This is a genomic window from Streptomyces sp. NPDC043812 (assembly GCF_056436245.1).
Genome location: NZ_JBWKCY010000014.1, coordinates 171040 through 227603, shown reverse-complemented (window position 1 = coordinate 227603; position 56564 = coordinate 171040). Strand labels below are relative to the sequence as shown.

The 56564-nt window shown below is 71.0% G+C and carries 54 protein-coding genes (2 of these 54 only partly in view); 21 read left to right on the top strand and 33 right to left on the bottom strand.

What is annotated here, in order from left to right:
- Window positions 1–650, top strand: partial view of a tryptophan--tRNA ligase gene (gene trpS, locus AC067Z_RS22000; protein WP_478791257.1) — the 3' portion only. Its footprint begins 349 nt before the window's first position; 650 of the gene's 999 nt are visible here — the last part of the coding sequence; the start codon falls outside the window, past its left edge; the stop codon is at window positions 648–650.
- Window positions 651–776: 126 nt separating this feature from the next.
- Here the strand turns inward: trpS and proC are convergent, their stop codons facing one another.
- The 6 genes from proC to AC067Z_RS21970 form a co-directional block, all read right to left on the bottom strand.
- Window positions 777–1586 carry a pyrroline-5-carboxylate reductase gene (proC, locus tag AC067Z_RS21995; protein WP_478791256.1) on the bottom strand — a complete coding sequence of 270 codons (810 nt, stop codon included), beginning with the start codon at window positions 1584–1586 and terminating at the stop codon, window positions 777–779.
- 114 nt (window positions 1587–1700) lie between these two features.
- Window positions 1701–2489, bottom strand: coding sequence for an ABC transporter permease (locus tag AC067Z_RS21990; protein ID WP_478791255.1), 789 nt, complete (start codon window positions 2487–2489; stop codon window positions 1701–1703).
- Window positions 2486–3253, bottom strand: a complete 768-nt coding sequence (locus tag AC067Z_RS21985; protein WP_478791254.1) for an ABC transporter ATP-binding protein — start codon at window positions 3251–3253, stop codon at window positions 2486–2488. Before AC067Z_RS21985 ends, AC067Z_RS21990 begins: the two co-directional genes overlap by 4 nt.
- A gap of 100 nt (window positions 3254–3353) precedes the next feature.
- Window positions 3354–4112: a class I SAM-dependent methyltransferase gene (locus AC067Z_RS21980; RefSeq protein WP_478791253.1), complete on the bottom strand. Its 759-nt coding sequence runs from the start codon at window positions 4110–4112 to the stop codon at window positions 3354–3356.
- A gap of 25 nt (window positions 4113–4137) precedes the next feature.
- Window positions 4138–4659, bottom strand: coding sequence for a hypothetical protein (locus AC067Z_RS21975; RefSeq protein WP_478791252.1), 522 nt, complete (start codon window positions 4657–4659; stop codon window positions 4138–4140).
- Between the two features lie 32 nt (window positions 4660–4691).
- Complete coding sequence (locus tag AC067Z_RS21970) at window positions 4692–5000, bottom strand: peptidase (RefSeq protein ID WP_478791251.1); 309 nt, start codon at window positions 4998–5000, stop codon at window positions 4692–4694.
- A gap of 142 nt (window positions 5001–5142) precedes the next feature.
- Between AC067Z_RS21970 and AC067Z_RS21965 the strand changes: the two genes are divergently transcribed.
- Window positions 5143–7293, top strand: a complete 2151-nt coding sequence (locus AC067Z_RS21965; protein ID WP_478791250.1) for a serine/threonine-protein kinase — start codon at window positions 5143–5145, stop codon at window positions 7291–7293.
- Between the two features lie 34 nt (window positions 7294–7327).
- On the opposite strand, the gene ilvD is transcribed toward AC067Z_RS21965, so the two are convergent.
- The 4 genes from ilvD to AC067Z_RS21945 all read right to left on the bottom strand — a co-directional run bounded on the left by ilvD (window position 7328) and on the right by AC067Z_RS21945 (window position 11867).
- A complete protein-coding gene (gene ilvD, locus AC067Z_RS21960; RefSeq protein WP_478791249.1) occupies window positions 7328–9178 on the bottom strand; it encodes a dihydroxy-acid dehydratase in 1851 nt (616 codons plus the stop codon).
- A gap of 113 nt (window positions 9179–9291) precedes the next feature.
- Window positions 9292–9984 carry a TetR/AcrR family transcriptional regulator gene (locus AC067Z_RS21955; RefSeq protein ID WP_478791248.1) on the bottom strand — a complete coding sequence of 231 codons (693 nt, stop codon included), beginning with the start codon at window positions 9982–9984 and terminating at the stop codon, window positions 9292–9294.
- A gap of 97 nt (window positions 9985–10081) precedes the next feature.
- The gene (locus tag AC067Z_RS21950) at window positions 10082–10912 is read right to left on the bottom strand and encodes a sugar phosphate isomerase/epimerase family protein (protein WP_478791247.1); all 831 of its coding nucleotides are present in this window, start codon (window positions 10910–10912) and stop codon (window positions 10082–10084) included.
- Window positions 10913–10934: 22 nt separating this feature from the next.
- A complete protein-coding gene (locus AC067Z_RS21945) occupies window positions 10935–11867 on the bottom strand; it encodes a Ppx/GppA family phosphatase (protein WP_478791246.1) in 933 nt (310 codons plus the stop codon).
- 40 nt (window positions 11868–11907) lie between these two features.
- On the opposite strand from AC067Z_RS21945, the gene AC067Z_RS21940 reads away from it, so the two are divergent.
- Window positions 11908–12717, top strand: a complete 810-nt coding sequence (locus AC067Z_RS21940) for a DUF3109 family protein (RefSeq protein WP_478791245.1) — start codon at window positions 11908–11910, stop codon at window positions 12715–12717.
- Between the two features lie 46 nt (window positions 12718–12763).
- Here the strand turns inward: AC067Z_RS21940 and AC067Z_RS21935 are convergent, their stop codons facing one another.
- Window positions 12764–14452 (bottom strand): BACON domain-containing protein, encoded by a 1689-nt coding sequence (locus AC067Z_RS21935; protein ID WP_478791244.1) that lies wholly within the window; start codon window positions 14450–14452, stop codon window positions 12764–12766.
- A gap of 181 nt (window positions 14453–14633) precedes the next feature.
- On the opposite strand from AC067Z_RS21935, the gene radA reads away from it, so the two are divergent.
- Both radA and disA read left to right on the top strand, forming a co-directional pair.
- Entirely contained in the window at window positions 14634–16028 is a 1395-nt protein-coding gene (gene radA, locus AC067Z_RS21930) for a DNA repair protein RadA (RefSeq protein ID WP_478791243.1), read from the top strand.
- Between the two features lie 81 nt (window positions 16029–16109).
- Window positions 16110–17234, top strand: a complete 1125-nt coding sequence (disA, locus tag AC067Z_RS21925; protein WP_478791242.1) for a DNA integrity scanning diadenylate cyclase DisA — start codon at window positions 16110–16112, stop codon at window positions 17232–17234.
- 74 nt (window positions 17235–17308) lie between these two features.
- On the opposite strand, the gene AC067Z_RS21920 is transcribed toward disA, so the two are convergent.
- Entirely contained in the window at window positions 17309–18121 is an 813-nt protein-coding gene (locus AC067Z_RS21920; RefSeq protein ID WP_478791241.1) for a hypothetical protein, read from the bottom strand.
- Between the two features lie 832 nt (window positions 18122–18953).
- Between AC067Z_RS21920 and AC067Z_RS21915 the strand changes: the two genes are divergently transcribed.
- From AC067Z_RS21915 to cseC, 5 genes are all read left to right on the top strand, one after another.
- Window positions 18954–19868 (top strand): HhH-GPD family protein, encoded by a 915-nt coding sequence (locus AC067Z_RS21915; RefSeq protein WP_478791240.1) that lies wholly within the window; start codon window positions 18954–18956, stop codon window positions 19866–19868.
- A 169-nt stretch (window positions 19869–20037) separates the two neighbouring features.
- Window positions 20038–20610 carry a SigE family RNA polymerase sigma factor gene (locus AC067Z_RS21910; RefSeq protein ID WP_478791239.1) on the top strand — a complete coding sequence of 191 codons (573 nt, stop codon included), beginning with the start codon at window positions 20038–20040 and terminating at the stop codon, window positions 20608–20610.
- Entirely contained in the window at window positions 20598–21266 is a 669-nt protein-coding gene (locus tag AC067Z_RS21905; RefSeq protein ID WP_478791238.1) for a hypothetical protein, read from the top strand. Before AC067Z_RS21910 ends, AC067Z_RS21905 begins: the two co-directional genes overlap by 13 nt.
- An 80-nt stretch (window positions 21267–21346) precedes the next feature.
- Entirely contained in the window at window positions 21347–22051 is a 705-nt protein-coding gene (gene cseB / locus AC067Z_RS21900) for a two-component system response regulator CseB (protein WP_478791237.1), read from the top strand.
- Window positions 22052–22088: 37 nt separating this feature from the next.
- A complete protein-coding gene (gene cseC, locus AC067Z_RS21895; RefSeq protein ID WP_478791236.1) occupies window positions 22089–23405 on the top strand; it encodes a two-component system sensor histidine kinase CseC in 1317 nt (438 codons plus the stop codon).
- A 96-nt stretch (window positions 23406–23501) separates the two neighbouring features.
- Here cseC and AC067Z_RS21890 read toward each other — a convergent pair whose 3' ends face one another.
- Window positions 23502–25121 carry an MDR family MFS transporter gene (locus AC067Z_RS21890; protein WP_478791235.1) on the bottom strand — a complete coding sequence of 540 codons (1620 nt, stop codon included), beginning with the start codon at window positions 25119–25121 and terminating at the stop codon, window positions 23502–23504.
- A 111-nt stretch (window positions 25122–25232) separates the two neighbouring features.
- On the opposite strand from AC067Z_RS21890, the gene AC067Z_RS21885 reads away from it, so the two are divergent.
- Complete coding sequence (locus tag AC067Z_RS21885; RefSeq protein ID WP_478791234.1) at window positions 25233–25805, top strand: TetR/AcrR family transcriptional regulator; 573 nt, start codon at window positions 25233–25235, stop codon at window positions 25803–25805.
- 20 nt (window positions 25806–25825) lie between these two features.
- Here AC067Z_RS21885 and AC067Z_RS21880 read toward each other — a convergent pair whose 3' ends face one another.
- A complete protein-coding gene (locus AC067Z_RS21880; protein ID WP_478791233.1) occupies window positions 25826–26503 on the bottom strand; it encodes a M23 family metallopeptidase in 678 nt (225 codons plus the stop codon).
- A gap of 543 nt (window positions 26504–27046) precedes the next feature.
- Here AC067Z_RS21880 and dacB point away from each other — a divergent pair.
- Entirely contained in the window at window positions 27047–28666 is a 1620-nt protein-coding gene (dacB, locus tag AC067Z_RS21875) for a D-alanyl-D-alanine carboxypeptidase/D-alanyl-D-alanine endopeptidase (RefSeq protein ID WP_478791232.1), read from the top strand.
- Between the two features lie 90 nt (window positions 28667–28756).
- On the opposite strand, the gene AC067Z_RS21870 is transcribed toward dacB, so the two are convergent.
- Window positions 28757–31282, bottom strand: coding sequence for an ATP-dependent Clp protease ATP-binding subunit (locus AC067Z_RS21870; RefSeq protein WP_478791231.1), 2526 nt, complete (start codon window positions 31280–31282; stop codon window positions 28757–28759).
- 431 nt (window positions 31283–31713) lie between these two features.
- On the opposite strand from AC067Z_RS21870, the gene AC067Z_RS21865 reads away from it, so the two are divergent.
- Window positions 31714–32280, top strand: a complete 567-nt coding sequence (locus AC067Z_RS21865) for an SCO3374 family protein (protein WP_478791230.1) — start codon at window positions 31714–31716, stop codon at window positions 32278–32280.
- On the opposite strand, the gene AC067Z_RS21860 is transcribed toward AC067Z_RS21865, so the two are convergent.
- The 10 genes from AC067Z_RS21860 to AC067Z_RS21815 form a co-directional block, all read right to left on the bottom strand.
- A complete protein-coding gene (locus AC067Z_RS21860) occupies window positions 32259–32594 on the bottom strand; it encodes a histone-like nucleoid-structuring protein Lsr2 (protein WP_478791229.1) in 336 nt (111 codons plus the stop codon). The genes AC067Z_RS21865 and AC067Z_RS21860 overlap by 22 nt on opposite strands.
- 144 nt (window positions 32595–32738) lie before the next feature.
- Window positions 32739–33266, bottom strand: coding sequence for an amino-acid N-acetyltransferase (locus AC067Z_RS21855; RefSeq protein WP_478791228.1), 528 nt, complete (start codon window positions 33264–33266; stop codon window positions 32739–32741).
- 9 nt (window positions 33267–33275) lie between these two features.
- A complete protein-coding gene (locus tag AC067Z_RS21850; RefSeq protein ID WP_478791227.1) occupies window positions 33276–33671 on the bottom strand; it encodes a BlaI/MecI/CopY family transcriptional regulator in 396 nt (131 codons plus the stop codon).
- A gap of 100 nt (window positions 33672–33771) precedes the next feature.
- A complete protein-coding gene (locus tag AC067Z_RS21845) occupies window positions 33772–33945 on the bottom strand; it encodes a hypothetical protein (protein WP_478791226.1) in 174 nt (57 codons plus the stop codon).
- A gap of 13 nt (window positions 33946–33958) precedes the next feature.
- Window positions 33959–34588, bottom strand: a complete 630-nt coding sequence (locus AC067Z_RS21840; protein ID WP_478791264.1) for a hypothetical protein — start codon at window positions 34586–34588, stop codon at window positions 33959–33961.
- 157 nt (window positions 34589–34745) lie between these two features.
- Entirely contained in the window at window positions 34746–35543 is a 798-nt protein-coding gene (locus AC067Z_RS21835; RefSeq protein ID WP_478791225.1) for a type III pantothenate kinase, read from the bottom strand.
- Window positions 35543–36553 (bottom strand): carboxylating nicotinate-nucleotide diphosphorylase, encoded by a 1011-nt coding sequence (gene nadC, locus AC067Z_RS21830; protein ID WP_478791224.1) that lies wholly within the window; start codon window positions 36551–36553, stop codon window positions 35543–35545. Before nadC ends, AC067Z_RS21835 begins: the two co-directional genes overlap by 1 nt.
- Window positions 36550–38253 (bottom strand): L-aspartate oxidase, encoded by a 1704-nt coding sequence (locus AC067Z_RS21825; RefSeq protein WP_478791223.1) that lies wholly within the window; start codon window positions 38251–38253, stop codon window positions 36550–36552. Before AC067Z_RS21825 ends, nadC begins: the two co-directional genes overlap by 4 nt.
- A complete protein-coding gene (gene panC, locus AC067Z_RS21820; protein ID WP_478791222.1) occupies window positions 38250–39296 on the bottom strand; it encodes a pantoate--beta-alanine ligase in 1047 nt (348 codons plus the stop codon). Before panC ends, AC067Z_RS21825 begins: the two co-directional genes overlap by 4 nt.
- The gene (locus AC067Z_RS21815; RefSeq protein WP_478791221.1) at window positions 39293–40213 is read right to left on the bottom strand and encodes a Rossmann-like and DUF2520 domain-containing protein; all 921 of its coding nucleotides are present in this window, start codon (window positions 40211–40213) and stop codon (window positions 39293–39295) included. Before AC067Z_RS21815 ends, panC begins: the two co-directional genes overlap by 4 nt.
- 119 nt (window positions 40214–40332) lie before the next feature.
- Between AC067Z_RS21815 and AC067Z_RS21810 the strand changes: the two genes are divergently transcribed.
- The gene (locus AC067Z_RS21810; RefSeq protein ID WP_478791220.1) at window positions 40333–41475 is read left to right on the top strand and encodes a threonine aldolase family protein; all 1143 of its coding nucleotides are present in this window, start codon (window positions 40333–40335) and stop codon (window positions 41473–41475) included.
- Between the two features lie 30 nt (window positions 41476–41505).
- Here the strand turns inward: AC067Z_RS21810 and AC067Z_RS21805 are convergent, their stop codons facing one another.
- On the bottom strand, window positions 41506–41733 hold the full coding sequence (locus AC067Z_RS21805; RefSeq protein ID WP_478791219.1) for a hypothetical protein: 228 nt from the start codon (window positions 41731–41733) through the stop codon (window positions 41506–41508).
- A 104-nt stretch (window positions 41734–41837) separates the two neighbouring features.
- Between AC067Z_RS21805 and AC067Z_RS21800 the strand changes: the two genes are divergently transcribed.
- A complete protein-coding gene (locus AC067Z_RS21800; RefSeq protein WP_478791218.1) occupies window positions 41838–42950 on the top strand; it encodes a DUF5937 family protein in 1113 nt (370 codons plus the stop codon).
- Window positions 42951–42993: 43 nt separating this feature from the next.
- On the opposite strand, the gene AC067Z_RS21795 is transcribed toward AC067Z_RS21800, so the two are convergent.
- Both AC067Z_RS21795 and AC067Z_RS21790 read right to left on the bottom strand, forming a co-directional pair.
- Window positions 42994–43671, bottom strand: coding sequence for a response regulator transcription factor (locus AC067Z_RS21795; protein ID WP_478791217.1), 678 nt, complete (start codon window positions 43669–43671; stop codon window positions 42994–42996).
- A gap of 49 nt (window positions 43672–43720) precedes the next feature.
- Window positions 43721–44920, bottom strand: a complete 1200-nt coding sequence (locus AC067Z_RS21790) for a sensor histidine kinase (protein WP_478791216.1) — start codon at window positions 44918–44920, stop codon at window positions 43721–43723.
- Between the two features lie 150 nt (window positions 44921–45070).
- Between AC067Z_RS21790 and AC067Z_RS21785 the strand changes: the two genes are divergently transcribed.
- A complete protein-coding gene (locus AC067Z_RS21785; RefSeq protein WP_478791263.1) occupies window positions 45071–46006 on the top strand; it encodes an SAM-dependent methyltransferase in 936 nt (311 codons plus the stop codon).
- A gap of 118 nt (window positions 46007–46124) precedes the next feature.
- Entirely contained in the window at window positions 46125–47267 is a 1143-nt protein-coding gene (locus AC067Z_RS21780) for an NADH-quinone oxidoreductase subunit D (RefSeq protein WP_478791215.1), read from the top strand.
- Window positions 47268–47391: 124 nt separating this feature from the next.
- Here AC067Z_RS21780 and AC067Z_RS21775 read toward each other — a convergent pair whose 3' ends face one another.
- The 4 genes from AC067Z_RS21775 to AC067Z_RS21760 form a co-directional block, all read right to left on the bottom strand.
- The gene (locus tag AC067Z_RS21775; RefSeq protein ID WP_478791214.1) at window positions 47392–48390 is read right to left on the bottom strand and encodes a hypothetical protein; all 999 of its coding nucleotides are present in this window, start codon (window positions 48388–48390) and stop codon (window positions 47392–47394) included.
- An 83-nt stretch (window positions 48391–48473) separates the two neighbouring features.
- Window positions 48474–49451 (bottom strand): ABC transporter substrate-binding protein, encoded by a 978-nt coding sequence (locus AC067Z_RS21770; protein WP_478791213.1) that lies wholly within the window; start codon window positions 49449–49451, stop codon window positions 48474–48476.
- 60 nt (window positions 49452–49511) lie between these two features.
- A complete protein-coding gene (locus AC067Z_RS21765) occupies window positions 49512–50195 on the bottom strand; it encodes an ABC transporter permease (protein ID WP_478791212.1) in 684 nt (227 codons plus the stop codon).
- Window positions 50195–50893: an ABC transporter permease gene (locus AC067Z_RS21760; protein WP_478791211.1), complete on the bottom strand. Its 699-nt coding sequence runs from the start codon at window positions 50891–50893 to the stop codon at window positions 50195–50197. Before AC067Z_RS21760 ends, AC067Z_RS21765 begins: the two co-directional genes overlap by 1 nt.
- A 134-nt stretch (window positions 50894–51027) precedes the next feature.
- On the opposite strand from AC067Z_RS21760, the gene AC067Z_RS21755 reads away from it, so the two are divergent.
- Window positions 51028–52200, top strand: coding sequence for an ABC transporter ATP-binding protein (locus tag AC067Z_RS21755; RefSeq protein WP_478791210.1), 1173 nt, complete (start codon window positions 51028–51030; stop codon window positions 52198–52200).
- Window positions 52201–52204: 4 nt separating this feature from the next.
- Here AC067Z_RS21755 and AC067Z_RS21750 read toward each other — a convergent pair whose 3' ends face one another.
- Window positions 52205–53314: an alpha/beta hydrolase gene (locus AC067Z_RS21750; RefSeq protein WP_478791209.1), complete on the bottom strand. Its 1110-nt coding sequence runs from the start codon at window positions 53312–53314 to the stop codon at window positions 52205–52207.
- Window positions 53315–53501: 187 nt separating this feature from the next.
- On the opposite strand from AC067Z_RS21750, the gene AC067Z_RS21745 reads away from it, so the two are divergent.
- From AC067Z_RS21745 to AC067Z_RS21735, 3 genes are all read left to right on the top strand, one after another.
- Entirely contained in the window at window positions 53502–55343 is a 1842-nt protein-coding gene (locus tag AC067Z_RS21745) for a phosphatidylglycerol lysyltransferase domain-containing protein (protein ID WP_478791208.1), read from the top strand.
- Between the two features lie 226 nt (window positions 55344–55569).
- Window positions 55570–56427, top strand: coding sequence for a dihydropteroate synthase (gene folP, locus AC067Z_RS21740; RefSeq protein WP_478791207.1), 858 nt, complete (start codon window positions 55570–55572; stop codon window positions 56425–56427).
- Window positions 56424–56564 carry the beginning of a nuclear transport factor 2 family protein gene (locus tag AC067Z_RS21735; protein WP_478791206.1) on the top strand. It continues 306 nt past the right edge of the window, so 141 of the gene's 447 nt are visible here — the first part of the coding sequence; it begins with the start codon at window positions 56424–56426; its stop codon lies beyond the right edge, outside the window. The genes folP and AC067Z_RS21735 overlap by 4 nt, the downstream gene beginning before the upstream one ends.

Sequence of the window (56564 nt, the reverse complement as noted above, 5' to 3'; positions counted from 1 at the left end):
GGGTCGGCGGGCAGAGTGTCCGGCTGTCGCTGCTGACGTATCCCGTGCTGATGGCGGCCGACATCCTGGCCTACGGGGCCGACGAGGTGCCGGTCGGTGAGGACCAGACGCAGCATGTGGAACTCACCCGGGATCTGGCGGTGCGGTTCAACCAGCGCTACGGGCACACCTTCACGGTGCCGAAGGCGACGCATCCGCCGGTGGCGGCGCGGGTCATGGATCTGCAGGACCCCACGTCGAAGATGGGGAAGTCCCACGAGTCCGGGGCCGGAATCATCTATCTCCTCGACGAAGCGGACCTGGTGCGCAAGAAGGTGATGCGCGCGGTCACCGACAGCGGGTGCGAGGTGGAGTACGACCGGGAGGCCCAGCCGGGCGTGGCGAATCTGCTCGACATTCTCGCTGCGTGTTCGGGAGGGAACCCGAACGAGCTGGCCGGTGTATATGAGTCGTACGGAGCGTTGAAGAGGGACACGGCCGAGGCGGTGGTGGAGCTGTTGAAGCCGATCCGGAAGCGGCACGCCGAGGTGGCGGCGGACCAGGGGTATGTCGACGAGGTACTGCGGAAGGGGGCAGAGGAGGCCAGGGGGATGGCCCGTCCGTTGGTGGACAGTGCCTACCGGGCGATCGGGCTGATGTCTGCCGGGTGAGGGGGGCAGGGTGGCGCCTGGGCCGGTGCCGCGGTGCCAGCCCGCGCCACCGCCGTGGCTCTGCACGGCGGTGGCTTCGCGAGCGTGGTGGTCAGAGAGAGCAGGGCGCCGGCCGTGGCTCGATGATCAGCCGTTGCCGGAGGCGAGTTCGCGGCTGCGGTCGCGGGCGGCTTCGAGAGCCGCGATGAGGGCCGCGCGTACGCCGTGGTTCTCGAGTTCGCGGATGGCGCTGATCGTGGTGCCTGCGGGGGAGGTGACCGCTTCCCGGAGCTTTACGGGGTGCTCGCCGCTGTCGCGGAGCATGACGGCGGCGCCGATGGCGGCCTGGACGATCAGGTCGTGGGCCTGGGCGCGCGGGAGACCGAGGAGGATGCCGGCGTCGGTCATCGCCTCGACGAGGAAGTAGAAGTAGGCCGGGCCCGAGCCCGAGAGCGCGGTGGCCGCGTCCTGCTGGGACTCGGGGACGCGCAGTGTCTTGCCGACGCCGCCGAAGATCTCCTCGGCGTGGAGGACATGGGCGTTGCTGGCGTGGCTGCCGGCGGAGATCACGGACATGCCTTCGTCGACGAGGACGGGAGTGTTGGGCATGACGCGGACGACAGGGGTGCCTGCGGCCAGGCGCTCCTCGATGAAGGAGGTGGTGATACCGGCCGCGGCGCTGATGACCAGCCGGTCGGCGGTGATGTGCGGGGTGAGTTCGTCGAGGAGCTTGCCCATGTCCTGGGGCTTGACGGCCAGGATGAGGGTGTCGGCGCGCTTGGCGGCCTCGGCGTTGGTGACGGGCTCCACGCCGTAGCGGGTGCGCAGTTCCTCGGCGCGGTCGGTGCGGCGGGTGGTGACCAGCAGGTCGGCGGGGCGCCAGCCTGCGCGAATCATGCCGCTGAGCAGGGCTTCGCCGATCTTGCCCGTACCGAGGACTGCGACTGTCTGGGTCATGGCTCTGTTCACCTCGCCGGTGGGGATGCGTGCGCTCACATCCTTGCACCGGGGTCCGTGCCCCGCCGCGACAGTCCGAGGGGCGGTACGGACGGCCCCGGCGGTGCGGCGGGTTCAGGTGGTGCGGCGGCGCAGGGTTGCCGCACCGAGGGAGAGGACGAGAACGGCACAGGCGGCGACGATCAGGACGTCCCGGAAGAAGTCGGCGGTGGCGTCGGCGTTGTGCAGGACCTCGTTCATGGCGTCGACGGCATAGGACATGGGCAGCACGTTGGAGATGGCTTCGAGGACGGGGTGCATGGTGTCCCTCGGGGTGAACAGGCCGCAGAGCAGCAGCTGAGGGAAGATCACGGCCGGCATGAACTGCACCGCCTGGAATTCGGAGGCGGCGAAGGCCGAGACGAAGAGTCCGAGGGCCGTGCCGAGCAGGGCGTCGAGGAGTGCCACGAGGAGCAGCAGCCAGGGCGAGCCGACGACGTCGAGACCGAGGGCCCACAAGGCGAGTCCGGTGGCCATAAGGGACTGGACGACGGCGACGAGTCCGAAGGCGAGGGCGTAGCCGCCGATCAGGTCGCCCTTGCCGAGCGGCATGGCGAGGAGCCGTTCGAGGGTGCCCGAGGTGCGTTCGCGCAGGGTGGCGATGGATGCCACGAGGAACATGGTGATGAGCGGGAAGATGCCGAGCAGCGAGGCGCCGATGGAGTCGAAGGTCCCCGGTTTGCCGTCGAAGACGTAGCGGAGCAGGAAGAGCATCACGCACGGGACGAGCACCATCAGTGCGATGGACCGCGGGTCGTGGCGGAGTTGCCGCAGGACGCGGGCCGCGGTGGCGAGGGTGCGGGCAAGGGTAGGCGCGGGGCTCGGCCGCGAGAGGGCGGGGGCGGGGGACGGGCGGGCGCTCATCGGGCGTTCTCCTGAATGGCGTTGGCCTGGTCGACCAGGTGGAGGAATGCGTCCTCGACGGTCTCGGAGCGGGTGCGGGTGCGCAGGTCGTCCGGGGCGTCCTCGGCGAGGATCTCGCCGTCGCGCATGAGGACGAGGCGGTGGCAGCGTTCGGCCTCGTCCATGACGTGGGAGGAGACGAGGATGGTCGCTCCGCGTTCGTCGGCGAGGCGGTGGAAGAGGGCCCACAGATCGCGGCGCAGCACGGGGTCGAGGCCGACGGTGGGTTCGTCCAGGACGAGCACTTCGGGGGTGCCGAGCAGGGCGACGGCGAGGGAGACGCGGCTGCGCTGGCCACCGGAGAGCCGGCCGGCGAGTGCGTCGGCGTGCGAGGTGAGGTCGACGTCGGTGATGGCGCGGGTGACGCACTCCTGGCGTGCGTCGCGGTTGCGGCGGCCGGGGAGCAGGACGGAGGCGAAGTAGCCGAGGTTCTGGCGGACGGTGAGGTCGTCGTAGACGGAGGGGGCCTGGGTGACGTAGCCGATACGGGAGCGGAGTGCGGCGTCCCCGGCGGGGCGGCCGAGGACCTCCAGGGTGCCGGTGACTCTGGCCTGGGTGCCGACGACGGCACGCATCAGCGTGGACTTGCCACAGCCCGAGGGGCCGAGGAGCCCGGTGATGCGACCGGGTTGGACGGTGAAGTCGAGGCCACGGAGGACAGTGCGGTCTCCTCGGACGACGGTGAGGCCGCGGGCCAGGACGGCAACCCCAGAGGAATTCATCATGCGATGAATAATGCGCCTGGGGGTGCCAGGGCGTCAAGAAGCGCAACAGTGGCCGTGCCTTTTACCGAGCGGCCCGGCCAGGATCCGCCGGACGCCGCCCTTACGCGCGGGGGCGGAGCGCGACGGCGAGATCGACCTCGTAGGACTCCTCGACAGTTCCGTCGGGGAAGATCTTCAGCAGCTCGGACCGCTCGCGGTCGAGGAAGGCGCGGGCCTCCCCCTCATCCAGAACGAGGAACATCGAGTGAGTACCGAGGTTGGCGAGATGGGCGTCGAGGGGCACCCGCCGGCTCCAGCGCACCCGGCGGTCGGCGGAGACAAGGCCGTCCGGCAGTTCCCGGGCGCGGCCGGGGGCGCCATGGGCCCCGCCGTAGAGGTCCCGCCGGAGCCGCTCCTCCTGGGCGGCGATCCACGGGACGTCTGGGGAGGCGACGTTCCACCACAGCGCCAGAGCGCCGCCCGGGCGCAGCACGCGCAGCGCCTCGGGGACGGACCGCGCCGGGTCGGTCCAGTGGAAGGACTGGGCGTAGGTGATCAGATCGGCGCTGCCGTCGGCGAGGGGCAGGGCGTCACCGCTGCCGCGTACGAGCGGCACACCGGGAAGTGACCGACGGAACTGCGCGGCCATTCCGGCGCCCGGCTCCACGGCGGTGACCTGCGCACCGCGGTCGCGCAGCAGCCGCGTGGCGATTCCGGTGCCCGCACCGACGTCCACCGCGCGGGCGTCGTTGATCGGACGGCCGGCGAGTTCCTCGACGGCGTCGAGGAGAGCGGGCGGATAGCCGGGGCGGGCGGCGTCGTACTGGGCCGCCGCCGTGTCGAAGGAGAGCGCGCGCCTGCGGTGAGCAGTGTCCGTCATGCACTCATCCTTCCCCGCGCGACGGCTACTTGCGCTTGGGTTTGCCGCCCTTCGGCGCCCGGGCGGCAGGGTTCCCGGAGCGGGTGGTGCGCCGCTTGTCGTACTGCTTGAGAGCGGTCTCGTACTCGGCGCGGCGCATCTTCTCGCCGGGGGCCTCGGTGAGACAGCGCAGGGCGTAGGCGATGAGCGACCCGATGAAGCCGATGGCCTTGAGGCTGCGCAGCGAGTCCTCGGTGGCGGATCCGGAGGGCCGCTGCGAGAAGCTCTCCCACGTCTTGCGGAACGCGATGGCGCTGCACACCGCGAACATGACGACGACGAGGGCGTTCACGAAGCCGCCGACCTCGGCGATGGCCAGGCCCTGGTAGGCGATGCGGAGCATCAGGGCGGCGGAGAAGGCCGTGACCAGCGACCCGGCGGCGACGGCGGCGCGCCGCAGCCCGTAGTGCCCGCTGTGGTCGACCCACGTCGTGCCGAAGTAGCGGATGGACTCGGGCTCGGGGCCGCCGGGGCCGCCGGTACCGGTGTTCTCGGTGTGCTCACTCACGGGTCGATTATCCCCGTGATGTCGCCTTCCGGTCAGGAGCAGCGGATGGTGACGTAGCCGTCACTCCCGGTCCGGACGAATGCGTCCGCCACGAACTGGCCGTTGGCGATGTTGTCCCAGAGGTTGCTCGTGCCGTAGGGGCCGGAGACGGTCTCGCCCGGCTTCTGGCAGTTGATCGGGACGCTGGCACCGAGCGGCAGCACCTTGATGAGCCGGTAGTTGGTGCCCGGACCGGAGCGGACGTTGAGGCGGACGCCCGGGGCCACCGGGTAGCGCTTGACCGCGAGTGTCTCCAGGGCCTCCGTCTCGGCCTGGGCGTTCTGTACTTCTTCAACAGCCATGTGAACTCTCCCCCGTTGATGTGCGCGATGCGAAGAATGGCGTGGCTCGCCGCGCGCAGGTTAGCAAGCCATGGCTGGATCGCACGCACCATCGACTAGGCTCCGAGCGTCGCGCGTGTGCACCATCAAACGGGGGTGGGAGATGCCACCGCTGCGAAGCACCGGGCCGTTCCCGGAAGCGGAGCATCCGGAACAAGCCGGGCAGTACCGCCTCGAGGGATGCCTCGGCACCGGCGGCATGGGCGTCGTCCATCTCGCCACCTCCGCTTCGGGCCTGCGGCTCGCGGTCAAGGTCATCCACGCCGAGCATGCTTCGGACCCCGAGTTCAGGGCGCGTTTCCGGCAGGAGGTGGCGGCCGCCCGGCGGGTCAGTGGTGCGTTCACCGCGCCCGTCGTCGACGCCGACCCGGATGCCGAACGGCCCTGGATGGCCACGCTGTTCATCGACGGGCCGACCCTGGCCGACCGGGTCAAGCGGAACGGGCCGCTCGACGCGGGGGAGCTGCGCAGAGCGGGCGCGGGGCTCGCGGAGGCGCTGCGCGACATCCATCGCGCCGGAGTGGTGCACCGCGATCTCAAACCCAGCAACGTGCTTCTCGCTGCAGACGGGCCGAAAGTCATCGACTTCGGCATCTCCCGTCCTGTGGACAGTGATCTGCGCACGGAGACGGGAAAACTGATCGGCACGCCGCCGTTCATGGCCCCCGAGCAGTTCCAGCGCCCGCGTGAAGTCGGCCCAGAGGCCGATGTGTTCGCGCTCGGTGCAGTGCTGGTGCACGCGGCGACCGGCCGCGGCCCGTTCGACTCCGACAGCCCTTACATCGTGGCGTACCAGGTCGTGCACAACGAGCCCGATCTCGCAGGTGTGCCCGCGGACCTCGTGCCGCTGCTGCGCAGCTGTCTGGCGAAGGAACCGCAGGACCGGCCGACGCCCTACGAGCTGATGGTGGCTCTGCGCGCGTCGTCGCCTTCGTCGGCGTACGACACCCAGGCCTACATACCGGCGCAGCGCGAGCCGGACGCCTCACAGGGCCGGGCCCCTGCAACGGGCCCCGACCGCGAAGCGCGCCCGGAGCCGGCACCGGCCGCTGCGCCCCCTCGCCGCCGGGCGCGCTGGGTCGCCGCCGCCGCTGTCTTCGCCGTGCTGGGCGCGGGCACAGCCGTCGCCCTCGCCGCGACGGGCGGCGACCCGGACCCCGCTCCGGGCACGCCGCGCACCGAACGCCCCTTCCGGTCGTGGGCCGTGCCCCTGCAGGGGAGCAACGCCGAGAACCGGACGCCGGTCTGCGCATCCGCCGGGCCGGGACTGTTCTGCACCGTCCCCGGTCTTCGCTCCGCCCGGCTGGACCCGGCCGACGGCACGACGCTGTGGTCCGCCAAGGCCGCGGGGCGGGGCCAGAGCGACGAGGGGCTCGCTCCGGTGCTTGCCGGTGGTCTGCTGCAGACCGTGACGCCGGGCGGCGAAAGTTATGCAGCCCTCGATCCCGACAGCGGCGACGTGCGCTGGGAGAAGGACATCTCGGCGTACGCCACTGTCCGGCACACCGGTGACACCGTGCTGCTCATCGCCGACAACGGCAGGGTGCGTGCCGTGGACGCCGCGACCGGCCGCGAGCGGTGGCACGAGCAGCTCGGCGTACCGGGCGCGGAATGGGTGCAGGCGCCGGGGGCCACCGGTCCCGCGCTTGCCGCCGTCCCCTCCCCCGACGGCACGTCCACACGGATCACCGCCGTCGATCCGCACAGCGGCGACGTGCTGTGGGACAAGCGGCTGACCGGATCGCTGCACCCGGTGCAGCTCCTGGACGGCTCGCTGTATCTGCTCGCCGCCGACAAGGACGGCTTCACGAACGCGGTCGTACGTCTCGACACGGTGGATGCGCGGCATGCCGTCCGCCGCCTTCCGCTCGCCGCGCCGGTCGACCAGGCGCAGGCGACGGTCTCCGGAACTGTCGTGTACCTGTCGGGCGCGGGCGGCTCGCTCCTCGCTCTCGACACCGCCAGGGAACCGGGCGACGCCCAGCTGTGGCGGCTGGAGACCGCGGTCACCCATCTCTCCCGCCCGGCGACCGACGCCCGGTCGGTGTACGTGTCGGCCGGCGACGGCCGGCTGCTCGCCGTGGACGCCGCACGCGGCACGCTCACCGGGCAGACCCGGCCCCGGATGGACGACGGGCGCTACACCTACGCGTCCACGCTTCCCGCACCCGTCACCGCGCGCGGGAAGGTCTTCGCCACCGCCCCGGACGGTTCCGTCTTCGCCGTCGACGCGAAGAACCCGGCGCGCTGGTGATCAGCACGCCGGGTCCTCGATGAGGCGTCGCGGGTTACCCGAGCTGGGAGACGTCCCTGACCGCGCCCTTGTCCGCGCTGGTCGCCATGGCCGCGTAGGCGCGCAGCGCCGCCGAGACCTGGCGCTCACGGGACTTCGGGGCGTACACGCCGTTCAGTGCCTCGCGGCGAGCCGCGAGTGTGGCGTCGTCGACGAGGAGTTCGATGGAACGGCCGGGGATGTCGATGCGGATGCGGTCGCCGTCCTCGACCAGGGCGATCGTGCCGCCGGACGCCGCCTCCGGTGAGGCGTGGCCGATCGACAGGCCCGACGTGCCGCCGGAGAAGCGGCCGTCGGTCACCAGGGCGCACGCCTTGCCGAGACCCCGGCCCTTGAGGAACGACGTCGGGTAGAGCATCTCCTGCATGCCGGGGCCGCCGCGCGGGCCCTCGTAGCGGATGACGACGACGTCGCCCTCCTTGATCTCCTTGCGGAGGATCTTGTCCACGGCGTCCTCCTGGGACTCGCAGACCACGGCCGGTCCCTCGAAGGTCCAGATCGACTCGTCGACTCCGGCAGTCTTCACGACACAGCCGTCGACGGCCAGGTTGCCCTTGAGGACGGCCAGTCCGCCGTCCTTCGAGTACGCGTGCGCCGCGTCGCGGATGCAGCCGCCGGCCGCGTCCACGTCGAGGGACTCCCAGCGCTCGGACTGCGAGAAGGCGGTCGCGGAGCGCACGCACCCGGGCGCCGCGTGCCACAGCTCGACGGCTTCCAGGGACGGTGAACCGCCGCGCACGTCCCAGGTCTTGAGCCAGTCGGCCAGCGTGGGCGAGTGGACCGAGTGAACGTCCTCGTTCAGCATGCCCGCGCGGTAGAGCTCGCCGAGGATGGCGGGGATGCCGCCCGCACGGTGCACGTCCTCCATGTAGTACGTGCCGCCGGGGGCGACGTTCGGCGCGACCTTGGCCAGGCACGGCACGCGCCGCGAGACCGCGTCGATGTCCGTGAGGTCGTAGTCGAGGCCGGCCTCCTGGGCGGCGGCGAGCAGGTGCAGGATCGTGTTGGTCGAGCCGCCCATGGCGATGTCCAGGGCCATGGCGTTGTCGAAGGCGGCGCGGGTCGCGATGTTGCGCGGCAGGACGGTCTCGTCGTCCTGCTCGTAGTAGCGCTTGGTGATCTCGACGACCGTCCGGCCGGCCGCCTCGTACAGCGCCTTGCGGGCGGTGTGCGTGGCGAGGACGGAGCCGTTGCCCGGCAGGGAGAGGCCCATCGCCTCGGTCAGGCAGTTCATCGAGTTGGCGGTGAACATGCCGGAACAGGAGCCGCAGGTCGGGCAGGCGTTCTCCTCGATCCGCAGGACGTCCTCGTCCGAGACGTTCTCGTTGACCGCGTCCACGATCGCGTTGATCAGGTCGAGCTTGCGGACCGTGCCGTCGACCAGCGTGGCCTGGCCGGCCTCCATCGGGCCGCCGGAGACGAAGACGACCGGGATGTTGAGCCGCATCGCGGCCATCAGCATGCCAGGGGTGATCTTGTCGCAGTTGGAGATGCAGATCAGCGCGTCGGCGCAGTGCGCCTCGACCATGTACTCGACCGAGTCGGCGATGAGCTCGCGGGAGGGCAGCGAGTAGAGCATGCCGGCGTGGCCCATGGCGATCCCGTCGTCGACGGCGATCGTGTTGAACTCGCGCGGCACTGCGCCCGCCGCCTGGATCGCCTCGGAGACGATCCGGCCGACCGGTGCGAGGTGGGTGTGGCCGGGAACGAACTCGGTGAAGGAGTTGGCGACAGCGATGATCGGCTTGCCGATGTCCTCGCTCGCTACGCCCGACGCCCGCATAAGGGCGCGGGCGCCCGCCATGTTGCGGCCGTGGGTGACAGTGCGGGACCTCAGCTCGGGCATCGTCGCTCGCTCCTTTGCGTCCTTGCGGCGTCCTTCGGACGGATGGGTCTGTGTCGAGCGTACGCCGCGGCTCCAAGATCTGGACACCGTGTCCGGAATGCGGGACGCGCGGTTCAGTCCTCGGTCGCGTCCTCATCGTGTCTGCCGGGACGGGTCGGACCCTGCTCCCGATCTGTCGCGCCCGGATCTGTCGGGTCCGTCTCCGTGAGGTACCGCTGCAGCGTGGGCGCGACCATCCGCACGATCTCCTCCGGGTCCGCCGACGCCAGCGGCTCCACCTGGACCACGTACCGCATGACCGCGATGCCCACCATGTGCGAGGCCGCGAGCTCCGCCCGGAAACGGGGGTCCGGGACGTCCAGCTCGGCGGCCACCCGCTCCAGCAGGTGCCGCAGCACGAAGCCACGCAGCACCTTCGCCGCCGCCTCGTGGGTGAGCGCGGAGCGGATGACGGCCAGCAGCGGGGCGCGGGTGACCGGGTTCTCCCAGATGCCGATGAAGTAGCGCGCCAGCCGCTCGCCGATGCCGGCCGTGCCCTGGCCGAGGATCTGCGGGACGACGAGCGCCGGTTCGAGGGACACCTCGATGGCAGCGGCGAAGACGTCGTCCTTCGTGCCGAAGTAGTGGTGGACGAGGGCGGCATCGACGCCGGCCGCCTTCGCGATGCCGCGCATGGTCGTCTTGTCGTAGCCGCGCTCGGCGAACTCGGTGCGCGCCGCCTGCAGGATCCGCTCCCGCGCGCCGGGCCCCTCGTCGGCCGCCTTGCGCGCGGGTCGGCCGCGCCGCCGCGGTGCCGTGCCGTTCATCGCGCCGCTCCTGCCGGGAGCTCCGTCGGCCGGGAGCTGCGCGCCGCCGGCCGGGCAACGGGGACCCTCCGCCCGGCAACGGACGGGACACGTCCCGTCATGACCCGTGCACGCGGGACGAGGCCGCCGATGCCAGATGCAGCCGTGTGAACGCCAGCGCCTCCGCCAGGTCGGCCTCGCGTTCGGCTGCGGACATGGCGCGCCGGGTGTTGACCTCGATGACGACATGCCCGTCGAACCCGGTGCGGGCCAGTCGCTCCAGCAGTTCCGCGCACGGCTGATCGCCGCGGCCGGGCACCAGGTGCTCGTCCTTAGCGGACCCCTTGCCGTCGGCGAGATGGACGTGGCCGAGCCGGTCGCCCATACGGTCCACCATCGCCATGGTGTCGGTGCGCGAGGTGGCCGTGTGGGAGAGGTCGATCGTGAAGTGCCGGTAGTCCTCTTTGGTGACGTCCCAGTCGGGGGCGTACGCCAGCATCTCGCGGTCCCGGTAGCGCCACGGGTACATGTTCTCCACGGCGAACCGGACGTCCGTCTCGTTCGCCATGCGCCAGATTCCGCTGACGAAGTCGCGGGCGTACTGCCGCTGCCAGCGGAACGGCGGATGCACGACGACCGTCGACGCCCCCAGCTTCTCCGCGGCGGCCTGGGCCCGTTGGAGCTTGACCCAGGGATCGGTGGACCAGACGCGCTGGGTGATCAGCAGACACGGCGCGTGAACGGCGTGGATCGGCACCTGGTGGTAGTCGGAGAGCCGGCGCAGCGCCTCGATGTCCTGGCTGACGGGGTCCGTCCACACCATGACCTCGACACCGTCGTAGCCGAGGCGTGCGGCGATCTCGAAGGCTGTCGCCGTCGACTCCGGATAGACGGAAGCGGTCGACAGGACAACCTTCGCATCCGGGATGCTCACCACTGGTTCTGCCACGGAGACAGCCTAAGGGCCGCGACTAGGCGGTAGGGAGGTGATCGAGGCGGCGCAGGATGACGCCCTCGCGCAGCGCCCAGGGGCAGATCTCCAGCTCCTCGGCGCCGAAGAGGTCCATCGCCCCCTCGGCCACCAGGGCTCCTGCCAGCAGTTGCCGGGCCCGGCCCGGGGACACCCCGGGCAGCTCCGCACGCTGTTCGACGGTCATCGCGGCAAGCTTCGGCACCCAGCCGACAAGTGACGAACGACTCAGCACCCGCTGGACATAGAGGCCCTCGCCGGAGCGTGCCGCGCCCGCGATCCGGGCCAGCTGCTTGAAGGTCTTGGACGTGGCGACGATGTGGTCGGGTGGGCCGAAGCGGCTGAACTCTCCGACCTTGCGTCCGATTTCGGCACGCACATGGCGGCGCAGCGCCTTGACGTCCTGCGGCTCCGGCGGATCGCCGGGCAGCAGCCCCGCCGTCAGCCGGCCCGCACCGAGCGGCAGGGACACCGCCTTGTCCGGCTCCTCGTCGATGCCGTACGCGATCTCGAGCGACCCGCCGCCGATGTCGAGGACGAGCAGCTTCCCGGCGGACCAGCCGAACCAGCGTCGGGCGGCCAGGAACGTCAGCCGGGCCTCCTCCTCGCCGCTGAGCACCGTGAGGTCGACCCCGGTCTCGGCCTTGACCCGGGCCAGCACCACATCGGCGTTGGTCGCCTCGCGCACGGCGGATGTGGCGAAGGACAGCACCTCCTCGCAGCCCTTGTCCTCGGCGGCCTGGAGCGCGTCGGTGATGGTGTGGATCAGCCGCTCGACGCCTTCGGCACCGATGGCACCGCCCTCGTCGAGCAGCTCCGCGAGGCGCAGCTCCGCCTTGTGGGAATGGGCGGGCAGCGGGCGGGCGCCGGGGTGGGCATCCACAGCCAGCAGGTGAACCGTGTTCGAACCGACGTCGAGGACTCCGAGTCTCATGGACGGAACGCTACTGCGGTCGCGCGCATACGCTGGAGCCGTGCCAAAGACGAAAAAGGCGAAGCCGGGCAAAGCCGAACCCGTGACGAAGATCAAGCACGACGAGAAGGGGCTGGACTTCGCCCGTGCCTGGGTGGAGTTCCCTGACCCCGCCGACGACGAACAGGTCTTCCGCTGCGACCTGACGTGGCTCACCTCACGTTGGTCCTGCATCTTCGGCAGCGGCTGCCAGGGGATCCAGGCCGGGCGCGCGGACGACGGCTGCTGCACGCTGGGCGCGCACTTCTCGGACGAGGACGACGAGAAGCGGGTGGCCGAGAACGTCGCGCGTCTGACGCCGGACCTGTGGCAGTTCCACGACGTCGGTACGGACTCGGGGTGGGTGCAGGAGGACGAGGACGGCGAGCGGCAGACGCGTCGCTGGGAGGGTTCGTGCATCTTCCAGAACCGTCCCGGTTTCCCTGGCGGGGCGGGCTGCTCGCTGCACATCCTGGCGCTGCGGGAGGGCAAGGAGCCGCTGGAGACCAAGCCGGACGTGTGCTGGCAGCTGCCGGTGCGGCGCACGTACGACTGGATCGACCGGCCGGACGACTCGCGGGTGCTGCAGGTGACGATCGGTGAGTACGACCGCCGGGGCTGGGGCCCGGGCGGCCATGACCTGCACTGGTGGTGCACCTCGGCGACATCGGCGCACGGCGCGGGTGAGCCGGTGTATGTGACGTACCGGCCGGAACTGACCGAGTTGATGGGCAAGGCGGCGTACGACGTGCTGGTGGAGCTGTGCGAGGCGCGTCTCGCTTCTTCGCTGCCGCTGGTGGCCCCGCACCCGGCGGACCCGAAGGACCGCTGAGGCGGGGCCGGGGTGGCGGACCGTTTCCGCCGGGTCGGGAACGGCGTCAGTCCGACGGCGGGGGCGTCGCCGGTTCGGACGGCGGTGTGGACCCCGGCTGTGACGGTGGAGGGTCGGAGGGCGGCGGACTCGACGGCGGCGGGTCCGTCGGGTCCGGCGAGGAAGGCGGAGGGCTCGACGGCGGCGGATCGGAGGGATCCGGCGAGGAAGGCGGAGGGCTCGACGGCGGAGTCGTCGGACCGGGGTCGTGCGAAGAGGGCGGCGGGCTTGCCGCTCCGCGGCCGTGGATCGCGATCACGGCGCCCGAGGGGTCGATGGCGAGCTGCGCCCGCCAGTACCCGGACGGCTCGAGCGAGCGGTCGACCGTGATGTACAGGGTGATCGTTTCGCCGGGGTTCAGCGTGCCGGAGGAGCGGGTCGGACGCAGCCAGTACGCGTCCGTCCACAGCGACCATGAGACCGGCGCGCCGCCGGACGCCGTGAGCGTGACGAGCGTCGTGTCACCGGCCGGCTGGGCCTCGACGGTGAGCCTGCCGGGCCCCCGCCCGGGAGCGGAGGGTGGTGCCGGGGTGCCCGTGCTGATCACCTCGACGGCGACATCGGGCGAATGCCGGCCCGCCGTGAAACGGGGGTCCGGCGTCGCGCTCGCGTTGCCCGCGTTCTCGTAGTGGCCGTACGGGTCGCCCTGGGCGGTCTCCTCGCCGGCGCTCGCGGACGGGCCGCGGTGCGCCTCGCCGGTCAGCGGCGCGCCCCGGTAGGCCGCCCACAGCGCGAGCACGGGGGCTGCCACCACCGTGGCCACGACCGTGGTGGTCACGGCACGGGCCCGCATCCGGTCCCGACGGGCGGCGTGGTCCTTCGGGTCGAGGGGAAAGCCGCCGGGGCCGAACCGGAGACCGCCGGACCGGGCGCGCGGGACGTGCAGCATCGCCACGTACGCGGCCGCTCGCGGCGCCTCCACCAGCGGCAGCGCGGCGGGGGAGACGCCGGACCCCGGCCACGGCCCGCCCGCACACTCTGCGGCACGGCGGCAGCGGGGGCAGTCGTCGACGTGGCGGACGAGCTCGCGGCGCAGCGCGGCGGAGAGCAGGACGCGGTTGTCGCCGGTGAGCCGGGCAACCGTCGGGCAGTTCCCGGTCTCGACGACGGCGAGCGCGGCGCGGGTGCGCTCGACCTCGCACGCGGCGGCGGCCAGCAGCTCGCGCGCGGCGGCGTGGCCGAGCCCGAGGACGGAGGCGACAGCGGCGGGGCCCAGGCCGTGACGCACGGCCAGTTCGAGCGCCTCGCGCTGCTCCGGGGTGGTGCCGGCGGCCTCGGGCCAGGCCAGCAGGGCCAGTTCGGCCCGTCGGCGCTCGGCGGCCTCGGGGGCGATGCGGCCCGCCCTTTCCTCGGCGGAGACGGCGGGTCTGCCGGTGTGGGCTCCCTGGCGCTTCCGGCGCTGCTCGGTCAGCCGCCGCAGACAGGCCCAGCGGGCGAGGGCGTACATCCAGGCCTTCTTCTCGGCCTCGCCCGACGGACATCGTCCGTGCTGCCGTTCGGCGATGGCGAGGACGTCACCGAGGACCGCCGTTGCCGCGTCGTGGTCGCACAGCACGGAGAGGCAGTAGGTGAACAGGCCGTCGAGGTACGGCTCGTAGCGCGCGGGCGGCCGCTCGGCCGGCGTACGCATCGGGCGGCGGTGCGCCCGGTGTGCGCCGGTTGTGTGGGTAGGAGGTTCCAGCCTGCTGCTCGTCACTCAGTGACCGTAGGCGCAGCACCACATCCCGTTCGCACCCCTTGAACACTTTTAATCCCTACGGGTGAACCGTTCCCTCAAAGGGGGAAAGAGGGTCGGATTCCGCGCGCCGGGCGCGAGCGCCTGCCGGGACGGGCGCCGTGCGGGCGGCTCTGTCAGTGACCCCGGCTACGGTTTGCGCATGGCTGCCCGTACGAAATCCGCGAAGGACCGGCCGTCCTACCGCTGCACCGAATGCGGCTGGACCACCGCGAAGTGGCTCGGCCGCTGCCCCGAGTGCCAGGCCTGGGGCACGGTCGAGGAGTACGGCGCACCCGCCGTCCGCACCACGGCCGCCGGCCGGGTCTCCACCGCCGCGCTGCCCATCGGCCAGGTGGACGGCCGGCAGGCGACCGCCCGCTCCACCGGCGTGGACGAGCTCGACCGCGTGCTCGGCGGCGGCCTGGTGCCCGGCGCCGTCGTGCTGCTCGCGGGCGAGCCCGGCGTCGGCAAGTCGACGCTGCTGCTCGACGTCGCGGCCAAGGCGGCGAGCGACGACCACCGCACGCTGTATGTGACGGGTGAGGAGTCCGCGAGCCAGGTCCGGCTGCGCGCCGACCGGATCAAGGCGCTGCACGACCACCTCTATCTCGCCGCCGAGACCGACCTGTCCGCGGTGCTCGGCCATCTGGACGCGGTCAAGCCGTCCCTGCTGATCCTCGACTCGGTGCAGACCGTGGCATCCCCCGAGATCGACGGCGCGCCCGGCGGCATGGCCCAGGTCCGCGAGGTCGCCGGCGCCCTGATCCGCGCCTCCAAGGAGCGCGGCATGTCCACACTGCTGGTCGGCCATGTGACGAAGGACGGCGCGATCGCCGGGCCCCGGCTGCTGGAGCACCTCGTCGACGTCGTGCTCAGTTTCGAGGGCGACCGGCACGCCCGCCTGCGTCTGGTCCGCGGCGTGAAGAACAGATACGGCGCGACCGACGAGGTCGGCTGTTTCGAGCTCCACGACGAGGGCATCACGGGCCTCGCCGACCCCTCGGGGCTGTTCCTCACCCGCCGCGCCGAGGCGGTCCCCGGCACCTGCCTCACGGTCACCCTCGAAGGCCGCCGCCCGCTCGTCGCCGAGGTGCAGGCGCTCACCGTCGACTCCCAGATCCCCTCGCCCCGGCGCACCACCTCGGGCCTGGAGACGTCGCGGGTGTCGATGATGCTGGCGGTCCTCGAGCAGCGCGGCAGGATCACCGCGCTCGGCAAGCGCGACATCTACAGCGCGACGGTCGGCGGGGTGAAGCTCTCCGAACCGGCCGCCGACCTCGCGATCGCGCTGGCGCTGGCCTCGGCGGCGAGCGACACACCGTTGCCGAAGAATCTCGTCGCGATCGGCGAGGTGGGCCTCGCGGGCGAGGTCAGGCGGGTCACGGGCGTCCAGCGCAGACTGGCCGAGGCACACCGTCTGGGCTTCACCCATGCCCTCGTCCCGTCCGACCCGGGCAAGATCCCGGCGGGCATGCGGGTCACGGAAGTGGCCGACATGGGGGACGCGCTTCGGGTGCTTCCGCGGGGCCGTGGAAAGGTCCCGGAGGGCTCGTAGGTCGTACGCCCCACGGGACGACGAGGCCCGCCGGTAGACTTTGCCCTGGTCTCGCCCACCCGTACGAGCCGGAGGAGTGCAGTGGCAGCCAAGGACGGGGCATCAGCACCCGGAAAATCCGGCGGAAGCACGGGCAACGAAGCGCTGATCCGTGCCGCCCTGAGCGCGGTCGCCCCGGGCACAGCCCTGCGCGACGGACTGGAGCGCATCCTCCGGGGAAACACCGGAGGACTGCTCGTCCTCGGCATGGACAAGACCGTCGAGTCGATGTGCACCGGCGGCTTCGTTCTCGACGTCGAGTTCGCCGCGACCCGCCTGCGCGAGCTGTGCAAGCTCGACGGCGCGCTCATCCTGGACAAGGACATTTCCAAGATCCACCGGGCGGGGGTGCAGCTGGTCCCCGACGCGTCCATCCCGACGGAGGAGACCGGCACCCGGCACCGCACCGCCGACCGGGTCTCGCGCCAGTGCGGTTTCCCCGTGGTGTCCGTGTCCCAGTCGATGCGGCTGATCGCGCTGTACGTGGACGGCGAGCGGCGCGTCCTGGAGGAGTCGGCGGCGATCCTGTCCCGCGCCAACCAGGCGCTGGCCACCCTGGAGCGGTACAAGCTGCGTCTCGACGAGGTCGCCGGCACGCTCTCGGCCCTGGAGATCGAGGACCTGGTCACGGTCCGCGACGTCACGGCCGTGGCGCAGCGCCTGGAGATGGTGCGCCGTATCGCCACCGAGATCGCCGAGTACGTGGTGGAGCTGGGCACCGACGGGCGCCTCCTGGCGCTCCAGCTCGACGAGCTGATCGCGGGCGTGGAGCCGGAGCGCGAGCTGGTCGTCCGCGACTACGTGCCGGAGCCGACAGCCAAGCGCTCGCGGACCGTGGACGAGGCGCTGGCCGAGCTGAACGCCCTCACCCACACCGAGCTCCTCGAACTGCCCATCGTGGCAAGGGCGCTGGGCTACAGCGGCTCCCCCGAGACGCTGGACTCCGCCGTCTCGCCCCGGGGTTACCGCCTGCTGGCCAAGGTGCCCCGGCTGCCGGGCGCGATCATCGAGCGGCTCGTCGAGCACTTCGGCGGGCTCCAGAAGCTGCTCGCCGCCAGTGTCGACGACCTGCAGGCCGTGGACGGTGTCGGCGAGGCGCGGGCGCGCAGCGTGCGCGAGGGCCTGTCGCGGCTCGCGGAGTCGTCGATCCTCGAGCGGTACGTCTGACCGCAGCCGCACGTAAACGCGTGGGGGGCTTCACGATCAGGTCGTGAAGCCCCCCCCACGCGTATGCCCTGCCGTCAGTCCTTCTCCAGCCGGAACGACGCCGGCAGCACCTTCCCACCCGGGAAGGACGCCTCGACCAGGTACGTGCCGGGTCCCGCGTCCCCCGCGGGCGGCGTCGCACACTGCGGCACGCTGCGCCCGCGGTCCCAGTCCACGGTGTGCGTGATCGTGCCCTTCGCGGGGACCTGCAGCAGCCGCGCCGGGGCCGTACGCGGACAGTCCTTGGAGGACCAGACGTCCTCGTCCTCGCTGTCGGTGACGGTGAAGACCGCCGCCTTGGGGCCGAAGTCCGCCTTGCACGCCGTGGCCGACGAGTTGGAGACAACGAGCTGGAACGAGGGCTTCTCGTCCGGCGCGTAGGACACCTTGGTGGTGCGCAACGTCAACTTCAGTGCACCGGGGGCGCAGTTCGGGAGGCTGGATCCGGCCGGGACAGGCCGGCCGGGAACGCCGCCCGTGCTGCCGCCGACACCACCCGCGGACGCGCCGTCGCCTTCGCCGCCGCCACCGTCCGCGCCGCCGTCCGCCGCGCCACCGGTGCCGCCGGAGTCCTCGCCCCCGCCACCGTCCGCGCCGCCGTCCGACTCGTCGCGCCCGCCCGGCTGTTGGCTGATCGCCGGGCCGGACTGATCCGGTCCGGGCGTGATGGAGGGGGCCGGGCCCTCGCCCTTGCCGTCCGTGCTGCCCTGGTTCCCCTCGCCGCCGCCGGACGTGACGGCCCAGGCGATCAGTACCGCGAGCAGCGCGACCAGCGACGCCGCTACTGCCCTCCGTCGCCAGTAGATGGAGGAGGGAAGCGGCCCGATCGGATTGCGCAGAGATCCCACGGAGCGAACTCTACGAGAGAACCCGGCCAACTCCCGCCCCACCCGCCGCCCTGAGCGCGAATCTCTGCCGATCATCATCCCGGGCTGAACCGGGCAAAGCCGAAGGAACGCCACCGGGAGGCTCCATCAACGGCCCTTCCCGTCCGCCGATTTCATCGAGGACGACTCGGGCCGTCGCACAGGGTGACCGATTCGACGGAGTTGATACGGAACGTAACCATGGCGACATTACGCGCGATCTCACCGCGGCATCAATGGAGTCCACCCATCGCACACCCTCCTGGGCGCGGCATCTCACCGAACTCCGGGCCGAGACTGGGCTGTTGTGCCGCGGCACACCGCTCGCCGTCGTCCGGCGAGGGACCGGAAGCGGAGGTCCACGGGCCGCGGCAACGGACGTCGACCGCACCTTCGGCATCGGAGGGCCCGCGTGGTCATCGCCGGCGAGCGCCCGGTCCCGTGGACCCGCGTCGTCCTGCCGGCCGCGCCGACGGCAGTGCCTACGGCGGTGCCGAGACCGGTCCTGACTGCGTGCTCCCGGTCTTCGCCGGAGTGCACACCGTCGACCCGACGTGCCCGCGGGACCGACGGGACCGGGACCGTCGACCCGACGTGCCGGCGGCCAGGCGCCGCGGGCTGCGGGCTGCGGGCTGCGCCCCCAGGGGGCGCGCCGCCTGGCCGCCGGTCCGATTCGCCGGTCCGGACCGCCGGTCCGGGCCGCGGCCGAGAGACGGCCGAGAGGCCGCACGTCCCGGCGGACGGGTGGTGCATACGCCCCGGGCCGGGCGTATGCAGCACCCGTCCGCCGGGACGTGCCAGGATCGTCAGTGCCATGACTGTCACTCACAATTCCCAGACGCCCGACACCGTCGACCCCGCCGCCCTGCACAGGCCCGTCATCGCCTGGTTCGACCAGCACGCCCGTGATCTGCCCTGGCGTCGTCCCGAGGCCGGGGCATGGGGCGTGATGGTCAGCGAGTTCATGCTGCAGCAGACACCCGTCTCCCGGGTCCTGCCCGTGTACGAACAGTGGATGGCCCGCTGGCCGCGCCCCGCCGACCTCGCGACCGAGGCCCCGGGCGAGGCCGTACGTGCCTGGGGCCGGCTCGGCTACCCGCGCCGTGCGCTGCGCCTGCACGGCGCCGCGCAGGCGATAGCGGAGCGGCACGGCGGCGAGGTGCCGAGCGGCCATGCGCAGCTGCTGGCGCTGCCGGGCATCGGCGAGTACACGGCGGCGGCCGTGGCCTCCTTCGCGTACGGACAGCGGCACGCCGTCCTGGACACGAACGTGCGGCGGGTGTTCGCCCGCGCGGCGACCGGTGTCCAGTACCCGCCGAACGCGACCACGGCCGCCGAGCGCAGGCTCGCCCGCGCCCTTCTGCCCGAGGAGGACGAGACCGCGGCCCGCTGGGCCGCGGCGTCCATGGAGCTCGGCGCCCTGGTGTGCACGGCCAGGAACGAGGACTGCGGCCGCTGTCCGATCGCCGAGCAGTGCACCTGGCGGCTGGCGGGCAAGCCGGCTCACGAGGGCCCGGCTCGCCGCGCCCAGACGTACGCCGGCACGGACCGTCAGGTGCGGGGCAGGCTGCTGGCCGTACTGCGGGAGGCATCGGCGCCGGTGCCGCAGTCGGTGCTGGACGGTGTCTGGCACGAGCCGGTGCAGCGGGCCCGTGCCCTGGACGGGTTGGTCGCCGACGGGCTCGTCGAGCCGCTGGAGGGCGGGCTGTACCGCCTCCCTCTCGGCTGAATCGCCCCCCTTACCCACGTTCCACCCCACCTGAAACATTCGCTGTTACACAACCGATGGATGGCCGTGCGCCGTCCGACGGCTGCTCCGCACAGCGCCGTGACAACACCTCCGTAATTTCTTGTGACGCAAGAACACACGGGGTTTCACGGGGACGGAGGCGGTTGGAATGGCGCACGGCGAGGTGCTCGAATTCGAGGAGTACGTACGCACTCGGCAGGAGGCGCTACTGCGCAGCGCGCGCCGTCTCGTCCCCGATCCTGTCGATGCCCAGGACCTCCTGCAGACCGCTCTGGTGCGCACCTACGGCCGCTGGGACGGAATCGCGGACAAGTCGCTCGCGGACGCGTACCTTCGCCGCGTGATGATCAATACGCGCACCGAGTGGTGGCGTGCCCGCAAGCTCGAAGAGGTCCCCACCGAGCAGCTGCCCGACGCGAGCGTCGACGACGGCAGCGAGCAGCGCGCGGACCGTGCCCTGCTGATGGACGTCCTCAAGGTGCTGGCGCCCAAGCAGCGCAGCGTCGTCGTGCTGCGGCACTGGGAGCAGATGAGCACCGAGGAGACCGCCGCCGCGCTGGGTATGTCGGCGGGTACCGTGAAGAGCACGCTGCACCGGGCGCTCGCGCGGCTCCGCCAGGAGCTGGAGTCGCGGGACCTGGACGCCCGCGCTCTGGAGCGCGACGAAGCGCGGCGACCCCACCGGCACGGCGAACGGGAGCAGGAGCGGTGCGCGGCCTGACAGGCAGAAACGGCAGCAGGGCACTGGCGGCGGGCAGCACGGCGACGGCCGGGCTGGTCGCCTTCGCCGTGTTCGCCGTCGGCTGCTCCACCGGGGGCTCCGGGTTGCAGGACGAGGGGGCGGCGCCGGCGGACACCGCGGCGAAGGCCACCCCTTCGCCGGCCCCGTCCGGGAGCGGCGGACAGTTCACGAAGGCCGTCGACGCGGTGCAGCTGATCAAGAACGACCCGAAGGTCAGCGACCGGGTCAAGGCCGATCTGCGGCCGTGCGCCCGCGACTCGTACCCGGTGGACACCTCGTACGGGATCCTCACCGGCAGCACGACGCCCGACGTCGTGGTGAACGTCATGACCTGTGGTGATGCCGTCGGCATGGGCACGTATGTGTACCGGGAGAACGGCAAGAAGTACGAGAACGTCTTCGCCGTCGAGGAGCCCGCGGTGTACTCGGCGATCGACCGGGGCGACCTGGTGGTCACCAAGCAGGTGTACGCCAAGGGCGATCCGGTGGCCGAGCCGTCCGGCGAGGAAGTCACCACCTACCGCTGGTCGGCCGGGAAGTTCACCCAGCAGTTCTGGGTGCGCAACGAGTACAGCCGGTCGGTCGGCGAAGGGGAGGTCGTCGCCTCCGAGGCCCCCTCCCCCACCGACAACTGACCGACCGACACCCACCGACCGACCGACACCCGACCCGACCGTGCAAGTACGACCGAGAACGAGAGGCTGAGAGCCGAGGGATGGCCGAGACCCATGTTCTGTTCGTCGAGGACGACGATGTCATCCGTGAAGCGACCCAGCTGGCGCTGGAACGCGACGGCTTCACGGTCACGGCCATGCCCGACGGCCTCCAGGGCCTGGAGGCGTTCCGCGCCGACCGCCCGGACATCGCGCTGCTGGACGTGATGGTCCCCGGCCTCGACGGCGTGAGCCTGTGCCGCCGGATCCGCGACGAGTCGACCGTGCCAGTGATCATGCTCTCGGCGCGTGCGGACTCGATCGACGTGGTGCTCGGCCTGGAGGCCGGCGCCGACGACTACGTGACCAAGCCCTTCGACGGGGCGGTGCTCGTCGCCCGTATCCGCGCCGTGCTGCGCCGGTTCGGCCACGCGGGGGGCCCGGCACGCGAGTCGGCCGCGGCCGGGCAGGACGACCAGGGTGGCGAGCTGGTCTTCGGCGACCTGGAGATCGACACCGACGGCATGGAGGTGCGCAGGAGCGGCAAACCGGTGGGCCTGACTCCCACCGAGATGCGGCTGCTGCTGGAGTTCTCGGCGGCACCGGGCACGGTTCTCTCGCGCGACAAGCTGCTGGAGCGGGTCTGGGACTACGGCTGGGGTGGCGACACCCGCGTCGTGGACGTCCACGTGCAGCGGCTGCGCACGAAGATCGGCCAGGACCGGATCGAAACAGTCCGCGGCTTCGGCTACAAGCTCAAGGCGTGAGCGCACACGGTATGAGAGCGGAATGGGACCCCACCGCATGAGGCGCCCCGCCCTTCGCACCGGCGTGCGGTGGAAGATCAGCATCGCGATCGCCGCCGTCGGCGCGCTCATCGCCATGGCGCTGAGCCTCGTCGTCCACAACGCAGCCCGCGTCTCGATGCTCGACAACGCCCGCGACGTCCAGATGGACCGGATTCTGCTCGCCCAGCGCTGGTACGAGACCTCCAAGAACCGTGACCCCCGCTTCAACAGCAAGATCAACGACCCGGCCCTCCCCGACGAGCTGCAGAAGCTGATGCGGGAGGACCGGCGGGGCTCCTACGTCGACGACCGGGGCGAGACGCCCGAGATCTGGGCCGCCGTCCCGCTCGCCAACGGCGACGTGCTCTCGTTGCACACCGAGTTCGCCGGCCGCAGCGCCACCGTGATGAAGGACCTCGACCGGGCCCTGATCATCGGGTCCGTGTCGGTCGTGCTGTTCGGCTCCGCGCTCGGCGTGCTCATCGGCGGCCAGCTCTCGCGCCGCCTGCGCAAGGCAGCCGCCGCCGCGCGCAATGTGGCGCAGGGCAACACGGAGGCCAGGGTCCGGGACTCCATCGGCGGAGTCGTACGCGACGAGACCGACGATCTGGCTCGCGCGATCGACGCACTGACCGACGCGCTGCAGTCCCGCATCGAGGCCGAGCGCAGGGTCACGGCGGACATCGCGCACGAATTGCGGACCCCGGTGACCGGTCTGCTCACGGCTGCGGAGCTGCTGCCGCCGGGGCGCCCCACCGAGCTGGTGCGGGACCGGGCGCAGGCCATGCGCACGCTGGTCGAGGACGTGCTGGAGGTCGCGAGGCTGGACAGCGCGTCGGAGCGGGCCGAGCTGCAGGAGATCCAGCTCGGGGAGTTCGTCGGGCGCCGTGTCGCCTCGCTGCACCCCGACGCGCAGATCCATGTCGTCCACGAGTCGTGGGTCAGCACCGACCCCCGGCGGCTGGAACGCATCCTGGGGAACCTGCTCACCAACGCGATGAAGTACGGCAAGGGCCCGATCGAAGTCACCGTCGAGGGCCGTGTGGTGCGCGTTCGGGACCACGGGTCCGGTTTCCCTGAGGCGCTGCTGCGCGAGGGGCCGAGCCGCTTCCGCACGGGCGCGAGCGACCGGGCCGGGACGGGTCACGGTCTGGGGCTGACGATCGCCGCGGGGCAGGCCCGGGTGCTGGGGGCGAGGCTCACATTCCGCAATGCCGCGCCGGGGGGTGCGACACCGCTCGGGTCGTCCGGCGGGGCGATCGCGGTTCTCTGGCTCCCCGAGCACGCGCCGACGAGCACGGGCAGCTTCCCGATGCTTCCGCTGAAGGACTGACGGCTGAAGTACTGACGGCCAGGAGGGTACGGCCGCGGCGGGCATGCCGATGGCCCGGCAGCCTGCGCCGGGCCATCGGTCCGTACCCGCTGTCGATCAGACCCGCTCGGCGAGCCTGTCCTTGTCCTGGGAGCCGGTCTCGGCCGGGTCTGCGGGAGTGCCCTTGTCCGTCGCGGTGGCCGGTCCCGCGCCCCGCAGCGGCACCTCCTTGACGAAGAAGGCGGCCAGCAGTCCGATCACCGCGACGGAGCCGGCGACCAGGAACGCGGCGTGCGTGCCGGAAGCGACGGCGAACTCGTACGCCTCCCGCACCGGGTCCGGCAGCTTCGCGAGGCTGGCCGCGTCCAGCTGGGCGGAGCCCGCGGTGGCCTGTGCACCGTCGCGGGCGGCCATCTCGTCCTGCACGCGGCTGGTGAAAAGCGCTCCCATGATGGCGACGCCGAAGGAACTGCCGAGGGTGCGGAAGAGGGTGGTCGCGGACGACGCGACACCCATGTCCTTCATCTCCACGCTGTTCTGGGCGACGAGCATGGTGATCTGCATCAGGAAGCCCATGCCCGCGCCGAGGACGGCCATGTGGATGCCGGCGGTCAGCCGCGAGGTGGCGGTGTCCATGGTGGCCAGCAGGAACAGTCCGGCCACCATCAGGGCGCCGCCGACGATGGGGAAGATGCGGTACTTCCCGGTGTTCGTGGTGACGCGGCCGGCCACCATCGAGACGGCGAGCATGGACAGCAGCAGCGGCAGGAGGAGCAGTCCGGAATTGGTCGCCGAGGCGCCCTGGACGGACTGCTGGAACAGCGGCAGGAAGAGCACCGCGCCGAACATCACGAAGCCGGTGAAGAAGCCGATCACGGACATCAGGCTGAAGTTGCGACTGCGGAAGATGTGCAGCGGCATGATCGGCTCGACGGCCCTGGCCTCGACGAACAGGAAGCCGACGAGCGAGGCGACACCGATCGCGGCCAGCTCCATGATCACAGTCGAGTCCCAGGCGTACTCCGTACCGCCCCAGGTGGTGACCAGCACGATCGCGGTGATGCCGACCGTGAGCAGGGCGGCACCCAGGTAGTCGATCCGGGCCGAGCTGCGTTCCTTCTTCGGCAGGTGGAGCACGGCGGTGACCATGGCGAGGGCGACCGCGCCGAGCGGCAGATTTATGTAGAAGCTCCAGCGCCAGCCGAGGTGGTCGGTGATGGTGCCGCCGACCAGCGGTCCGCCGATCATGGCGACCGCCATGACGCCCGCCATCATGCCCTGGTACCTGCCGCGCTCACGTGGCGGCACGAGGTCGCCGATGATCGCCATCACGCCGACCATGAGTCCGCCGGCCCCTAGGCCCTGTATCGCGCGGAAACCGATCAGCTGCCCCATGTCCTGGGCCATGCCGCTGAGCACGGAGCCGATCAGGAAGATCACGATGGAGAGGAGGAAGACGCCCTTGCGGCCGTAGAGGTCGCCGAGCTTGCCCCAGATCGGGGTCGACGCGGCCGTCGCCAGGGTGTACGCGGTCACCACCCAGGACAGATGTTCCAGCCCGCCGAGCTCGCCGACGATGGTGGGCATCGCGGTGCCCACGATCATGTTGTCGAGCATGGCCAGCAGCATGGTGATCATCAGCGCGAACATCACGACGCGCACGCTGCGCTCCGGCCGCTCGCCGCTCCCCGCGTCCGCCGCGGCCGGTGGGACCGCCTGTTCTTTCGTGTCCGCCATCGCTCCCGCTCCCCTGACACTTACTTGCCGCCCGGCTAGTTACTACACTGGGGGACGGTAGACCCGAAACTAGCCGGGCGTCAAGTAAGTTTTTCGAGCGGAGACAGCAGCATGGGCAGCACACGGCAGCCGCGCCGGAGCAACACCCGCCAGCGCATCCAGGACGTGGCCCTGGAGCTGTTCGCCGAGCAGGGATACGAGAAGACCTCGCTGCGCGAGATCGCCGAGACCCTCGACGTCACCAAGGCCGCGCTGTACTACCACTTCAAGACCAAGGAAGACATCCTGATCAGCCTCTTCCAGGACCTGACGAGGCCGATGGACGAGCTGATCGCCTGGGCGCAGGAACAGCCGCGCACCCTGGAGACCAAGAAGGAAGTGCTGCGGCGCTACAACGATGCGCTGACGCAGGCAGCCCCGCTGTTCCGCTTCATGCAGGAGAACCAGGCGACGATGCGGGAGCTGAGTATCGGGGAGTCCTTCAAGGACCGCATGATCGCGATGCTCGCACTCTTCAGGGACCCCGACGCGGAGATGATCGACCAGGTCCGCTGCGTCTCGGCACTGTTCACGCTGCACGCGGCGATGTACGCGCTGAGAGACCTCGAGGGCGACCCCGAGGAGAAGCGTGCTGCTGTCCTCGAGGTCGCCCTCGATCTGATCACCCAGGCGCATCACGCCTGAGCCGTCGGCTCAGGGGTGCGTCAGAGAGTGACGCCGGCGGAGCGCAGGAACGACATCGGGTTCAGCGCGGAGCCGTAGTTCGGGGTGGTGCGGATCTCGAAGTGCAGGTGCGGGCCGGACGAGTTGCCGGTGTTGCCGGACTTCGCGATCGTCTGGCCGGCCTTCACGGTCGAGCCGACGTTGACGTTGACCTTCGACAGGTGCGCGTACTGCGAGTACTTGCCGTTGGCGTGCTTGACCACGATGGCGTTGCCGTACGCGGGACCGTCGCCGCCGCCGTTGGGGCCGGCCTTGACGACGGTGCCGGAGCCGGCGGCCTTGACCGGGGTGCCGACCGGCACGGCGAAGTCCTGGCCGGAGTGCTTGTGCGACCACATGGCGCCACCCTGGGCGAAGCTGGCGCTCAGCGTGTACTTGGCGACCGGCTTGACCCACGCCGGGGACTTCTTGGCGGCCTTCTTCACGGTCTTCTTGGCGGCCTTGGCCTTCGCCTTCGCGGCGACCTTGGCCTGCGCGTCGGCCTGGGCGGCCACGGCAGTGGCCGCGGTGGCCGGCTGGGCCGCCTTGCCCGCATCTGCGGAGGCGACACCCGCACCGGCTCCGACGACCATCACGGCGCCCATTCCGGCGGCCACGACAGCCCCACGGGTACGGAGCGCGGACGGGCGGAGACGGTGGATCATGGTGCGCTTCGACATACGGGAGAACCTCCGGGCATGAATGGACCCGGCTGCTCGCCGGGCTGGCTCCACATTGGTAACCCGGGGCCCCAAGCCACCCCAAATGCCCCATCTACGACATCAGGTCGTAGCCGAACCTCCAGGAATCGGACTCTTGACGCCCTCGCCACACCGTCGACGGGTCGCCGAAAAGGGGCCGACATATACCCACTCAGCCCGGTTTAATCCCATGTCCGTGCCCTGCCCGGGCGACATCCGCCCCGCAGCGTCCACATCGGACGCCCCGAGGGGCGAAGGTCCCCCGCCCCGGTGGACCGAAGGCCCCGCCGACCGGACCTCCACCGCACTATTCCGTCTAGTAGGTCCGATTCGTCCTGTGCGCCTTGTCACGGGCAGGGGCCTCCCAGCACCCCCGAGTCGTGACCCAGACCACGTCACGACGGCTGTCACGAGATGCGAAAAAGGCCGGTAATCAGGCGTTTTGTCGTGACCGGGGCCACACGACGGGGGGTCGTGAGGCGTCCTTCCGGCGCGGTGGTGCTTGCGGGATCCTGCGGTGCCATGAGCAGACCCGTGAACCCCGTGCCTCCCGCGCATTCCGTGAGCCGCCGCCGCACCTGGCGCCGCGGCTGGATATGGACCGTCGTCGCCGGACTCGCCTGCACTCTCACCCTCAGCTCCCCCGCCGGAGCCGGCCCCTCGGCCACCGGCATCGAGGGCGCGATCGACACGATCCTGGCCGACGCCCGCTTGGACGGCGGAGCCGCAGGCGTCGTGATCGCCGACGCCACCACCGGCGAGCGCCTCTACCGGCGTGACCCGTCCGACCGCCTCATGCCAGCCTCCAACACCAAGATCGCCACATCCGTGGCCGCCATGGCCCTGCTCGGCCCGGAGCACCGCTACACCACCGACGTCCTGGCCACCGGCCACCGCCTGGGCTCCACGCTCTTCGGCGACCTGTACCTGCGCGGCAGCGGCGACCCGACGACGCTCGCGTCGGACTACGACCGGCTCGCCGCCGATCTCGCCGCGTCCGGCATCACGCGCGTCACGGGCCGCCTCGTCGCCGACGACACCCGCTTCGACGACCAGCGCCTCGGCCGTTCCTGGGCCGCGGACGACGAGTCCTCGTACTACTCGGCGCAGATCTCCGCACTCACGGTCGCACCGGACACGGACTACGACTCCGGCACCGTCGTCGTCGAGGCGCTCCCGGGCGCGCGCCCGGGAGACCGGCCCCGGGTGAAGCTGACCCCGCCGAACGACTACGTACGCCTCGACATCCGAGGCACGACGGTCGAGGAGGGCCGGCCGGACACGCTCGCCGTCGACCGCCGTCACGGCACCAACACGATCACCATCAGCGGTGACATCCCGGTGGGCGCGAGCGCCACCAAGGAATGGATCACCGTCTGGGAGCCCACCGGCTACGCCGCCTCCGTCTTCGCGGACGCGCTGGCGGACCACGGCGTACGGGTCGTGGGCAGTCCGCGTCTGGGCCGCCCGACACCCGCGGGTGCGAAGACGCTCGCCACGCACCGCTCCATGCCGCTCAAGGAGCTGATGCACCCGTTCATGAAGCTCTCCAACAACATGCACGCGGAGGCGCTCACCAAGACCATCGGGCACAAAAGCTCCGGACGCGGCACCTGGGACGCGGGCCTCTCGGCCATCAGCGCCTATCTGGAGAAGGAAGGCGTCCGGACCGGGTCACTGCGCCAGGCCGACGGTTCCGGCCTGTCCCGGATGAACCTCTTCCCCGCCGAGGAGCTCGCCACCCTGCTGCTCGCCGTGCGCGACGCGCCCTGGTACGCCGACTGGTACGACTCCCTGCCGGTCGCCTGCGCCTCCGACCGCGCGATAGGCGGCACGCTGCGCACCCGTATGTGCGCCACACCGGCCGCATTGAACGCCCGCGGCAAGACCGGGTCGCTGACCGGCGCCTCCGCCCTGTCCGGCTACGTCACGGACGCGGGCGGCCGTGAACTCGTCTACAGCGTGGTCCTCAACAACTACCTCGCGTCCTCGGTGAAGAGCATCGAGGACGCGATCGTGGTGACACTTGCCTCCTCCGACACCTCGAAGGGGACGGTCGTGCCCGCAGCGCCGCGCACCGCCCGGAGTACGGCTCCTGCGGCCGATCTCGAATGCTCCTGGCAGAAGCCGGCGAGCTGTTGACCGACCTCCAGGCACACGAAAAGGGCTGAGCCCCGGACCCTCAGGTCCGGGGCTCAGCCCTTTTCTCACGTCACACGACCCGCAGGGCCGTCACGCGTCCTTCGACAGGTTCGGTCCGGTACCACCGGCCGCCTGCTCGATCGGTGGGACGTCCGGCAGCGCCGACTTCTCCTCGCCGCGGAAGGTGAACTTCTTCTCCTCACCCTCGCCCTCGGTGTCCACGACCACGATGTGACCGGGGCGCAGCTCGCCGAAGAGGATCTTCTCCGACAGGATGTCCTCGATCTCGCGCTGGATCGTCCGGCGCAGCGGCCGGGCGCCCAGGACCGGGTCGTAGCCCTTCTTCGCGAGGAGCGACTTGGCCGTGGGGCTGAGCTCGATGCCCATGTCACGGTCCTTCAGGCGCTCGTCCACCTTGGCGATCATCAGGTCGACGATCTGGATGATGTCTTCCTCGGTGAGCTGGTGGAAGACCACCGTGTCATCGACACGGTTGAGGAACTCGGGCCGGAAGTGCTGCTTGAGCTCTTCGTTGACCTTGACCTTCATCCGCTCGTAGTTCGACTTGACGTCGCCCTGGGCGGCGAAGCCCAGGTTGAAGCCCTTGGAGATGTCCCGGGTCCCGAGGTTGGTCGTCATGATGATGACCGTGTTCTTGAAGTCCACGACGCGGCCCTGGGAGTCGGTCAGACGACCGTCCTCCAGGATCTGCAGCAGGGAATTGAAGATATCGGGGTGGGCCTTCTCGACCTCGTCGAACAGGACAACGGAGAACGGCTTCCGGCGCACCTTCTCGGTGAGCTGGCCGCCCTCTTCGTAACCCACGTATCCGGGGGGCGAACCGAAGAGACGGGAAACCGTGTGCTTCTCGCTGAACTCCGACATGTCGAGGGAGATCAGCGCGTCCTCGTCGCCGAAGAGGAATTCGGCGAGCGTCTTGGAGAGCTCGGTCTTACCGACACCCGAGGGGCCGGCGAAGATGAACGAACCACCGGGGCGCTTCGGGTCCTTCAGACCGGCTCGCGTACGCCGGATGGCCTGCGAGAGGGCCTTGATGGCGTCCTTCTGCCCGATGACGCGCTTGTGCAGCTCGTCCTCCATGCGCAGCAGACGCGAGGACTCCTCCTCGGTCAGCTTGAAGACCGGGATGCCGGTGGCGGTCGCGAGGACCTCGGCGATCAGCTCGCCGTCGACCTCGGCGACGACGTCCATGTCGCCGGCCTTCCACTCCTTCTCCCGCTTGGCCTTCGCCGCCAGCAGCTGCTTCTCCTTGTCGCGGAGAGAAGCTGCCTTCTCGAAGTCCTGGGAGTCGATCGCGGACTCCTTGTCCCGGCGGACACCGGCGATCTTCTCGTCGAACTCGCGCAGGTCCGGCGGCGCGGTCATCCGGCGGATACGCATCCGGGAACCGGCCTCGTCGATCAGGTCGATCGCCTTGTCCGGCAGGAAGCGGTCCGAGATGTACCGGTCGGCCAGGGTGGCGGCCTGGACCAGTGCCTCGTCCGTGATGGAGACCCGGTGGTGGGCCTCGTAGCGGTCGCGCAGACCCTTGAGGATCTCGATGGTGTGCGGCAGCGACGGCTCCGCGACCTGGATGGGCTGGAAGCGGCGTTCGAGCGCGGCGTCCTTCTCCAGGTGCTTGCGGTACTCGTCGAGCGTGGTGGCGCCGATGGTCTGCAGCTCACCACGCGCCAGCATCGGCTTGAGGATGCTCGCGGCGTCGATCGCGCCCTCGGCCGCGCCCGCACCCACCAGGGTGTGGAGCTCGTCGATGAACAGGATGATGTCGCCGCGGGTGCGGATCTCCTTGAGGACCTTCTTCAGGCGCTCCTCGAAGTCACCGCGGTAGCGGGAGCCGGCGACGAGCGCACCGAGGTCGAGGGTGTAGAGGTGCTTGTCCTTGAGGGTCTCGGGCACCTCGCCCTTGACGATGGCCTGCGCCAGGCCCTCGACGACCGCCGTCTTGCCGACGCCGGGCTCGCCGATGAGCACGGGGTTGTTCTTGGTACGGCGGGACAGCACCTGCATGACCCGCTCGATCTCCTTCTCGCGCCCGATGACCGGGTCGAGCTTGGACTCACGAGCGGCCTGGGTGAGATTCCGGCCGAACTGGTCGAGGACGAGGGAGGTCGAGGGCGTGCCCTCGGCCGGGCCGCCTGCCGTGGCGGCCTCCTTGCCCTGGTAACCGGAGAGCAGCTGGATGACCTGCTGCCGCACCCGGTTGAGATCGGCGCCCAGCTTCACGAGGACCTGGGCGGCGACGCCCTCGCCCTCGCGGATCAGGCCGAGCAGGATGTGCTCGGTGCCGATGTAGTTGTGGCCCAGCTGAAGAGCCTCCCGGAGCGACAGCTCCAGGACCTTCTTGGCACGGGGCGTGAAGGGGATGTGGCCGGAGGGGGCCTGCTGGCCCTGGCCGATGATCTCCTCCACCTGCTGGCGGACCGCCTCGAGCGAAATCCCGAGGCTCTCCAGGGCCTTAGCGGCGACACCCTCACCCTCGTGGATAAGGCCCAGGAGGATGTGCTCGGTGCCGATGTAGTTGTGGTTGAGCATCCGGGCTTCTTCCTGAGCCAGGACGACAACCCGCCGCGCGCGGTCGGTGAACCTCTCGAACATCGTTAATCGCTCCTCAGAGCGGTCAGGCAGTAAGGGGTCGGTCCCCTCCCTGTCCTTCCGCAGCTTAGTCCCGCAAGCGGGGACCGCTCATTCCAACTGCCGACACCCGTCTGTGGCCTCCTGACCCCTGAACGCCGACAACTGCTCCAACCCGATGGTGCGAGACGATGTTCCCGCAGGCCAGGCAGTTACCCTCACCATCACTACGCCGATGGCGAACGTGAGACGGCCCTGCGAGCGTGTCGCCCCTCCCCACTAGGAATGTCTTACCCGTAAGCACTGACACTCCATGCGGCACGCACCCGTTCCCTCAGCTACGGGCGAACAACCTTGCGCCGTTCAACGCGCCGGGATGCCCCTGCCTCGGCAACCGTGTGCGACCGCTGGTCCACCTTGCGTAACCGTCGGGCCCGTCACGGAGTTCTCGGGACATGGTCTTCACCGTGCCGAATCCGCGCACACCCCTCGACGGCGATGTCGCACACTGGTACCGCAGCACGCTCGGCTGGGCCGCGACCGACGGCTCACCGGTGGAGCTGCCCACCGGACAGCACTTCGACGTGCTGGAGCTGCCCTCGGAGGCCGGGACGGAGGTGCTGCGCCGCACGGCCGGGAGCGGGCCCGTGGTCCTGGCGGGGCACAGAATGCGGCTTCTGGTGGCCGCGGGGAGCGCGGAGGAGCTGCCGGGGCTGCTCGACTGGCTCGAATGGGGCGGAATCGATCTCGATCTGACCGCCATCGGCGTGGGCGGGCTGCTGACCGCCCCGCCGCCGCCCGGATGCGCACCCGCCCGGGGAGCCGCCCGCTGGCTGCGCCCCCCGGTGCCGGGATGCGAGACACGACTGCCGGCTCTCGCCGGACTCGGGAACAGTGGGGGTGTTCCCGATCTCGTACGACTGGTGGGCACGGCGGCGACACAGTGCCACCGGGTCCGGCTGCTGCGCGGGAATCGCGTGAATGCGCAGCGGTCGGAAACTCAGCCGTTGGCCTTCTCGTAAGCCTCACGCACCGTCGCCGGGACACGGCCACGGTCATTGACCTCAAAGCCGTTCGCCTTCGCCCATGCGCGGATTTCGGCGGTGTCCTTGTTGCCGGACGCCGCAGCACGCCCCTTGCCGCGACCCGTGGCCGCGCGACCGCCGGTACGCCGACCGCTCTTCGCGTACGGCTCGAGGAGGCTCCGGAGCTTGTCCGCATTGGCGGTGGTGAGGTCGATCTCGTAGGTCTTGCCGTCCAGAGCGAACGTCACCGTCTCGTCCGCCTCGCCGCCGTCGAGGTCATCGACAAGAAGGACCTGAACCTTCTGTGCCACCGGATTTCCTTTCATCGAAAATGCAGTACGCGGAAAGGAAACCGCTTTTCCCTGAAAAACACAAACCCTTGGCAGAGGTTCAGATCCGCGAGAACACGGGAAACGTGCGCGATTCGGACATAGGGACCGGCCCTCTTGTGGCGATCACAGGTGCAGAAGCATCCGGCTGTTGCCCAAGGTGTTCGGCTTCACTCGTTCGAGCCCCAGGAACTCCGCGACACCCTCGTCATAGGAACGCAGCAGCTCCGCGTAGACATCGGTGTCGACCGGCGTCTGTGTCTCGCCGATCTCGACGAAGCCGTGCTTCCCGAAGAAGTCGACTTCGAAGGTGAGACAGAAAACCCGGCGCACTCCCAGCCAGCGTGCCGTCTCCAAGAGCTTGCCGAGCACCTGATGTCCGATGCCGTGCCCCTTGTACGCCGGATCCACTGCCAGGGTGCGCACTTCGGCGAGGTCTTCCCACATCACGTGCAGTGCGCCGCAGCCGACAACCTTGGCATCCTCGTCGCGTTCCGCGACCCAGAACTCCTGGATCGCTTCGTAAAGGGTGACCGTCGCTTTGTCGAGCAGGATGCCTTCACTGACGTACGGATCCACGAGTCGGCGGACGTCGGGCAGGTCGCTGGTCCTGGCCCGCCGGACAGTGATGGCATTTGCTGCGGCATAAGGCATGCGCCGACGCTATCGCCCCGCGGCTCCAGGACCGTCGCCGGGCTCGGCGCCCTGAACGATGCGCATCGCGGCTTGCAGCGACTCCCTCTGCTCGGGCGACATCATGCCGAAGAACGCGACAAGTGCCGCGGCGGGGTTGTCACTCTTGGACCAGGCATCGTTCATCAGTGCGGCCGCGTACGCGGCACGGGTGGAGACCGCGGTATATCGATAGGCGCGGCCGTCGACTTCCCTGCGCACCCAGCCCTTCTGATGGAGATTGTCCATAACCGTCATGACGGTGGTGTAGGCGATGGACCGTTCCTGCTGGAGGTCTTCCAGGACTTCTCTGACCGTGACCGGCCGGTTCCATTGCCAGACGCGTGTCATGACGGCGTCTTCGAGGTCTCCCAATTGGCGGGGCACATTGCCACCATAGTGGGAGATCACTGCACCATCGACTATTGACGTAACAAAAAGGACGTACGACCTGAAGTGGTCGTACGTCCTCGATGTGACGCTCGGGTCAGGCGTCCGACCCGGCCTGCCTCGTCGAGTCGGCGCGGGTGAGCGCGGCATCGACGGCCGCGTCCTCCTTGGCCTTGTTCGAACCGCCCTGGCTCTTGACGATCGTCACGACCAGACCGATGAAGAAGGCGGCCATCACCACCGGGGGCACGAGCGCGGATACGTAGTCCATGCCCCCAGAGTAGCTATCCGGCGGCCCGCTGGTCCGGCGGGGGCACCGGCTTGCGCCGCGGCGGGAACACCTCGGACGGCTTCGGCGGCTTCGGCGTGGGCCGCTCGCCAGGCGCGGGCCGCTCGGCCGGAGCGGGCTCGGGCTGCGGTTTCGGCTGCGGCGTGGGCTTCGCCTTCTGCTCGTCGGCCATCCGGCCGCCGGGCAGCGCCATGAGCCGGGTCCGGCCCTGGACGGGCGCGACGGGACGTGCGGGGGCCGGCACGTGCACCGCCCGCCCGGCGAGCCGCGCACGCACCGACTGCTCGGCGAGCCCCAGACAACGCCGCAGCACGGCCGCGGCGACCGGGTTCCCGCGCAGCGCGCGCAGGGCGGCGAGATCGTCGGGCCGGGGGTCGTAGCCGGCTGCCAGGGCGTCCTGGAGGAGCGCCAGGTAGCCGACGGCGGAACCGGGCAGAGCGGTGCGGTAGCGGGCGAGATCGGCGTCGAGGAACGCGCGCAGCCGACCGGCCTCGCGCACGGCTTCGTCCACGGAGTCGGCCAGACGCAGGCACTCCCGGACGTCCTCGTCGTCGAGCGGAACGGGATGGAGGGCGGTGGCGAGGGCGCGTCGGAGCACACGCAGCTCATCTGCGCCGAACGCCATGCCGCCGTGGGATCCGTATGGCGTGGGCATGCGCCGACCATACGAGCCGACGGCCCAAATTCCACTTAATGGTACGAACACGGGCGTTTCCCCCACCCGCTTCTACGGCCCGGGCGCGCGCGGGGCGGCGCGCTGCCCGGAACCCGACGCCCCGGCGTCACATGCGGGAGACGTTCCTCTCGTAGACCAGGCGCAGGCCGATCAGCGTCAGCCACGGCTCGTGTTCGTCGATCTCCGACGACTCGCCGAGCACCATCGGTGCCAGGCCGCCCGTCGCGATCACCGTCACCTCGTCCGGGTCCTCCGCCAGCTCGCGCTTCATCCGCTGGACGACGCCGTCCACCTGGCCGGCGAAGCCGTAGACGATGCCCGACTGCATGGCCTCGACCGTGTTCTTGCCGATCACGCTCCGCGGACGGACCACCTCAATCTTGCGCAGCTGGGCGCCCTTGACGCCGAGGGCCTCGACCGAGATCTCGATACCGGGGGCGATCACACCGCCCGTGTACTCGCCGCGCGCGCTGACGGCGTCGAACGTCGTCGCGGTGCCGAAGTCGACGACGATCGCCGGGCCCCCGTACAGGTCGACCGCCGCGACCGCGTTGATGATGCGGTCCGCGCCGACCTCCTTGGGGTTGTCCGTCAGGACCGGCACGCCCGTCTTGATACCGGGCTCGACGAGGACGGCCGGCACGTCGCCGTAGTAGCGGCGGGTCACCTCGCGCAGTTCGTGCAGCACCGAGGGGACAGTGGCGCAGATCGCGATGCCCTCGATGCCGTCGCCCAGTTCGTCGCCGAGCAGGGGGTGCATGCCCATCAGGCCCTGGAGCAGCACGGCCAGTTCGTCGGCGGTACGCCGGGAGTCGGTGGAGATGCGCCAGTGCTCGACGATCTCCTCGCCGTCGAAGAGACCGAGCACCGTGTGGGTGTTGCCTACGTCGATGGTGAGCAGCATCAGGCGTCGACCTCGCGGAGGTCGAGGCCGATGTCGAGGATCGGGGAGGAGTGCGTGAGCGCGCCCACCGCGAGGTAGTCCACGCCCGTGTCCGCGTAGGCACGGGCGTTGTCGAGGGTGAGACGTCCGGAGGATTCCAGAACGGCACGGCCCGCGACGACGGTGACCGCCTCCGCCGTCTCGGCAGGGGTGAAGTTGTCCAGCAGGATCAGGTCGGCGCCCGCGTCCAGCACCTCCCGCACCTGCTCCAAGGTGTCGACCTCGACTTCGATCGGCAGGTCGGGGAACCGGTCCCGTACGGCCTTGAAGGCCTCCGCGACGCCGCCCGCTGCGACCACGTGGTTGTCCTTGACGAGGGCCGCGTCCGAGAGGGACATGCGGTGGTTGACGCCGCCGCCGCAGCGCACCGCGTACTTCTCCAGCGAGCGCAGTCCGGCCGTGGTCTTGCGGGTGTCGCGTACGCGCGCGCCGGTGCCTTCCAGGGCGTCGGCCCAGGCGCGGGTGGCGGTCGCGATGCCGGACAGACGACACAGGATGTTCAGCGCGCTGCGCTCACCGGTGAGCAGGTCACGGGTGCCCGCGGTGACGGAGAGCAGCTTCTGGCCCGCCTCGACCCGGTCGCCGTCCTCTGCGTGCCGCTCGACCTCGAAGTCGTCGGTGATGACGATCGACAGGATCGCCTCGGCGACCCGCAGGCCCGCGACCGTGCCCGCCTCGCGCGCGGTGAAGTCGCCGGTGGCGACGGCGTCCTGGGGGACGGTCGCGACGCTGGTGACGTCCACGCCGCCGTCGAGGTCCTCCTCGATGGCCAGGTGGGCGATGTCCTCGACCTGCACCGGGTCGAGGCCGGCCGCCGCGAGCAGCTCGGCGAGCGCGGGGTCGAGCCCGCTCTCGTACGTCTCGTCGGCGCAGCCGCAGCCGTCGCCGCAGCCCTCATCGGCGGCGGCGGGCGCGCCGATCTGGATCAGCGGTACGTCCACGGGCTCCGGACGTTCTTCGGGCGTGCTCACGGTTGCGGCTCCCTGGGGGCGATGGCCGTTGGGCCGATGGGGGTTGCGGGCGGAAATACTTCGGTGGCGGTGCGGCGCACGACGAGGCGGCGGTCCGGCGTGAGCCGGACGACGATGTGGTGGCGCCAGGCGGTGTCGTCACGGTCGGGGTGGTCCTCGCGCCAGTGGCAGCCGCGGGTCTCGGCCCGCTCGCGGGCGGCGGAGACGAGGACACGTGAGACGAGGAGCAGGTTGGTGGCCTCCCAGGACTCCACGCCCGGCTCTGCGGCCTTCGTGCCCTCGGCGTCGTGGGCCGCGTTGAGCGACAGGGCCTCCAGCGCGTCCGCAGCGTCGTCGAGACTGGCGGCGGTCCTGATCACTCCGGCGCCCTGCGTCATGATCCGCTGGATCTCGTGGCGGGCCTCGGGGGCGAGCAGCGCGACACGGTCCGCTCCGTCCACGGGGGCGCCGCTCGGCCCGGTTGTGATGTCTGCCGCGATCCGCTCGGCGAAGACCAGTCCCTCCAGGAGCGAGTTGGACGCGAGCCGGTTCGCACCGTGGACGCCGGTGCAGGCGACCTCGCCGCAGGCGTAGAGGCCCGGGACGGTGGTGCGCCCGTGCAGATCGGTGCGGACGCCGCCGGAGGCGTAGTGCGCGGCCGGGGCGACCGGGATCGGCTCGGTGACCGGGTCGATGCCATGGGTGCGGCAGGCCGCGAGGATGGTGGGGAAGCGCTGCTCCCACATCTGGGCGCCGAAGTGCCGGGCGTCGAGATACATGTGCTCGGTGCCCTGCTTCTGCATGCGGCGCATGATGCCCTTGGCGACGATGTCGCGCGGGGCGAGCTCGGCCAGTTCGTGCTGCCCGACCATGAAGCGGGTGCCGGTCCCGTCGACGAGATACGCGCCCTCGCCCCGTACCGCCTCGGAGACCAGCGGCTGCTGGCCCTCGCTGTCCGCGCCGAGGAACAGCACGGTGGGGTGGAACTGCACGAACTCGAGGTCGGAGATCTCCGCGCCGGCACGCAGCGCGAGCGCCACACCGTCGCCCGTGGAGACCGCCGGGTTGGTGGTCGCGGAGAACACCTGGCCCATGCCGCCGGTGGCGAGGACGACCGTGGGGGCGTGGACCGCGCCGACGCCGTCGTGCTGGCCCTCGCCCATGACATGCAGGGTGATGCCCGCCGTACGGCCTTCGGCGTCGGTGATCAGGTCGAGGACCAGGGCGTTCTCGATGGTGCGCAGGCCCTGGTCGCGGACCGCGTCGACGAGGGCTCGGGAGATCTCGGCGCCCGTCGCGTCACCGCCCGCATGGGCGATGCGGCGGCGGTGGTGGCCGCCCTCGCGGGTGAGTTCTATCTCGCCGGACGCCGGGTCGGTGTCGAACTGCGCGCCCGTGGCGATGAGCCGGCGCACGGCGCCGGGTCCCTCGGTGACCAGGGTGCGTACGGCCTCCTCGTCGCACAGGCCGGCGCCCGCGACAAGGGTGTCGTCCAGGTGCTGGCCAGGCGTGTCGCCCTCGCCGAGCGCGGCGGCGATACCGCCCTGTGCCCAGCGCGTGGAGCCGTCGTCGAGGCGGGCCTTGGTGACGACGACGGTGCTCAGGCCCCTCGCGGCGCAGCGCAGCGCGGCGGTGAGTCCGGCGACGCCGGAGCCGACCACGACGACGTCGGCCTCGATGGCCCAGCCCGGGGCGGGGGCGGCGAGCCGTATTCCGGTCACTTCTGGGCTCCGGGGGTCGATGGTGCGAAGGTCAGGGGGATGTTGTCGATCAGGCGGGTCGTACCGACCTTGGCGGCGACCGCGAGGACCGCTTCGCCGGTGTGGTCGTCCGGCACCTCGGTGAAGGTGGCCGGGTCGACGAGCGCCAGATAGTCGAGCACGAGCGGCGGCGTGCCCTGCGCAGCCTCGCCCAGCACGGTGCCGGCCGCTGCCCGCACGGCGTCGGCGCCGCCGGGCGGTGCGGCACGTGCGACCGCGTGGGCGTCTGCCGCGGCCCGGGCCTCGCCCATGGCGGACAGGGCGGCGGCGCGTGCGGGCGCCGCGTGGAGGGCCTCGGCGCGGGCGTGCAGGGCGTGCTGGGCGGCGAGCCGGTCGCGGGCGGCGAACAGGGCACGGGACAGGGCGAGTGCGGTGCCCCGCTCGGCGGCCGAGAGGTAGCGGTTGCGGCTGGAGCGGGCGAGGCCGCTGTCCTCACGGACGGTGGGGACGCCGACGATCTCCACGGGGAAGTTCAGATCGCGGACCATGCGGCGGATGAGGGCGAGCTGCTGGGCGTCCTTCTGCCCGAACAGCGCCACATCGGGCGAGGTGAGGTGGAGCAGTTTGGCGACGACGGTGAGCATGCCGTCGAAGTGGCCCGGGCGCGTCCTGCCTTCCAGCAGGTCGCCCATCGGCCCGGCGGTGATCCGCACCTGCGGCTGCCCGCCCGGGTACACCTCGTCGACGGAGGGGGCGAACACCACGTCCGCGCCCGCCTCTTCGGCCGTCTTCAGGTCGGCTTCGAGGGTGCGCGGGTAGCGGTCTAGGTCCTCGCCGGCGCCGAACTGCAGCGGGTTGACGAAGACGGTGACGATGACGAAGCCCTTGTCGCCGACGTGCTCGCGGGCGGCGTGGATCAGCCCGGCGTGACCTTCGTGGAGAGCGCCCATGGTCATCACGACGGCGGTGCGGCCGGGGACGGCGTGGTGGTCGAGGACGTACTTCAGGTCGTCGCGGGTCGGTACGAGTTCGAGGTCGCGCCTGGTGCGGCTCTTGAAACTCATCGCAGGTCCCCCTCCGCGAGGACGCCCAGCAGGTCTTCGGCGAGCTCGGGCTTGAGCATGCCGTGTGCGAGGGCCCGGTCGGCCGTCGTCCGGGCCATGGCGAGATATCCGGCCACGGCGCCGGGAGCGTGCTTGCGCAGCTCGGCGACGTGGGCAGCGACGGTACCCGCGTCTCCGCGTGCGACGGGACCGGTCAGTGCCGCGTCCCCCGAACGAAGGGCATTGTCGAGGGCGGCGCCGAGGAGCGGGCCGAGCATGCGGTCCGGGGCGGACACCCCCGCCGTGCGCAGCAGCTCCATCGACTGGGCGACCAGGGTGACCAGGTGGTTCGCCCCGAGTGCGAGGGCCGCGTGGTAGAGCGGGCGGGCGTCCTCCGCGATCCACTCGGGCTCACCGCCCATCTCGATGACCAGAGCCTCGGCGGCCAGCCGCAGTTCCTCGGGCGCGGTCACACCGAACGAGCAGCCCGCCAGCCGCTGCACGTCGACGGCCGTTCCGGTGAACGTCATCGCCGGGTGCAGCGCCAGCGGCAGCGCGCCGGCACGGGTCGCGGCGTCGAGCACCTTGGTGCCGAACCGGCCCGAGGTGTGCACGAGCAGCTGTCCCGGCCGCACGGCGCCGGTCTCGACGAGGCCGTCGACCAGCCCGGGCAGCGCGTCGTCCGGGACGGTGAGCAGCACGAGCTCGGCACGCGCCAGCACCTCGGCGGGCGGCACGAGGGGCACGTCCGGGAGCAGGGCCGCGGCCCGGCGCACGGAGGCGTCGGAGACTCCCGACACAGCGACCGGACGGTGTCCGGCGAGCCGGAGCGACGCGGCCAGGGCGGGGCCGACTCGGCCGGCTCCGACCACGCCCACGGTCAGGCGGGCGGGGCGGTCCCGCGGGTCGAGCGGTTCCTGTGGTGGTGTGGCATTCACGCGGCGGTGCCTTCCGTTCCAGTCCGCGGGGGGTACCGGACGATTTCTCGTCACGATGCTACGCCAGCGCCTCCCGCCCCCCTTGCGGTTGTCCACAGGCTGTGGGTGATGATCGGACCGTGACGGAGACCTCGGAGCAGGGTGAGCGGCGGCGCAGGCGGGCCGCATGGCGGGCGTCGGAGCGGGTCCTGTGGCGCAGCTCGGCAGAACGGGACCTCAAGGAGAGCCTCGCGGCACTGGCCGCCGGAGCCGACCTCGTGTACGACACGGACGAGCCTGTGGACTTCTACGGCGACGGTGTCGTGTCCGAGTTGGAGCGGCGATGCGCCGCCCTGCTCGGGTTCCCGGCGGCGGTGTACTTCCCCACGGGGACGATGGCGCAGCAGGTGGCGCTGCGCTGCTGGGCCGGCCGTACCGGCAACTCCACCGTCGCCCTGCACCCGAGGGCACATCCCGAGGTGCACGAACGCTCCGCGTTCTCGGTGGTGAGCGGTCTGCGCACGGTCCATCCGACCACCGAGCCGCGGCTGCCGACGGCCGACGAGGTGCGCGGGCTCGACGAACCGTTCGGCGCGCTGATGCTGGAACTGCCGCTGCGCGATCCCGGTTTCGTGCTGCCGGAATGGGACGACCTGGTGGCCGTCGTGGACGCGGCGCGCGAACGCGACGCGGTGGTCCACTTCGACGGCGCCCGCCTGTGGGAGTGCACGTCGCACTTCGGCCGCCCGCTGGACGAGATCGCCGGGCTCGCCGACAGCGTGTACGTGTCCTTCTACAAGTCTCTCGGCGGTCTGGCGGGAGCGGTGCTCGCGGCTCCCGAGCCGCTCGCGGACGAAGCCCGCGCCTGGCGGCACCGCTACGGCGGGACGGTGTTCCAGCAGTACCCGGCTGTGCTGTCGGCGCTCATGGGGCTGGAGAACGAGCTGCCGCGACTGCCCTCGTACGTCGCCCACGCCAAGCAGGTCGCCGCGGCGCTGGGCGAGGGTCTGCGCACGGCGGGCGTCCCCTGGTTCCGAATCAACCCGCCGGTCCCGCAGACGCACCAGTTCCAGGTGTGGCTGCCGTACGACACTCAGGCACTGAACGAGGCGGCGCTGTCGCAGTCGGAGGAGACCGGCGTGACGCTGTTCCGCCACTGGTCCGCGCAGGACTGCCCGCCGGGACTGTCGGTCACGGAGGTGACGGTGGCATCGGAAGGGCTCGCGTGGTCGCCGGACGACGTGGCGAAAGCGGTGGCCGAGTTCGTGCGGCGCCTGGCCTGACGAAGCCGGCCCCCGCGGCGGGCGGCCGGCTCATCGGCAGTCCGCCGGACGTGCCCGGTCGTGGGCGTGGAACAGGCGGCCGAGGAGCGACAGCAGCCGGCCGCGGGCAGGGCGGCCCGACACAACCCGCCGGAAGCGGCGGTCGTCGCGGAGCGCACCGAGCACCCGCATGTCGTGGGCGCCGGGCAGCGGCGGGCTCGCTTCGCCCCGCTGGGCCGTCCGGTAGGAATCGATCATGTGCTGCTGCATGGCGTTCATGCCTCCACGCTGCGCGCGTCGGCGGCCCGCGTCGCACCGATTGACGAGCCCCGTCAAACGGCACGAGGGCCGCCCACGGGAACCCCCACCATGGAGGGGTGAGCGTGAGCATCGACATCACGGGGCTGCCCCCGGAACGCATCGTCATCGACATCAGCCCCCTCGCCGAGCTGGGAGTGGCACTGCACGCCCTGGCAGAGCCCGGGCACCACCCGGGGCTGAGCGGCTGGGCCACCGCGACCACCGCAGGGCTGAAGCCCGATCTCGCCGACCGGCTGCACGAGGCGGACTTCCTGTGGCGGAGCACCTACTCGGACGTGTTCATGCCCTTCGCCGGCCTCCCGTTCGGCGGGGGCCGGACCGGCGCGACGCTCGCCGAGGAGCTGGACCTCCTCGACCGGCTCGACGACGAGCGCTTTGTCTCCGCCGCGCTGGAGTTCACCTGCGCAAGCACATACGCCGTCGACGACCCGTCCGCCCTGAGCGACCCCACGCGTCGGGAGCGCGCGCTCGAACTCGCCGCCACGCGCGGCCCGCGTCAACTGGACTTCACCCGGCGACTCCTGGCCGACCCGGCTTCCGTACGCGCCTGGTTGCGGCGGCTGTTCGAGGACTGCAACGAGGCGTTCTTCGCCGACACGTGGCGCCGTGTGTCCGTCCAGCTCGCCGCCGATGCCCGGCACAAGACCGAACTGCTGCGCCGCAAAGGGCTTGCCGCGGCGCTGTACGCCGTCTCCCCCGCCCTCACGATGGACGAGGACCACACCAGGATCAGCGCCGACAAACTCGCCGACGGCCGGACCACCGCCGTCGACCCGACGGTCGGCGCCGGGCTCACGCTCGTGCCGTCCAGCTTCGGCTGGCCGCATCTGATGGTGCTGCACGCGCCCGGCTGGCGGCCCGTGATCCACTACCCGGTCGGTTCACCGGAGCTGCCGGGCGCGGCGACGGTCGACCTGCTCAAGCTCCGGATGGAGGCACTGGCCCACCCGATGCGCATGCGCCTGTGCCGGTACCTCGCCCGAGCCGCGTACACGACAAGTGAACTGGCGGACGCGTACGGCATCACCGCGCCCGAGGTCTCGCGCCATCTCTCGGTGCTGAAGAAGGCGGGGCTCGTCTCGACCCGGCGGCGCGGCCGTTACGTGCTGCACCAGCTGGACGTGACGGCGGTGGCACGGCTCGGCAGCGACTTCCTCGAAACAGTCCTGCGCTAGGGCCTGCCGTTCGGATCCCGCCGGGCGAGGGACGTCCGACGGATCAGCGCGGTCCGCGGCCGCCCGCGCGCACCAGTCCCGTCTCGTACGCGAGCACTACCACCTGGACCCGGTCGCGCAGGCCGAGCTTGGTGAGGATGCGGCCCACATGGGTCTTGACCGTGGCCTCGGAGAGGACGAGGCGGGCCGCGATCTCGCCGTTGGACAGCCCCTGGGCGACGAGCATCATCACCTCGCGCTCGCGCTCCGTCAGTCTCTCCAGCTCCTTGTGCTGCGGCTCGGCACCGGAGCTCGGCAGCATCGGCGAGAAGCGGTCCAGCAGGCGCCGGGTGGTGGACGGTGCGACGACCGCGTCACCGCTGTGCACGGAGCGGATGGCGCCGAGCAGTTCGCCCGGCGGTACGTCCTTCAGCATGAAGCCGCTGGCGCCCGCCTTCAGCCCGGAGAACGCGTACTCGTCCAGGTCGAAGGTGGTCAGGATCAGCACCTTCGGCGCGTCGGGCTCGGCACAGATGCGCCGCGTCGCCTCGACGCCGTCCAGGCGCGGCATGCGCACGTCCATCAGCACCACGTCCACGGCGGTGGAGCGCAGGTTCTCGATCGCCTCCGCGCCGTCACCGGCCTCCGCCACGACCTCCATGTCCGGCTGGGCGGCGAGCACCATGCGGAATCCGGTGCGCAGCAGCACCTGGTCGTCGACGAGCATCACACGGATGGACATCACGGTCGGGTCCTCGTTCTCTCGGGTGCGCAGTGCCAGGGTCTGTCGTCTAGTGGGCGGGTTTGAGCGGCAGCAGCGCGCTGATCCGGAACCCGCCGCCCGGCCGCGGCCCCGCGTCCAGCGTGCCGCCGACCATACCGACGCGTTCGCGCATGCCGATGAGTCCGTGGCCGCGGCCGTCCGCGCCGCCGTCCTCGTACAGCTCGTGGGCGGCGCCGCGGCCGTCGTCCTCGACGAGCAGGCCGAGACCGTCGTCGAAGTAGACGAGCCGCACGCTCGCGCCCACTTCCGGTCCGCCGTGCTTACGGGTGTTGGTGAGCGCCTCCTGCACGATGCGGTAGGCGGTGAGCTCGACGCCGCTGGGCAGCGGCCGAGGCGTGCCCTCGATCTTGAAGTCGACGGTCAGTCCGGCGCGGCGGACCTGCTCGACGAGCTCCTCGATCTGCTCCACGTCGGGCTGCGGGACGTACTCGCCGCTCTCCGGGGCGTCTCCCGTGCGCAGCACACCGAGCAGCCTGCGCATTTCCGCGAGCGCCTGCCGGCCGGTGCTGGAGATGGTCTCCAGCGCCTGTTTGGCCTGGTCGGGCGCGGCGTCGAGCACATAGGCGGCGCCGTCGGCCTGGACAACCATCACCGACACGTTGTGGGCGACGACGTCGTGCAGCTCGCGGGCGATCCTGGCGCGCTCGGCCGCGACCGCGACCTTCGCCTGCGCCGCGCGCTCCGTCTCCAGCCGGGTGGCCCGCTCCTCCAGCTGCGCGAAGTAGGCGCGCCGCGTACGTATGGAGTCGCCGAGCACCCAGGCCATGGCGAACGGCAGGCTCATGATCACGGTGATGAAGATCCGGCCCAGGGTGTCGGCGCTCTCCTCCGGCCAGCGGATCTGGGCCAGGGAGGCCGCCGAGAGGCCGCCGACCAGGGCAAGCCGCGTGGCCCAGCGCGGGCAGTCGTGCGCCGCGACCGTGTAGATGATGACCATCATCGCGAAGTCGGCCGCGTTGACCTCGACGTCCAGGACGAGCTGGGCGACACCGACCGCCGCCGCGACGACGAGCATCCGCTGGGGCATGCGCCGGCGCAGCGCCACGACCACGCTCAGAAGCAGGACGACGACCGCGGCCGCGACCTGCGCGCCCACGCCTTCCGGTTCCTGGACCACCCACAACATGGAGAACCCGAAGAGCACGACAGCCCAGAAGCTGTCGACGCCCGTCGGGTGTCTGCGGATGAAGTCGTAGAGGCGCTGCACGTAACTAAGCGTAGGGAAAAGAGATAGGTGCCGGAGTCAACCGAAGGGGCGATCCGGTCCACGGGAGCGTACTCCGCAAGGTGGAGACTGGTGCACGTGACGTATGAGTCCGCCACCCCGGCCACCTGCAGCGCGCCCGCCGCCGACTCCGTGTTCCGCGGCTGGCGGCCCGCCGCGGAAGCCGCCCTGTACGGCCCGGACGGCTTCTATCTGCGGCCCGAGGGCCCGGCGGGGCACTTCCGTACCTCCGTGCACGCGTCACCGCTCTTTGCCTCCGCCGTCGCGCGGCTGCTGCTCGACACCGCGCAGTCGTGCGGACTGGACGAGCCCGCGCTCGTGGACGTCGGCGCGGGCCGGGGGGAACTGCTGACGGGGGTGCTCGCCGCGCTGCCGCCCGGCTACCCGGTCCGCGCCCACGCGGTCGAACGTGCGCAACGGCCCCCCGGTCTCGATCCGCGCATCGCATGGAGCGCGGAACTGCCGCGGGACGTGAGCGGGCTGCTGTTCGCGAACGAGTGGCTGGACAACGTGCCGGTCGACGTCGCCGAGGCCGACGAGCACGGCGTCGTGCGTCATGTCCTGGTGAACGCGGCGGGCGAGGAGCGGCTCGGCGACGAGATCGACGGAGCGGACGCCGAGTGGCTGGCGCGCTGGTGGCCGCTCACGGAGCCGGGAACCCGGGCGGAGATCGGAAGGCCGCGTGACGCGGCGTGGGCACGGGCTGTCGCCTGCCTGGGGTCGGGCCTCGCGGTGGCGGTCGACTACGCGCACACGGCGGACGCCCGGCCGCCGTTCGGCACCCTGACGGGCTTCCGGGACGGCAGGGAGGTACGCCCGGTCCCGGACGGCAGCTGTGACATCACCGCCCATGTGGCGATGGATGCCTGCGCGTCCCCGACCGCGGAACTGCGCGACCAGCGCGAGGCCCTGCACTCGCTCGGCATCACGGCCGCGCGCCCGCCGCTGTCGCAGGCGTCCTTGGACCCGGCGGCCTACGTCCGCGCGCTGTCGCGGACGGGCGAGGCGGCGGAGCTCACGGCCCGGGGCGGGCTGGGCGACTTCACCTGGCTGATGCAGCCGGTGTGAGCCGGCGCCGCACGTCCGGCCCCCTCCGCGGCGGGCTCCTACGATGACGCTCCGCCCGCCGCCGGCGAGCAGTGGGCGACCCGCCGCCGCCTGTGGCTCCTCTGTCAGACTGGTGCCCATGACGGAGACCACGGTCGGCATCGGCGGCGCGGCGGAGAGCACCGACATGGTGCTCAACATCGGCCCCCAGCACCCCTCCACGCACGGCGTGCTGCGGCTGCGTCTCGTGCTGGACGGCGAGCGCATCCGGCATGCCGAGCCGGTCGTCGGCTATATGCACCGCGGCGCCGAGAAGCTTTTCGAGGCGCGCGACTACCGCCAGATCGTGATGCTGGCCAACCGCCACGACTGGCTCTCGGCGTTCTCCAACGAACTCGGTGTCGTCATGGCCGTCGAGCGCATGCTCGGCATGGAGGTCCCCGAGCGCGCGGTGTGGACCCGTACGCTCCTCGCCGAACTCAACCGGGTCCTCAACCATCTGATGTTCCTCGGGTCGTATCCGCTCGAACTGGGCGGTATCACCCCGGTTTTCCATGCCTTCCGGGAACGGGAGGAGCTCCAGCACGTGATGGAGGAGATCTCCGGCGGCCGGATGCACTACATGTTCAACCGGGTCGGCGGCCTCAAGGAGGACCTGCCGGCCGGCTGGCTCGGCCGCGCCCGGCACGCGGTCGCCGATGTCCGTTCGCGGATGGACGTGTACGACCGGCTCGTCCTCGGCAACGAGATCTTCCGCGGCCGCACCCGGGGCGTGGGCACGCTGTCCGCGGAGGCCGTGCACGCCTACGGGGTGAGCGGGCCCATCGCCCGTGCGTCGGGCGTCGACTTCGATCTGCGCCGGGACGAACCGTATCTGGCCTACGGGGAGCTGCAGGACACGCTCAAGGTGGTCACGCGCACCGACGGCGACTGCCTGGCCCGCTTCGAAGTGCTGCTGGAACAGACGCACAACGCCCTGGACCTCGCGGACGCGTGTCTTGCGCGCATCGCCGAGCTGCCGCCCGGCCCGATCAACCAGCGCCTGCCGAAGGTCCTGAAGGCCCCCGAGGGCCACACCTACGCCTGGACCGAGAACCCGCTCGGCATCAACGGCTACTACCTGGTCTCCAAGGGCGAGAAGACCCCGTACCGCCTCAAGCTCCGCTCGGCCTCGTACAACAACATCCAGGCGCTGACCGTGCTGCTGCCGGGGACGCTGGTCGCCGACATGGTGGCGATCCTGGGATCGCTGTTCTTCGTCGTCGGCGACATCGACAAGTAACGGCACGGTCGGGCGAGGGCCCGCACCTCAGGTCCTGCGAGGCGCGGTCCTGCCAAGATCCGAGAAAGGCCCAGGCCCTGGTCGGGCGATCCTGTCGCGCCCTCGAAGATCGCCCGGACAGGCCCTAGGACACCGCGTTGCGCAGCTGGGCGACGTCCAGCTGTTCCGTCTCGTCGTGCGCGGTCAGGTCGATGACCTTGCCGACCGCGCGGATCTCCCCGGGACGGACGGCGGCGAGGGCCTCCTCGCCCACCACATCGGCGAGGTCCTCGTGCTGCGCGGCCTCGATCGCCTTCTGCACCGGCTGTGCGTCGGCGGCGTCCGTACCCGTGCCGAAGAAGTCGAAGCCGCCCTCGGGGCGCTTCACCCGTGAACGCTGGGCACCGTAGGGGACGATCGCCGACGCGGCGGGGACGGGACGGCGGGCGGGAAGGGCGGACGACGGGCTCGTGTGCTGCTCGGCCCCGGCGCCCGCCGCGTGCTTCCCCTGCGGTTCGTCCGCCTCACGGGCCCGTTCGGCGAGATCCCGGGCGCGGGCGTCCTCGACGGTGCGTCTGGCCTCCTGCGCGGCGGCGTTGCGCGAAAGATCGTCGAGGGCCTTGGCCGCGCGCAGGTACATGGACGGCGTGGCCGTGGACCCGGCGGAGGGAAGCGCCTTGGCAGGGGCGGCCGCCTCGATGGCGAGCTGCCTGCGGCCCTCCAGGGCACTCGCACGCTCGGTCTCGGCGGTGGCGTACCTGCGCAGGAGCGCGGCATGCTCGCCGCGCAGGCCGGCGAGCTCGACCCGCTTCGCGCGCAGCTTCGCGTCGAGCTTGATGCGCAGCTCGCGCGATTCGTCGATGTCGGCCTCGAGCTCGGCTATGCGCTCTTCGGTCTTCCACTGGTCACTGGCTCGGCCGCGGGTCAGCTCCGCGACGCGGCGGCCCGCGCTGCGGTCCCAACTGCGCATGAGGACCGCGCCGGTGACAGCACTCGCCGCGGCGGCCGCGACCAGTGTGCGCAGCACGAAGGCGTCCCCGACGAGCCACGCGCCGGCGGCACACAGAATCGACGCTCCGGCGACTGCCGAAGGCGGCAGCAGCTTGTGCAGGGGCGGGGAATGGCGGTGGCGTCCACGTGGCATGGCCTGAAATTTACCGTGCGTAGACGCCGAATGGGGTGTCGGCCCGGCAAATCTCTGCACGAGAGCCCCGGGCCGACGCACCACTACTTCTTGAGCAGCCCCTTGGTGACGAGATACTCCTTCGCGGCGTCCTCCGGCTTCGCGCGCTCGGCGTCCACCTTGCGGTTCAACTCCGCGAGATCCTCGGTGGTCAGCACGTCGGTGAGCTTGCCGAGGGCGGCGGCAATCTCCTTGTCCCCGGCGTCCTTCGCATTGACCACGGGAAGGACGTTGTCCGCGTTCTGCAGCTTCTTGTCGTCCTCCAGAAGCACCAGGCCGAAGCTCTCCAGCGTCGCGTCGGTGGTGGTGGTCAGCACGAGCTGGTCCTCGCCGTCCTTCACCGCCTGCTTCGCCTGCGGGGTGCCGACGCCCTTGGGGTCCACGCCCGTCACATCGATGCCGTAGGTCTTCTTCAGACCAGGTGCGCAGAAGGGGCGCACCTCGCACTCGTCGCCCGCCGCGATCTTCACCCCGAGCTTCGACTTCCCAAGATCGGAAAGGGTCTTGAGGTTGTTCTTCTCGGCGAATTCCTTGGAGACCGCGAACGCGTTCTGGTCGACGGCGTCGCCTGCCGGGAGCACCTTCAGACCGCGCGGCTCGGCAAGCCCCGTCAGCGCCTTCACCGTGGCGTCGACATCGCTGGAGGCGACCGGCTTCTCCTCGGGGGCCTTCGGCCCGTTCACCTTGGCGTTGAGGAATTCGGCGAGGGTGGCCGCATATTCGGGAATGACATCTATCTCGCCCTTCTCCACGGACGGCTCGTACAGCTCGCGGTTCTTCACGGTGGTGACGGACGTCTTGTACCCGGCGTCCGCGAGCAGCTGGGAGTAGAGCTCGGCGAGCACCTTGGACTCGGTGAAGGCGGCCGCGCCGACGACCAGCGTGCCCTTCTCCCCGGATCCGCCGCCGGAAGCCGCACCGTCCTTGCCCTGCTCCAGGCTTTCACCGCCGCACGCGGCAAGAGAACCCGCGAGGGCCACCACACCGAGTACCGCACCCGCGATGCGCGAGGTCTTGCTCATCAGGTTCTCCGTCCGCATAACCAACAAAGGGATCAAAAGAGTTCATCACGTGCCGCGCCATCAGCCTGCCGCAGCCACCGCGGACCTGCGCAGAGGGTTCAGCAGCCGGTCGGCGGCGACCAGCACACCCTCCACGAGCAGGGCGAGCAGCGCCGCCAGCACTGCGCCCGCGACGACCTGAGCCGTGTTGTACGTGTTGAAGCCGGCGGTGATGATGCGGCCCAGCCCGCCCTGGCCGACCATCGACGCGATCGTGGCCGTGGCCACCACCTGGACCGCGGCGGACCGCAGCCCGGTCATCAGCAGTGGGTACGCGAGGGGCAGTTCGACGCGCACGAAGAGCTGCCCGCCCGACATACCCATTCCCCGCGCCGCCTCGACCACTGCCCGGTCCACCTCCCGCATCCCCACATACGCGTTGGTCAGCAGCGGCGGCACGGCGAACAGCACCAGGGCGATGATCGTCGGCACGTATCCCGCGCTGCGCAGCGGAGTGAGCATGAAGAGCGCCAGGACCGCGAAGACGGGGATCGCCCGCCCCGCGTTGGAGATGTTGACCGCCAGGGCGCCGCCCCTGCCGATGTGCCCCAGCCACAGGGCGAGCGGCAGCGCGATCGCGCAGGCGAGCGCGAGCGCCACCCCGCTGACGTACACATGCTCGCCGAGCCGGTGCCAGGCACCGCTCTCCCCGGACCAGTTGGACCCGGTGGTGAGCCAGGTCCATGCGTCGGCAAGAACGCCCATCAGACCTTCACCTCCGCCGTGCGTATTCGCGTCCAGGGCGTGAGCAGACGCTGAGCACCGAGCAGCAGCAGATCGGCGAGCGCCGCGAGCAGCACGCAGAGCACCGAGGCCGTCAGCACCTGCGCCTTGAAGGTCGTCTGCACACCGTCGTCGATGAGATTGCCCAGTCCGCCCTTGCCGACCAGCGCGCCGACGGTGGTCAGCGCGATCGTCGACACCGTCGCGATCCGCACGCCCGCCATCAACGCGGGCAGGGCGAGGGGCAGTTCGACCTCCCACAGCAACCGCGCCGGACCGTATCCCATCCCGCGGGCGGCCTCGCGCGCATCGGCGGGCACCGCCTCCAGCCCCGCCAGGATGTTCCGCACGAGGATGGTGAGGGAGTAGAGCACGAGGCCGGTCACCACGAGCGCCGCGGACAGTCCGAAGAACGGCAGCAGCAGAGAGAACATCGCGAGCGACGGGATCGTGTAGAGCAGGGTCGTGAGACCGAGCACCGGCCCTGCGAAGCGCGGCTGCGCCCGCACCAGCAGCGCGAGCGGCAGTGCGACGGCAAGCCCCACGAGGACCGATGCCACAGTGATCCAGATGTGCTGCACCGTCGCGTCGGCCAACTCCTGGCTCCGGCTGCGCAGGTACTCCCCGCAGATCCAGTCGTTCGCCGCGAGGCAGCTGCCTGCGGCAGATTCCGTCGTCATCGCTACTTCACCTCCCCCAGAACGAACGCATGTCTGACTGAACAGCGACCCTAACCCTGGCCACTGACAACCGCCCAAAACCGCCACATTGCAGCAACATGGCTTTCACACAAAAGCCGTCACAATGGGGAGCCATGATCCGTTTCGACAATGTCACCAAGCGGTACACGGACGGCACCACTGCCGTGGACGATCTCTCCTTCGAGGTCGCCGCAGGTGAACTGGTCACGCTCGTGGGACCTTCCGGCTGCGGCAAGACGACCACGATGAAGATGGTCAACCGCCTCATAGAACCGAGCAGCGGCCGCATATTCGTGGACGGGCAGGACATCTCCACCGTCGACCCCGTCGAACTGCGCCGCCGTATCGGCTATGTGATCCAGCAGGTCGGCCTCTTCCCGCACCGAACGGTCCTCGACAACACCGCGACCGTCCCCCATCTGCTCGGCACCGGGCGGGCCAAGGCCCGCGCCCGCGCCGCCGAACTGCTTGAACTGGTCGGCCTCGACCCCTCCGTGTACGGCGACCGCTACCCCGAGCAGCTCTCCGGCGGCCAGCGACAGCGCGTCGGCGTCGCCCGCGCCCTCGCTGCCGACCCGCCCGTGCTGCTGATGGACGAGCCGTTCGGCGCCGTCGACCCCGTCGTGCGCGAGCATCTGCAGAACGAGTTCCTCAGGCTCCAGTCGCAGGTCCGCAAGACCATCCTGTTCGTCACCCACGACATCGAGGAGGCCGTGCGTCTCGGCGACCGCATCGCCGTCTACGGACAGGGCCGGATCGAGCAGTTCGACGCACCCGCCGCCGTCCTCGGCACCCCCGCCAACGACTACGTGGCCGACTTCGTCGGCGCCGACCGCGGCCTCAAGCGGCTCTCCGTCACACCGATCGAGGAGGGCGACCTGGAACAGCCGCCCGTCGTCCACCTCGACGACGCCCTGCCGCGCGAACTCGGCTCGCGCTGGGCCGTGGTCCTCGACGGCGAGGACAATCTGCACGGCTGGATCTCCGCCGAACAGACGCGGCGCCGTGGCACGGTCCGTGAGCACGCCCGCCGCATGGAGGCCTGGCTGCCCGTCGGCGCCTCGCTCAAGCAGGCGTTCGCCACGATGCTCCAGCACGACGCGGGCTGGATCGCGGTGATCGACAAGGAGGAGACGGGCCGCTTCCTCGGGGTGCTGACCCCGGCGCGGCTGCACGAGGCACTGCGCCGCTCGATCGACGCCGACGCCCAGGACATCGCCAGGGCGGAGGTCGCACTGGAGTCGATCGCCATGGCCCCCGCCGCCGTACGCGTCGACAAGGGCTGAACAGTCAGGTCGCGCTGAGTCTGCCGCTCAGCCACTCCAGTGCCGGCGGGATCTCCCGGCGCCAGGTGTTGAAGTTGTGCCCGCCGCTGTCGAGCATGATCGACGAGACCCGCGCGGGCGCCTTCACCTTCTCGATGAAGGCGCGCGTGCCCGCGAGATTGCCCTCGCCCTGCCGCGAACTCGTGACCAGGAACGACGATGTGCCCTGGGGCAGGTGGTCCAGGCTCCACAGCAGGTTCGCCCGCTTGCGGGCCCGGTCGTCGCCGTGGAAGAGGTCACCTGTCGTCGGGTCCTCGGCAGCCTCGTAGTACGCGGAGAGGCCGGCGCCGGCGGCGAACCGCTCCGGATGGTGCAGCGCGATCTTCAGGGCGCAGTAGCCGCCGGTGGAGTTGCCGATGAAGCCCCAGTTGCGCGGGGCGTTGCCGACCCGGTACGTCCGGGAGACCGCCTGCGGCAGATCCTTCGCGAAGAACGTCTCCGTCTTCGGCCCGCCGGGTACGTCCACGCACTCGGTGTCGCGCGGCGGCGCGATCGTCGGCCGCATCATCACCAGGATCATCGGCTGCATCCGGCCGTCCGCGGCCAGCCCGTGCGCCGTGGCCGGGTACTTGAGTCCCTTGAGCAGGTTCTCCGCCGTCCCCGGATAGCCGGTCAGCACGACGGCAGCGGGGAACGTCCTGCTGCGGTGCTCCGCCTGGAAGTACTCCGGCGGCAGATACACGTAGGCCGGGCTGTTGATGCCGGACGTCTCACCGGCCACCACCACCTTGTGGATCTGCCCGCCTACCGCCGGGCGCCCGCTCCCGGGCACATCCGGTTTCCGCTTCTCGACGAGCCTGATGCTGCTGCCCGCCGCATGGTCCTGCACCACTCCGGTCTCCTGCTCCTGCCCGAAGAGGTCGGCCCAGGAGCCGTAGAAGAGAAAGGACTTGTTCGCGGCGAGCCCGGCCGCCGCGAACAGGGCGAGCTGCGTGGCGAGCAGCAGCCCGATACGCCCCGCGACCGGGCGGGCCCCGCCGCGGGCGAGGCGGGGCCACAGCCAGATGGTGGCGGCAAACAGCAGCACGGCCGCCGCCACGGCCGCGGCAAGGACTTTGTTGCTGGTCAGACCCATCAGTCGCAGTGCTTTCTGCTTCGGTCCGGCGGGAGGGATCCGTGTCCGGTTCGGCGCCGGTTCGCCGAGAACTTCCGGTGGCGGATGAACCCACTTCCTGGAACTGCCGTCCTAGAGAGCGCACATCGTCCGGGGCCGACCGACCTGAGGCCCGGACGCACGATCTCACGCGGAGTCACGGGAAGCGATGTCTGCAACGGTAGATGGGGACAAATCAGGATTGGTTCCGAATCGGGCGGCGAACCGGGTACGTCGCGCACTGCGCGGCCCCCGCCCCGAAGCGGTACCGGCAATCGTCGGCTCGGCATGCACCGTCGTCGGCCTGATCGACATCGCCGCCGGGGTCTTCCCCCGGTTCCGGCACAGCAGGATGCACACACTCGCCGAGGTACTGCCCGGCGCACTCGGCCCGTTCGCCGCCGCCCTCTCCCTCAGTGCGGGTGTTCTGCTGCTTCTGCTCGCACACGGCATCAAACGCCACAAGCGGCGCGCCTGGCGCGCCGCGGTCGTCCTGCTGCCCGCAGGAGCCGTGGCCCAGTTCGTCTACCGGCACTCCGTCCTCGGCGCGCTGATCTCCCTGGCCCTCCTGGCCCTGCTGCTGCGCCACCGCGGCGAGTTCGCCGCCCTTCCCGACCCGCGCAGCCGCTGGCGGGCGCTCGCCAACCTCGTCCTCATGGGCGCCGGTTCGCTCGGCCTCGGTATGGCCGTCGTCAGCGCCCACCCCGGCAGGGTCGTCGGCAGCCCCAGCCTCACCGACCGCCTCGAGCACGTCATGTACGGCCTGGTCGGCTTCGAGGGACCCGTCGGATACACCGGCAACGTCTCGTGGACCGTCGGCTACTCGCTGGGCGCCCTCGGTCTGCTCACGGCCGTCACCACCGTCTACCTCGCCTTCCGGCCGGAACACCCCGCCGCCCGCCTCACCGCCGACGACGAGCGCCGGCTGCGCGCGCTGCTCGCCACCCATGGAGGCCGCGACTCGCTCGGCCACTTCGCGCTCCGCCGCGACAAGGGCGTCGTCTTCTCCCCCAGCGGGAAAGCGGCCGTCTGCTACCGCGTGGTCTCCGGCGTGATGCTCGCCGGTGGTGACCCGATCGGTGACGTCGAGGCGTGGCCCGGCGCCATCGAACGCTTCATGGACGAGGCCAAGGCGCACTCGTGGACCCCAGCGGTCATGGGCTGCTCCGAGACCGGCGGCGAGGTCTGGACCCGGGAGACCGGACTGGACGCCCTGGAACTCGGGGACGAGGCGGTGGTGGACGTCGCGGATTTCTCCCTGACCGGGCGCGCCATGCGGAACGTACGCCAGATGGTCAAGCGCATCGAGCGCAACGGCTATGAGACCCGCGTACGGCGCGCCCGTGACCTCACCGACGACGAACTGGAGCGGATCCGCCGGGCAGCGGCCGACTGGCGCGGTACCGACACCGAGCGGGGATTCTCCATGGCGCTCGGCCGCATAGGCGACCCCGCCGACGGCGACGCCGTGATAGCCACCGCCCACAAGGCCGACGAGAACTCCCCGCACGGCGACCTGAAGGCGGTCATCCACTTCGTCCCCTGGGGCACGGACGGCATGTCCCTGGAACTGATGCGACGCGACCGCACGGCCGACCCGGGCATGAACGAACTGCTGATCGTCGCCGCCCTGACCGCCTCCCCCTCACTCGGAATCGACCGGGTCTCCCTCAACTTCGCGATGTTCCGCTCGGCACTGGCCCGCGGCGAGAAGATCGGCGCCGGCCCGGTGCTGCGCCTGTGGCGAGGGCTGCTCGTCTTCCTCTCCCGCTGGTTCCAGATCGAGTCTCTGTACCGGTTCAACGCCAAGTTCCGGCCGCGCTGGGAGCCCCGCTTCGTCGTCTTCCGCAACCCCCGCGACCTGCCCCGCATCGGCTTCGCCGCGATGCAGGCGGAGGGCTTCGTCAACCTCTCGCTGCCCCGTCCCTTCGCCCGCCGTACCGCCCGGGCCCCGCGCCCCTGCGCCCACATCGCCCGCCACCCCGAACAGCGCGAGGTCCGGGCGGCCTGATTCCGGTCCGGCCGGAGCAGCGGACACGGGTGCCCTGCTGGCACGCCCTGCCCTGAGGCGCCGCAACCTCCGCCGCGGCCCTCCGGGTGATGAGTCAGGTGCCGCGGCGCCGGCCAAAGGCCCTGGTAGCTCCGCTGCGTGAACTTCCGGCCGCCTTCCGGCCGCACGTACCGCACGATGCTCCTCATCGGGCAGTCATCACCGGTCGCGGCACTAGGGTGGAGCCATGAGTAGCTTGCGCGGACGGGGTACGGCCGACGGCCTGCCGGAGTGGGACCGCTGTGCGGTCATGGGAGTCGTCAATGTGACACCCGACTCCTTCTCCGACGGAGGCCGCTGGTTCGACACCACGGCCGCGATCAAGCGCGGACTCGACCTCGTCGCCGAGGGCGCCGATCTCGTCGACGTCGGCGGCGAGTCGACCCGGCCGGGGGCCACCCGGGTCGACGAGGCCGAGGAACTGCGCCGGGTCGTCCCCGTAGTGCGCGGGCTCGCGGCCGAGGGCGTCGTCGTCTCCGTCGACACCATGCGCGCCTCGGTCGCCGAGCAGGCAGTCGCCGCCGGCGCCGTGCTCGTCAACGACGTCAGCGGCGGTCTCGCCGACCCGCGCATGGTCCCGGCGGTCGCCGACACCGGCGCGCCGTTCGTCGTCATGCACTGGCGCGGCTTCAGCGAGGACATGAACAGCCGGGCGCTGTACCGCGACGTCGTCGCCGAGGTCGTCGCCGAACTGCGGGTACGTGTGGAGGCCGTCGTCGACGGCGGCATCGCGCCCGAGCGGATCGTCGTCGACCCGGGACTCGGCTTCGCCAAGATGGCCGAGCACGACCTCGCGCTCGTCGCCCACCTCGAACAGCTGCGGGCCCTCGGGCGTCCCGTCCTGGTCGCCGCCTCCCGCAAGCGGTTCCTCGGGCATGTGCTCGCCAAGGAGGGCGCCACGCCCCCCGCCAGGGAACGCGACGCGGCGACCGCCGCCGTCTCGGCCATCGCTGCCCACGAGGGCGCCTGGGCGGTCCGGGTGCACGAGGTGCGCGCAACGGCGGACGCCGTCCGCGTCGCACGGGCCGTCGAGGGCGCCCGGTGAACCCCACCGACATCGAACGGGTCGAAACGGCCAACACCGCCTTCTACGAGGCGATGGAGCAGGGCGATTTCGAGGAGCTCTCCGCCCTCTGGCTCGACGAGGAGATCTCCTGCATCCACCCCGGCTGGCCCGTCCTG

Coding starts and splice junctions, on each gene's coding strand:
- AC067Z_RS21915 (WP_478791240.1), top strand. CDS start 18,954: ATGACTGTCACTCACAATTCCCAGACGCCCGACACCGTCGACCCCGCC.
- AC067Z_RS21890 (WP_478791235.1), bottom strand. CDS start 25,121: ATGGCGGACACGAAAGAACAGGCGGTCCCACCGGCCGCGGCGGACGCG.
- panC (WP_478791222.1), bottom strand. CDS start 39,296: ATGAGTTTCAAGAGCCGCACCAGGCGCGACCTCGAACTCGTACCGACC.
- AC067Z_RS21795 (WP_478791217.1), bottom strand. CDS start 43,671: ATGTCCATCCGTGTGATGCTCGTCGACGACCAGGTGCTGCTGCGCACC.
- AC067Z_RS21780 (WP_478791215.1), top strand. CDS start 46,125: ATGACGGAGACCACGGTCGGCATCGGCGGCGCGGCGGAGAGCACCGAC.
- AC067Z_RS21985 (WP_478791254.1), bottom strand. CDS start 3,253: ATGATGAATTCCTCTGGGGTTGCCGTCCTGGCCCGCGGCCTCACCGTC.
- AC067Z_RS21885 (WP_478791234.1), top strand. CDS start 25,233: ATGGGCAGCACACGGCAGCCGCGCCGGAGCAACACCCGCCAGCGCATC.
- ilvD (WP_478791249.1), bottom strand. CDS start 9,178: ATGCCCGAGCTGAGGTCCCGCACTGTCACCCACGGCCGCAACATGGCG.
- AC067Z_RS21750 (WP_478791209.1), bottom strand. CDS start 53,314: ATGGGTCTGACCAGCAACAAAGTCCTTGCCGCGGCCGTGGCGGCGGCC.
- AC067Z_RS21910 (WP_478791239.1), top strand. CDS start 20,038: ATGGCGCACGGCGAGGTGCTCGAATTCGAGGAGTACGTACGCACTCGG.
- AC067Z_RS21770 (WP_478791213.1), bottom strand. CDS start 49,451: ATGAGCAAGACCTCGCGCATCGCGGGTGCGGTACTCGGTGTGGTGGCC.
- AC067Z_RS21945 (WP_478791246.1), bottom strand. CDS start 11,867: ATGAGACTCGGAGTCCTCGACGTCGGTTCGAACACGGTTCACCTGCTG.
- AC067Z_RS21980 (WP_478791253.1), bottom strand. CDS start 4,112: ATGACGGACACTGCTCACCGCAGGCGCGCGCTCTCCTTCGACACGGCG.
- AC067Z_RS21870 (WP_478791231.1), bottom strand. CDS start 31,282: ATGTTCGAGAGGTTCACCGACCGCGCGCGGCGGGTTGTCGTCCTGGCT.
- cseC (WP_478791236.1), top strand. CDS start 22,089: ATGAGGCGCCCCGCCCTTCGCACCGGCGTGCGGTGGAAGATCAGCATC.
- AC067Z_RS21835 (WP_478791225.1), bottom strand. CDS start 35,543: ATGCTGCTCACCATCGACGTAGGCAACACCCACACGGTGCTCGGTCTC.
- AC067Z_RS21865 (WP_478791230.1), top strand. CDS start 31,714: ATGGTCTTCACCGTGCCGAATCCGCGCACACCCCTCGACGGCGATGTC.
- folP (WP_478791207.1), top strand. CDS start 55,570: ATGAGTAGCTTGCGCGGACGGGGTACGGCCGACGGCCTGCCGGAGTGG.
- AC067Z_RS21840 (WP_478791264.1), bottom strand. CDS start 34,588: ATGGCGTTCGGCGCAGATGAGCTGCGTGTGCTCCGACGCGCCCTCGCC.
- AC067Z_RS21755 (WP_478791210.1), top strand. CDS start 51,028: ATGATCCGTTTCGACAATGTCACCAAGCGGTACACGGACGGCACCACT.
- cseB (WP_478791237.1), top strand. CDS start 21,347: ATGGCCGAGACCCATGTTCTGTTCGTCGAGGACGACGATGTCATCCGT.
- AC067Z_RS21760 (WP_478791211.1), bottom strand. CDS start 50,893: ATGACGACGGAATCTGCCGCAGGCAGCTGCCTCGCGGCGAACGACTGG.
- AC067Z_RS21990 (WP_478791255.1), bottom strand. CDS start 2,489: ATGAGCGCCCGCCCGTCCCCCGCCCCCGCCCTCTCGCGGCCGAGCCCC.
- AC067Z_RS21880 (WP_478791233.1), bottom strand. CDS start 26,503: ATGTCGAAGCGCACCATGATCCACCGTCTCCGCCCGTCCGCGCTCCGT.
- AC067Z_RS21855 (WP_478791228.1), bottom strand. CDS start 33,266: ATGCCTTATGCCGCAGCAAATGCCATCACTGTCCGGCGGGCCAGGACC.
- AC067Z_RS21765 (WP_478791212.1), bottom strand. CDS start 50,195: ATGGGCGTTCTTGCCGACGCATGGACCTGGCTCACCACCGGGTCCAAC.
- AC067Z_RS21845 (WP_478791226.1), bottom strand. CDS start 33,945: ATGGACTACGTATCCGCGCTCGTGCCCCCGGTGGTGATGGCCGCCTTC.
- radA (WP_478791243.1), top strand. CDS start 14,634: ATGGCTGCCCGTACGAAATCCGCGAAGGACCGGCCGTCCTACCGCTGC.
- AC067Z_RS21970 (WP_478791251.1), bottom strand. CDS start 5,000: ATGGCTGTTGAAGAAGTACAGAACGCCCAGGCCGAGACGGAGGCCCTG.
- AC067Z_RS21805 (WP_478791219.1), bottom strand. CDS start 41,733: ATGAACGCCATGCAGCAGCACATGATCGATTCCTACCGGACGGCCCAG.
- AC067Z_RS21965 (WP_478791250.1), top strand. CDS start 5,143: ATGCCACCGCTGCGAAGCACCGGGCCGTTCCCGGAAGCGGAGCATCCG.
- AC067Z_RS21775 (WP_478791214.1), bottom strand. CDS start 48,390: ATGCCACGTGGACGCCACCGCCATTCCCCGCCCCTGCACAAGCTGCTG.
- dacB (WP_478791232.1), top strand. CDS start 27,047: ATGAGCAGACCCGTGAACCCCGTGCCTCCCGCGCATTCCGTGAGCCGC.
- AC067Z_RS21745 (WP_478791208.1), top strand. CDS start 53,502: ATGTCTGCAACGGTAGATGGGGACAAATCAGGATTGGTTCCGAATCGG.
- AC067Z_RS21955 (WP_478791248.1), bottom strand. CDS start 9,984: ATGAACGGCACGGCACCGCGGCGGCGCGGCCGACCCGCGCGCAAGGCG.
- proC (WP_478791256.1), bottom strand. CDS start 1,586: ATGACCCAGACAGTCGCAGTCCTCGGTACGGGCAAGATCGGCGAAGCC.